The organism is Arthrobacter sp. NicSoilC5, from assembly GCF_019977395.1.
In the GTDB taxonomy this organism is placed as follows: Bacteria; Actinomycetota; Actinomycetes; order Actinomycetales; family Micrococcaceae; genus Arthrobacter.
Genome location: NZ_AP024660.1, coordinates 692,059 through 748,942 on the forward strand (window position 1 = coordinate 692,059; position 56,884 = coordinate 748,942).

Sequence of the window (56,884 nt, forward strand, 5' to 3'; positions counted from 1 at the left end):
ATGTCCGGCCGGCCCTCTACGAGGACCGCCAGCCTGCCCACGGACACCGTCCGCAGCAACGCCCAGCATTCGTGGTGTTCGAGATTCTGCACTTGGGTGGATGACTCGTTGCTCATGCCGTGAGCATACCCGCATCACCAGGGGCTGGGCTTGTAATCCTTCAGGAAGACGCCATACTGGTCCTCGCCCTTTTCACCCATGACGATCGGATCGTAGACCCGCGCCGCACCGTCCACCAGGTCGAGGGGCGCGTGGAAGCCTTCCTCCATGAGCCGGACCTTGGTGAAGTGCGGGCGCTCGTCCGTGATCCAGCCGGTATCCACCGCCGTCATCAGGATGCCGTCCGCGTCCAGCATCTCCTGGGCGCTGGTGCGGGTCATCATGTTCAGCGCCGCCTTGGCCATATTGGTGTGCGGGTGGCCGGGGCCTTTGTAGGCGCGGGAGAACTGTCCCTCCATGGCGGAGACGTTCACGATGTACTTGCGCCTCGCCGTGGACCGCTTCATGGCGCCCCGGAGCCGGCTGACCAGCAGGAAGGGGGCGGTGACGTTGCAGAGCTGCACCTCGAGCATCTCCAGGGGATCCACTTCGTCCAGCACCTGCGTCCAGCTGTTGATCGTGGCAAGGTCCGGGACCAGGCCACCCGCGTCAATCGCGGTTCCGGAGGCGATACGTTCGAGTGACGCAGACCCGGTGGACAGCGCCAGAGAGGTGATCGCGTCGCCGGCCAGGACCGGGTGTTCGGTGACGCTGCCGGCAAGGGCCAAGGGGTGCTTGTCATGGGCGTGGCCGAACGTCAGGAGCTCAGGGCCGCCGTTGGCCTGCTCCAGGGCCGCCGGAAGCGGCTCGTCCTCTGCGTCCACCAGCGGCTTGTAGGCGTTGCCGGAGCGGCGCACGGTCTGGGCCGCGTTGTTGATGATGATGTCCAGCGGGCCGGCCTGGTCGAGTGAGTCAGTCAAGGCCATGACCTGGGCGGGATCACGCAGGTCGATCCCCACGATGCGGAGCCGGTGCAGCCAGTCCCCGCTGTCTTCCATCGCCGCGAAGCGCCGGGCAGCGTCCTTGGGGAAGCGGGTGGTGATGGTGGTGTGGGCTCCGTCGCGCAGCAGCCGGAGTGCGATGTACATCCCGATCTTGGCCCGCCCTCCGGTCAGCAGGGCCCGGCGGCCGGTGAGGTCGGTCCGGGCGTCACGCTTGCTGTGGCTGAAGGCCGCGCATTCCGGGCACAGCTGGTGATAGAAGGCATCCACCTGGGTGTAGTGCTGCTTGCAGATGTAGCAGGGGCGGGACCGGAGGAGGTGTCCGGCGATCTTTCCGGTGGCGGATGGTGCCAGCTTGTTGCCGCGGGTCTCGTCATCGATCCGGTCCGGGGCGGCGGTGGCGGTCTGGGCAATCACTGCGCGGTCAGCCTCGGCGATGGAATCACGCTTCGTGACCCTGCGGTGGCGCTTGACGGCCTTGAACATCTTTCCCGTGGCGCGGCGCACCGCGACATAGTCCGGGTGCTCCTCGTCGTAGGCATGGATGGTGTTCAGGACCTTGAGGCAGGCCTGGATGTCCTCAGGGGTCAGATCGGGGGAGCTCATTGGGAAAATTTTACAGCGTACGCCGCAGGCCGCGGCACCATGGGTGGCGCCCCGGCCTGCGGGTGGTGTGGGGTATGGCTACCTGCGGATCACCGCAGCCGGGCGGCCGGTGCGGCCTCAGCCGCGGCGGCGGCATGCGTGCCGGCCACCTTGTCCGCAGCCTCGCGGACGCCGGCGTACTGCTCCGCAGCGGCCTTGATGGCGTTCGGCAGGACGCTCAGGTGGCTGGCGGCGAGCTTGCGTTCCTCCTCGCCCGGTTCCGGGACTTCCTGGCCCTTGGCCAGGACGGTGATGCCGGACTCGGTGACCTTGAACCCGCGCGCCCTGTCCAGGTCAGGGTCCAGGCCGATGGCCGCACCGGCAGGGACCTTGACGTTCTTGTCCAGGATGGCGCGGTTGATGACTGCCCCTTCACCCACCTGCACTTTGTCCATCAGGACAGAATCGATGACCCGGGCGCTGGTTGCGACGTAGACGTCGTTGGACAGTACTGAGCCCTCCACCACGCCACCGGAAATCACTACGCCGTTGGCCACGATGGAGTCCAGCGCCGTGCCGACGGTATTGTTCTTGCCCCGGACGAACTTGGCCGGCGGGGAAATGCTCTGCCGGGTGTAGATGGGCCACTCGGAGTTGTAGAGGTTGAAGACCGGCAGCGGGGAGATGAGGTCCATGTGGGCGTCATAGAAGGAGTCGATGGTGCCCACGTCGCGCCAGTAGGTGCGGTCCCGCTCGGTGGAGCCCGGGATGTCGTTGAGCGTGAAGTCGTAGACGCCGGCCTCGCCCCTGTTGACGAAGTAGGGGATGATGTCCCCGCCCATGTCGTGCTTGGTGTCCAGGCGTTCGGCGTCCACGTGCAGCGCGGCCACCAGAGCGTCGGCGTCGAACACGTAGTTGCCCATGGAAGCCAGGAACTGGGAGGGGTCGGCAGCGAGCCCGGGCGTGCTGGAGGGCTTCTCCACGAACGCGGCGATCTTCTGGGAGTCGTTCTGGTCCACTTCGATCACGCCGAACTGGTCGGCCATGTGCAGCGGCTGCCGGACGGCCGCCACGGTGGCCTTGGCGCCGCTCCGGACGTGCTGGTCCACCATCTGGGCGAAGTCCATGCGGTACACGTGGTCCGCGCCCACCACGACGACGATGTCCGGGTTGGCGTCATGGATCAGGTTCAGGGACTGGTAGATGGCGTTGGCGCTGCCCAGGAACCAGCTCTTGCCGACGCGCTGCTGTGCGGGGACGGAGGCGACGTAGTTGCCGAGCTGGGTGGACATCCGCCATGCTTCGGAAATATGCCGGTCGAGGCTATGGGATTTGTATTGGGTGAGGACCACAATCTGCAGGTAACGCGAATTCACCAGGTTGGAAATCGCAAAATCGATCAGGCGGTAACTGCCGGCGAAGGGCACGGCGGGCTTGGCCCGGTCTGCCGTCAGTGGCATCAGTCTGTTTCCCTCGCCACCTGCGAGGACAATGGCCAGGACTTTTTTGGTCAACGGCATAATGGTCGCTCCTGTACGCCTTCGTAACTCCCCAAGACAGTCCGGTAGGCCCGGACTCCTTCACACTAGAACAGTTATCCGTGAACGACTACCTTGGGTCTTGTGCGAATAGACATTGTGACTAAAGAGTTCCCGCCGGAGATCTACGGTGGCGCCGGGGTGCATGTAGCCGAATTGAGCAGGGTGCTTAGTAAGCATGTTGACCTGCAGGTTCGCGCTTTCGGTGCTCCCCGCGATGCTGACTACCACGGAGCAACCGTGACCTCCTACCAGATTCCCGAGGATCTGGGCGGGGCCAATGCCGCGGTGCAGACCCTGGGTGTGGACCTGCGCATTGTGCCGGATGTCCAGGGCGCCGACCTGGTCCATTCGCATACCTGGTACGCCAACATGGCCGGCCACCTGGCCTCCCTGCTGCACGGAATTCCGCACGTTCTCAGTGCCCACAGCCTCGAGCCGCTGCGGCCCTGGAAGGCCGAGCAGCTGGGCGGCGGCTACGCCCTCTCCTCCTGGGTGGAGAAGACGGCCTACGAGGCCGCGGCGGCGATCATCGCCGTGTCCGAGGGCATGCGCCAGGACATCCTGCGCAGCTACCCCAACGTTGACCCGGACAAGGTCCGCGTGGTCCACAACGGCATCGACGTGGAGCTGTGGCAGCGTGATGAAAACGACGACGCCGTCCGCGCCCTGGGCATCGACCCCGCCAAACCGAGCGTCGTCTTTGTGGGAAGAAACACACGCCAAAAGGGCGTTCCCTACCTCCTGCGGGCGGCAGCGAAACTTCCGGCTGACGTCCAGCTGGTCCTGTGCCTGGGCGCTGCGGACACCCCGGAACTGGCGGCCGAAACCGCCGCGCTCATCGAGGAACTGCAGAAGCAGCGCACGGGCGTAGTGCTGATTGAACGGATGCTGCCGCGCCACGAACTGATCCAGGTCCTCAGCCACGCCACGGCCTTCGCCTGCCCGTCCATCTATGAGCCGCTTGGCATCGTCAACCTGGAAGCCATGGCCTGCGGCGCCGCGGTGGTGGCCAGCGCCACCGGCGGGATCCCCGAGGTGGTCCAGCACGGTGAAACCGGCCTGCTGGTGAATCTGGAACAGGTCACCGATGGCACCGGGACGCCCCTGGACCCGGAGAAGTTTGTCGCGGAGTTCGCAGCCGCCCTGACCGAAGTGGTGTCCGATCCCGCACGTGCCCGGGCCATGGGGAAGGCAGGCCGCGAGCGCGCCGAAAAGCACTTCTCGTGGGAATCAATCACGGAAACCACCCTTGAGGTGTACCGCTCGGTGCTGCCTGCCGGAGCCTGAGCGTCCCGGCAGTACAAACCACAACGGCGCCGCTCCCTTTGGCAGGGGGCGGCGCCGTCGTTGTTTGTGCCCGGTTCCGGGTGTCCGCCCGGGTCAGGCCTTCCGGCCCGCGGCCCTGGCAATCAGGACCTTCTCGTCAACCGGTTCCTGCCCGCTGGCGCGCTCAGCGCGGAAGTGCGCACGCGCCTCGTCCTGGCGGCTCTTTTCGGCGCCCGTGGCGATGGCCGCCCGGACGTGCTCGTCGCCGTACCCGAAGGCCTCCACGAGGTCCAGGGCGTGCGGGCGGATCTTCTCCAGCAACCTGTTGATGTAGCCGCCAACTGTGCGGGCCCGCTGCATGGAGAGGCGGCCGTTCATGAGGTACCACGACAGGTTCTTCTCAATCAGGGACAGGCCGAAGAGGTCACGCAGCCAGGTAAGGACCGTCCTGGTTTCCGCATCTTCCACCTCGCGGAGGGCGTCCGTGAACGCCTCCCACTGCAGCAGTTCAGCGTGCGCCTGGGCGGCGTCGATGAGTTCATTCTGGTGTCGGTTGAACAGGGCCGCGCCTTTGTCCTGCGACAGACGCTTGCTGCCCTTCAAAGCAGCACCGGCCTCAGCCACCATGGTCTGGACCCGGTCCGTGAGCAGGGCGCGCTGGCCTTCCTCGTCGCGGAGGGCGATTGCAGCCTTCTGGACCGACCCCGTGTCAGCCATGAACTGGGCCACCTGGCGCAGGCCGGTGCGGTGCACAGCGGCGCCCGCGGCCTGGTTCACCACATAACGGGCCAGCACTCCGAAGTCCACGTTACGGAACTCCTTGGCGTAGTCGGCCAGCAGGCGCTTGGCCACCAACTGGAGCAGCACGGTGTTGTCTCCCTCGAAGGTGACGTAAACGTCGAGGTCGGCGCGCAACGAGGCGAACCGGTTTTCGATCAGGAAGCCGGCACCGCCGCAGGCTTCACGGCATTCCTGCAGGGTGTCCAGGGCGTGCCAGGTACTGAGGGGCTTCAGCGCTGCGGCCAGGGTTTCCAGGTCCTGGCGGTCTGCGTCAGTGTCGTGGGCGCCGGAGAAGACGTCGTCGAACTTCTGCAGCAGCTGCTCGTGCGCAAAGCTGGCCGCGTAGGTGGCGGCCAGGCGGGTGAACAGGCGCCGCTGGTGCCGCTGGTAGTCGAGCAGGACTTCTTCCTCGGTGTGCGAGGACGCGTTGAACTGGCGGCGTTCGGTGGCGTACTGGATGGCGGCTTTCAGTGCCACCTTGGAGGCGGCCACGGCTGCGCCGTCCAGTGACACGCGGCCCTGGACCAGGGTGCCCAGCATCGTGAAAAAGCGCCGGCCGGGGCTGGCGATGGGCGATGTGTAGGTTCCGTCTGCGTCGACGTTGCCGTACCGGTTCAGGAGGTTGGTCCGGGGGACGCGGACGTTGTCGAAGTGCAGCCGGCCGTTGTCGATGCCGTTCAGGCCGCCCTTGACGCCGTCGTCCTCCCCGCCGATGCCGGGCAGGAACTCCTTGGTCTCCGGATCACGCAGGTCCACGTAGAAGGCGTGGACGCCGTGGTTGACACCGCGGGTGACCAGCTGGGCGAAGACAACGGCGCCGAGTCCGTCATTGGCCGCGTTGCCGATGTAGTCCTTCCAGGCGGCGCGGAACGGGGTGTGGATGATGAACTCTTCGGAGGCGGGCTCGTAGGTTGCAGTGGTGGCAATGCTTGCCACATCGGAGCCGTGGCCGGTCTCGGTCATGGCGAAGCAGCCGGGGATTTCCAGGCTCATGATTCCGGGCAGCCACTTGGTGTGGTGTTCTGCGGTCCCCAGGTGCATCACGGCGGATCCGAAAAGTCCCCACTGGACCCCCGCCTTGATCTGCAGGGACGGGTCTGCCACCACCAGCTCCTCGAAGCCGGCGATGTTGCCGCCGTGGTCGTCGGAGCCGCCGAGCTCCGACGGGAAGGCGCGGTGCACGGCTTCATTGTCCACGAGGTACTTGAGTTGGCCGAAGACGCGGGCACGGTGTTCGGTGTGCGTCAGGCCTTCGATCTTGTGCAGTTCGGGCCTGGCGGCCAGATCCCGTGCCTGCAGCCGGACATCGGCCCACTTGCCCAGGAGTTGCCGGCCCAATGCCTCGACGTCGACGGCGGGCTCGGGGCTTTCGTCCAGGGGCTTGGCTGCAGGGGTTGCGGCGGGGCGGAGACCCTTGCGCGCGGGGCGGTCCACTACGTCAGTCATGTCACAGTCCTTCTTTGGCGGATAACTTGGTGGTCGGTGAAGCGGGGGTGAGTTCGGGGACGATGCCCACGCACAGCCATGCGGTGATCTGGCGGGCCATGGTCTCCTGGTCTGGTTTGGCAGGGGAGTCCGGGGTGCTTAGCCATTGTTCGCCGGCATTCCGGACCAGGCCGATTGCCGCCTTTGGCCAATAGCCGATGACGGTTTCCCTGACATCGCCGAGGTGTGACCGCATGGGGGTGGCGATCATGTCCGCGATGGCGTCGAAAAAGGGGCCCAGCGGTCCGCCGGGCGCAGCAGGGTGCGCGGGGGCGGCGGTATCACCTGGCGCGTAGCTGGTGACAAAGGTGTAGACGTTGGGGCTGGTATCGGCCATCTGGAGGTAGGCCGAAACCATGGCGAGCAGGCCCTCCCGGGGCGTGAGGGCGCTTTGGGCGGCCTCCTGGATGCGGTGCTGCATCTGGCTGAGCACCACCTCACCCACCGCCTGCTGCAGCCCTGCCTTGTCCCCGAAGTAACGGTAGAAGACCGACTTCGACGTTCCGGCCGCTGTGGCGATGTCCTCCATGGAAGCGTCGCTGCCCAGGACGTGCACCGCGCGGCGGGCCTGCTTGATAAGTTCCCTGCGCCGTTCCTCCCGGTGGCTCTGCCAGCGGGATGAACGCCCGTCGGAGCTCGCCGGCGTGGGCAGTTCGATGGTCAGGGGGGAGTGCGTGTCCTGAAGGTTCACGATACCCAGCGTATCAGGTACGCTGGGTATCGGTAACCACTTGTGACCAGAGGAGCCCTCCATGTCCACAGAAGGACAGTCCATCCCCGCAGGCGGATCAGCCACGCCTGCCGTGCCTTCAACCCGCAGGGCGGTGATCATCGGCGGCAACAGGATCCCGTTCGCCCGGGCCGGGGGAGCGTACGCCAAATCCTCCAACCAGGACATGCTGACGGCGGCCCTCGATGGCCTGATCGCCCGCTTCGGCCTCCAGGACGAACGCATTGGCCAGGTGGCGGCGGGCGCGGTACTCAAGCACTCGCGTGACTTCAACCTCACCCGCGAAGCCGTTTTGGGATCGGCGCTCTCTGCCGAAACTCCCGTGTACGACCTCCAGCAGGCGTGCGCCACAGGCCTTGAAACCGTGGTTGGCCTGGCCAACAAGATCAAGCTTGGACAGATTGATTCCGCCATTGCCGGCGGCGTCGACTCCGCGTCCGATGCGCCCGTGGTGGTCAGCGAGGGGCTCCGCGAGGTCGTCCTGGACCTTCACCGGGCCAAAACCCTTCCCCAGCGGCTCCAGATCCTCAGCCGGCTCCGACCCAAGGACCTGGCCCCTTTGGCCCCGGGCACAGGGGAGCCGCGGACCGGCCTGTCCATGGGCGAGCACCAGGCCCTGACCACTGCACAGTGGAAGATCTCCCGGGAAGCGCAGGACGAGCTGGCATTGAACAGCCACCACAACCTTGCTGCCGCCTACGACTCCGGGTTCTTCGACGACCTGATGACCCCCTACCGGGGACTGACGCGCGACGGGAACCTGCGGGCCGACACTTCACTGGAGAAACTCGCCTCGCTGAAGCCGGTCTTCGGCCGCAACCTTGGCGCAGACGCCACCATGACAGCGGGGAACTCCACTCCTCTGACCGACGGTGCTTCCACGGTGCTGCTGGCCTCCGACGAATGGGCTGATGCGCGCGACCTGCCCAAGCTGGCAGCCGTGGTGGACGCCGAAGCTGCCGCGGTTGATTTTGTCCACGGCAAGGACGGGCTTCTCATGGCTCCCGTGTTCGCCGTGCCCAGGCTCCTCGCCCGGCAAAACCTGACGCTGGCCGACTTCGATTACTTCGAGATCCATGAAGCATTTGCCGCCACCGTCCTCAGTACCCTTGCAGCATGGGAGGACGACGAGTTCGGACGCACCCGCCTCGGCCTTGAGGGTGCGTTGGGCAGCATCGACCGTTCCCGCCTCAACGTCAACGGGTCTTCGCTGGCAGCAGGCCACCCCTTTGCTGCCACCGGTGGCCGCATCGTAGGCACCCTGGCCAAGATGCTCCACGCCAAGGCTGCTTCCACGGGGCGGCCGGCGCGGGGCCTGGTGTCCGTATGCGCGGCCGGCGGCCAGGGCGTCGTCGCGATCCTGGAATCCCTGTAGGAGGCGGCTATGGCGGACACGTACACACAACTGGTCAACAGCGGCCTGGGCCGCAACGTGGCAAAGAAGCTCGGCCTCCCGCAACCTGCGGTCCTTCGCCGTTACCAGCCCGGGCAGCCACTGGTGACCGGACCCGTCGTCGTCCTCGGTGATACTCCGGGGGCGGACAAGCTCGCTGCAGAACTGCTGTCCTGGGACCTCGACGTCCGGCGGCACGCCGTGCCGGCCGAAAAGCTGGGTGCCATCATCCTGGTCCTTGATGAGCTCGCTCATCCGGCAGACCTGGAGAAGCCCGTCCTGGCGGCGGCAGGGTCCCTCCGGGACCTGCGGGCCGGCGGCCGGGTCATCACCTTGTCCCGCCCGGCGTCGGAAGCCTCCTCGCCCGAAACCGCGGCAGCGCGGCAGGGGGTGGATGGCTTTCTGCGGTCCCTGGCCAAGGAACTGCGGGCAGGTGCAACAGGCAACGGCGTCGTCCTTTCTGGCGGTACCACCGCCACCAGCCCCAGTGCCCTGGGCGCCTTAAGGTTCTTCCTCTCCGGCCGGTCAGCGTTCGTTGACGGACAGTTCCTCACCGTGTCAACGGAGGACGGCAGTCTTCCCACAGACCCGGAGCAGCCGCTGGCAGGCAAAGTGGCAGTTGTCACCGGCGCGGCCCGCGGCATCGGCGCCCAGATCGCCAGGACGCTGCACCGCGACGGTGCCACCTTGATCCTGGTGGACATTCCTGCGGCGGGGGACCAGCTGGCCGCAGTGGCAAACGCAGTGCGCGGCACCGCGCTGCAGCTCGACATCACCGGCGCGGATGCGGGCCAGCGGATCATCGACCATGCCGTGCAGCGGCACGGGCGGCTGGACATCGTGGTGCATAACGCCGGCGTCACGCGGGACAAACTCCTGGCCAACATGGACCAGGCACGGTGGAACGCGGTGATCAACATCAACATTGCCGCCCAGCTCCGCATCAATGAGGCACTGCTGGCCTCCGCACACTTCCGGTCGGCACCGCGTATTGTTTCGGTTGCTTCCACCAGCGGCATCGCCGGAAACCGGGGACAAACCAATTACGCGGCGTCCAAGGCAGGAGTGATGGGAATGGTGCGTGCCACCGCCCCCCTGCTCGCGTCCCACGGAGGCACCATCAATGCCGTGGCTCCCGGATTCATCGAAACCGAGATGACGGCGCGCATCCCCTTTGCCGTCCGCGAGGTGGCACGGCGGCTGAACTCCCTGCAGCAGGGGGGCCTGCCGTCCGATGTCGCGGAGACCATCGCGTTCCTGGCCAGCGAAGCCGCCGGTGGGATCAACGGGGAGGTGCTGCGGGTGTGCGGGCAGAACCTGGTGGGGGCATGACGGTCCAGCAACCGGTGGTCCTGGCCGAAATGCCGTCATTGTCCAAGCTTTACGTCAATGCCGCCGCGCAGGCGGCACGGCGCAGGCTCCTGGGCACGCACGACTCGTCAGTCCTTCCGGCGGAGAGCCATGAAGTCAGGGGCGTCACGGTGGGGGTCGAGAACCTTACCGCGTATCAGCACCTGATCGGCGAAACGGCCAGTGACGTCCTCCCTGCCGGCTTCATCCACGCGATCGCGTTCCCGTTGGCCATGAGCGTCATGAACAGGGACGACTTCCCGCTGCCCCTGCTGGGGATGATCCACCTGCGCAACAGTGTTGAGCAAAGATCACCGCTGGTGTTCACCGATGTCCTTGACATAACCGCCCGGGTGGAAAACCTCCGCGGCCACCGTGCTGGGACACAGGTGGACGTCGTGGCGGAAGTGCGGCGTGCCGGCTCCAGCGATGTGCATTGGTGCGGGGTTTCCACATACCTGGCCAAGGGAGTGTTCCTGCCGGGGATCGACAAGCCCACCGCCACCGCGCCCAAGGCGGATTTCACGGCACCTGACCCAACGGCCCTGTGGCACCTGGGCGTGGACACCGGCCGTGCGTATGCAGCGGTCTCGGGGGACTTCAACCCCATCCACCTGAGTGTGCTCTCGGCCAAAGCCCTGGGCATGCGGCGGTCGATAGCGCACGGCATGTACCTGGCGTCCCGGGCGCTCGCGGACGCTGGCCCCGCCCGGGGCGACTCGTTCAGGTGGGACGTGGAGTTCGAGGCCCCGGTCTTCCTGCCCTCCCGGGTCGCCCTGGAGATCGCGACGGAACAGGGCGGGGCCGGAGCATGGAAGCGATCCAGCTTTGTCGCCTGGAGTCCGCGGTCGGGGCGGCGCCACTTCAGCGGGACAGTTTCGGCCCTGTAATCACGGCCGGGGAGCTTGGGCTTCGTCTCCGGGACGCGGGCGGCCGGCCTGGTCCTGGGGACGGACCGCCCGGAGGATCCGGTGGAGGCTGAGGAGGACCGATTCTGACGCAGGGACCGTTCCCTGGTCTGCCGGCCTGCGGGCGGTGGCAGCCATACAGGCTTCCACCGCCGCCTTGGCGGCGTCATAGCGGTCCCTCCGGCCCTGCTCGTTGCCGTCGGTATCCGTGGACACCAGTTGTCCGGTTGCGGTGATGGCGTCGGCCAGGGGCTCGTTGTCCTGCAACGGGATGGCATACGGCACGTCGTCTTCCCAGATCACGTCAGACAGCACATCCGTCATGTCCTGGATATGGAACGTGACCCGCTCCAGGTCCTGCAGGTCGCGAAAGTCCTGGTCCATGTCACGCGGGTGCAGCTTCCGGCGGGGGTTGGCCCTGCGGCTGGCATCGGCTTCCTTGACCAGGTGGCGCACGGATCTTGCGGCCTCTGCCAGTTCGTCCGACCTGCGCGACCAGTCTTCGTGCTCTGGGGGCCACTTTTCCTTCAGGGCGGCGCCCATATCCAGCAACTGCTTGCCCAGGGCGACCCTGAGGTCGGCCAGGCTCGACGCCGCCGCGTTGAGGTGCAGGGGTGGGAAAATCAGGAAGTTCACCGCAATGCCCACCGCCACTCCGGCTGCCATCTGCACGAGGTATCCGTAGGAGAAATCTTCGGCGTTACTGCCGCCGACCAGCAGAACCAGCAGGGCCGCCGTCGGAATCCAGTCACTGCCTGAACCGATGCCCGGCAAGCCGCCCAGCAGGACTCCCACCCCCATGAACACGGCGACCGTCAGGGGCGAGGGCGCACCGATGCTCACCAGGACGAAGGCAAGGCCGATTCCCATCGCCAGCCCCGCCAGGGCCTGCGCCCCCTGCTTCACGGACCCGGCGACATTGTGATACATCGCCACCAGGGCGCCCAGCGGCGCGTAGTACGCGTAGTGCGAGGCGGCGCCCGGCATAAGGGGTGCGATGGCGAACGCCAGCCCTGCGGCTATGGCCGCTTTCCCCGCCAGTTGCAGCCGCTGCGCCGCGAAGGCAGCAGAAAGCCCCGCCACTGATTGTCTAAGAAGTTGGGTCCCCCGAGCCCACCGTGCATCCGGCCGTGCCTGAGTATCGCCCATCCGGACAACAGTAGGGCCGGGGGTGCGTCAGGACAAACCGGCTGCTGAACGCCGTACCGCAGCGGCCAGGCGGTGGGCACGGCCCGGAGTGCGCCCCTCTTCCGCGCGCCGGGGGATGTAACCGAAGCCCAGGCCATAGGACGGATCCGCAAAACCAAGGGCCGCGTTGGCCCCCTCGTGGCCGAAGGCACGGTGGCTCCCGAAGTTCCGCGAGGGGTGGGGCTTCATGAAGACGACCGCGAAGGCATTGTCCAGGCCGGAGGACCGGTCCAGGCCCCACACCTGCTCCCGGGTCATTGCCGCGACGGTCCCCGCTGTGAGGAACGGCTCACTGCCCTCCACGCCGGTGGTCGCTGCCGCATACAACCGCGCCAGCCCGTCGGCGGACCCTACCCCGCCCGCCGCGGACATGCCCGCGGCGCGCACCGAGCGGATGTTGGGCAGCTCCATGATGGTGCTGACCGGGGCGTTGCCGTTCATGCCATCGAGGCTGAGCGGGTCGACCCACGCCTCGGACGGGTCTGCTTCATAGAGGACATCCCGATACCTGGCGTCCTGGTCCTCCGGCAGCCCCAGGAAGAAATCCACGTCCCGCGGCTTCCGGATTCTTTGGTCATAGATGTCCTGCAGGGACTCACCCGTAGTCCGCCGGCACAGTTCCTCCATGAGGATGCCGATGGTGAGCGCGTGGTAGCCGAACTGGCGGCCGGGCTCCCAGGAGGGAGCGGCATCCGCGAGCCGGGCGGCAGCCCTCGACGTGGTGAACTCGTCCAGGGCAAAGCCGCCCTCGACACCCAGCAGCCCCGCCTGGTGCGACAGCGCCTCCCTGACCAGGAGCCTGTCCTTTCCGTGCGCGGCAAACTCGGTCCAGTAATGCGCCACGGTCTGGTCCAGGTCAAGGACGCCGTCCTGGACCAGCAGGGCGATGACCAGTGCGGCGACGCCCTTGGAGCAGGAGTAGGCGCCGGTCAACGTATCCGGTGCCATGTCCGGGCCCCCGGTCAGGCGTACCACCGGCACCCCGTTCCGGTAGGCGGCCAACTGCGCGCTGTAGCGGGAGTCCTCCGCGAGGAAGGACTCAAACAGTGCCAGGACGCCCTCGTACCCCGGCGCCACGAAACCCAGAGAAGTCTGCATGCCTTCCAGTGTAGGAGGAATGCGGTTTCCTTCAGGGTTTTGCTCAGGCGGCCGCGCCGTGTCCCGCAGCGACTTCCTCGCCCGGCCGGACCGGCCCCGGCGGCGTGCCCCCGCCAAACGGCCGCCCGCCCAGCGACTCCCGCCCGTGGTCCGTCAACCATCCGAATAGGTCCGGGCCGGCCGGGACGATCCCCGTAGGGTTGATGTCCTCATGCACGACGTAGTAGTGCCGCTTGATCTGCACGAAGTCGATGGTGTCTCCGAAGCCGGGTGTCTGGAACAGGTCCCGTGCATATCCCCACAGGTTGGGCATCTCGCTCAGCTTCTGGCGGTTGCACTTGAAATGACCGTGGTACACGGGATCAAACCGTGCCAGCGTGGTGAACAGCCGCACGTCCGCTTCGGTGATGGTGTCGCCCACCAGGTACCGCTGCTGCGAGAGGCGCTCCTCAAGCCAGTCCAAAGCGGTCCACAGCCGCTGGTACGCCGAATCGTAAGCCTCCTGCGATCCGGCGAAGCCGCAGCGATAGACGCCGTTATTGACCTCGGTGAACACCCGCTTATTCAGTTGGTCGATTTCTTCGCGGAGATGCACCGGGTAGAGCTCCGGGGCACCCGGCCGGTGGAACTCTGTCCACTCGGTCGAGAAATCGAGGGTGATCTGCGGGAAATTGTTGGTCACCACTTCACCACTGTGGACGTCGACGATGGCGGGCACGGTGATTCCCCTCGGGTACCCCGGGAAGCGCTTAAAGTAGGCTTCCTGCAGGCGCTCTATGCCCAGGACCGGATCCACTCCGCCCGGATCCAGGTCGAAGGTCCAGGAACGCGCGTCGTGGGTTGGCCCGGGCTGGCCCAGCGAAATGGCTTCTTCGAGCCCCAGCAGCCTGCGGACAATGACCGTCCGGTTCGCCCACGGGCAGGCCCTGGCGGCAATCAGGCGGTAGCGCCCTGCTTCCACTGGCCACCCCGGCTCGCCGTTGCTGCCGGGAGAAGCATCCCTGGTGATGCGGTCCTCTATGTAGTTGGTGTCCCGGGTGAATTCGGCTCCGCCTGTCACATAGGCGCCGCGGGTGCTGTGCCCGTTGGTGTGGTCGGTCGCTGCGGTGGTGCTTTCCGTTTCCTGGCTCATGCCACAAGCCTATGCGCCACCCCTGCGCCCTAGGCGCCTTGCAGCAGGATTACCGAGATGGGCTGCCAGGCCACCAGCCATGCGCCGGCGACCAGGAGCGTGAACAGGCCAATCCAGATTCCGGACGGAACAGACGTGGCACGGTACAGGAGATACGCGTCCGAACTGCTGAGACGGTCCCGGCGGCGGAGGTGGACGTGGGTGAGTTTGAGCAGGTCCCGCACCGCGGCGACGAGCAGCGCAAGGCCGAAAATGACGGCCACATGCCCCACGGCGGGAGGCGGCGCAAGGAAGGTGAGGGAGCCTGCTCCGCCGATGGCAGCGCCGGTGATGACGAATCCGGCAAGGTTGCGGAGGAACAGGAGCGTAGCGGCCAGCACCAGCGCACTGACGGCCATGGCGGCGGGTCCCCACCCGTTCAGCCCGCACCAAACAAAGGCGGCGCCCGCCAGGGCGGGCACGGGGTACCCCCAGAAGCAGGACCAGGCGGCGGCCAGCCTGCTTCTGCTGTAGGTGGTGGTGGTTCCGGAGTGGTCAAGCCGGAGGCGGATACCGGATAACCGCTGTCCGGAGGTCAGGGCAGCAAAAGCATGGCCAAGCTCGTGCGTCACCGTGGCGAGGAGGCCGAAGTAGCGCCAACTGCGCCGGGGGATGGACAGCCCGACGGCGGCCGCCACCGACAGCAGCATCTCCACCCACGTGACGGTGGGAACGTTCGCCTGGGTGAATGCCGTGGCGAACGTCTCCCATAAGCTGGCGGGGCTGGCCACCGTTGCCTCCTGGCTGCCGGGTAGGCATGGTTGGTGTCGACGTCGTCTGTACTGTCCCCAACGCTACCCGGCTGAGCTGGGTGAAGGCTTAATGGGCACGGGGGCCGGCGGCCGGGCCAGCGTTTAAAGCCGAAAGGCACGCCTGATGCGGCGTGCCTTTCGGGCGGGACCGGGCGAACCTGCCCCTCGGAAAGCTTCTGGACTAGCCTTCGCACTCGGTGCAGTAGCTGTGGCCGTCTTTTTGCCGGGCAATCTGGGACCGGTGGCGGACCAGGAAGCAGGAGTAGCAGGTGAATTCATCCTCAGCCTGGGGGATGACCTGGACTACGAGCTCCTCAGCGACGAATTCGCCGCCAGGGACCCCGGCGCCGTCCAGCCCGTCAGCCTCGTCCAACTCCTGCACAACACTGCGGGCGTCGGGAGCATTCGCTGACTGGAGCTGCTCGAGTGAGTTGTCCTGCGATTCCTTGACGTCGGAACGCAGTTCATCGTAATCGGTTGCCACTTTGGGTGCTTCTCTTTTCTTTGATTGGCTGTCGGGTATGAAACGTACAGCATCAAGCCGGTATTCCCCAACAGGGAGCGTAGATCCACTGCCGATTGGGTAAAGGTTCTAAGGAGCGGCCGCGGGTTTAGAACCGCTGTGCGGCTGCATGGGCAGTGGAGGGGCGGCCGGGCTGTTCCCTCCCGGTGACGGAAGGGGCGGTTTGTGGAGCAACTCACTGCAGAGTTTGGCGGTGCCGAACAAATTGGTGTGGGCGTCGGTCCCGTGCTGGAGAAGTTTGATGATGTGTCCAGGATCGTTGTCCTGCGCGGAGGCGGCCTGGGGGACCTGCTCTTCGCGGTTCCGGCAATGGCTGCGTTGAAGGCGGCCTATCCTGCATCGAGGATCACCTTGTTGGGCACGCCGATCCACAAGGCGCTGCTCGGAGCGGTGGAAAGCCCGGTGGACGAGGTCGTTGTCCTGCCGTTCGCGGAGGGCGTACGGCCCGGGGAAGAGGACGCCGGCGAACTGGACCGTTTCTTTGCCGATATGCGGGCGCGCCACTTTGATGTGGCCGTCCAGCTCCACGGCGGGGGACGGTACTCGAACCCCTTCCTGCTGCGGCTGGGGGCACGCCACACGGTGGGGACCCGGACGGCCGACGCCGCAAGCCTTGAGCGCACCGTCCCGTACCTCTATTACCAGCACGAACCCCTCAGGGCCTTGGAGGTGGCCGGGTTCGCCGGCGCATTCCCCGTGGACCTTGAGGCGCGGCTTGCACCCTCCCCGCCGGCAGCAACCTCCCAAGCCCGCAGCGGCGACGGCGACCAGCCGCTCGTGGTGATCCACCCCGGCGCCACCGACCCCCGCCGTCGTTGGCCCGCAGCCAAGTTCGCGGAACTTGCCGCTGCCTGCGCGGCTGATGGTTCGCGGGTGGTCATTATCGGCGATTCCACTGAACAGGAGCTGGCAGCGGAGATTGCCTCCCGGGCGGCCTCCGCGGCAGTTCATTCCGCGGCAGGCGAACTGGAGATGGCAGGCCTGGTGGCGCTGCTGGCGGAAGCCGGCGTTGTGGTGGCCAATGACAGCGGACCGAGGCATCTGGCGCAGGCCCTCGGTGTGCCGACGGTCGGCATCTTTTGGGCGGGCAACGTGATTAATGCGGGGGCGCTGGGGCGGAGCCTTCACCGCGTCCACGCCTCATGGGTCACGGCCTGCCCCACCTGCGGCATCGACGTCACCCAGGTGGGCTGGACAGCACCGCGCTGCGTCCACGACGACTCGGCGGTGGCCGGTATAGGCGTCACGGAAGTCTATGAGGACGTCCGCAGCCTCACCGCCACCACGTTCGCGAAGCAGGACGCATGAGCGGCGCGGTTATGGCGGAGGAGGCCGGTGCTCCGATACCCTCAGACGGCAAACCGGAGCTTTTGGTCCTGCGTGCCTTGAAGCTGGGCGACCTGTTGGTGGCCGTACCGGCGCTGAAGGGCATCCAACGCGCTTTTCCCGGGCACCGGCTCCGCTACGCCGCGCAGGGGTGGCTGTCGGAGGCCCTGGGACTGGTGGGTGGCTATGAGCTGCTGCCTACGCACGGCCTCGACGAGCCGCTGGCGATGGATCCCGGCGTGGTGGACGTGGCCATCAACCTGCACGGCAGCGGCCCGGAGAGCCAGGGGAGGATCGAGGCGTTGAGGGCCCGCCAGACCCTGGGCCATCGAAGCGCCTACCGGGACGGGCCGCCCTGGCGGCCGGAGCTGCATGAGCGCGAGCGCTGGGTCCGGCTCCTCGAATGGCATGGAGTGGAAGCCGATCCGCTGGATGTGCAGTTGAACACACCGCACGTTCCCAGTCCCGTCCCCGGCGCAACAGTCCTGCATGTGGGAGCCGCCTACGGCAGCAGGCTGTGGCCGGCGGAGCGGTTTGCCGCGGTGGCGACGGCACTGACCGAAGCCGGACACCAGGTGGTCTTCACCGGAGGTACGTCCGAAAGGGAGCGCGCCGGGGAAGTGTGCCGCCTTGCAGGACTGCCCGGCACGGCCGTACTGGCAGGGGTGCTGGGCCTGGGGGAGTTCGCTGCCACGATTGCCGCCGCGCGCCTGGTGGTCTCGGCCGATACCGGGGCTGCGCACCTGGCATCTGCGTACGGCACCCCATCCGTGGTGCTCTTTGGTCCGGCCCCGCCTGAGATCTGGGGTCCGCCGCCGGGACCCCATGTTGTCCTGACCCGGGCCGAACTGCGGCGCGGGGACACCTTCGCGGCACAGCCGGACCCTGCCTTGCTTGCTGTCCAGGTCTCCGATGTCATGGCTGCTGTCAAAGGACTGGGGTTGCTCTGAACCCTGTGGGTTTACGCGTCGATGCTGTGGGTCTGCAGGGGTTGGATCCTGCGCCGCGGGCCTAAAATTGGTGCATGAGCACTGAGCTGGAAATCGCTTTGGTGTTGGGGACGGCGTTCCTGTGGGTCACCGTGACGCTGACCATCCTGTCCGCCATCGACCGGCCCGAAAGGAAGGCGCGGCGGCAGGAACGGCGCGACATCCGGACGGAAAAGCGGCGGATTGAGTACCGTCCAGTGGCGGCGGGGCCGCATGCCCAGGGACGGAACCGGCGCCCGCGGTCCCGGAGGCTCCACCCGCACTGACCGACGACGTGACTGTCGCGGGTGGGCCGGCGTGGAGCGCGGGCCCGGACCTCCGCGCGCGGCCGCCCGGCCGTCGTCGTACTCTGCCCTGTGGTGGGCGCGCTCGACGTCCCTTCCCCCTTTAGTCAAGTCTTGACGGGGTTGGCCGGATCCCTGACACTTCCCCAATGGGAGTAAGCGAAGAGTTGCGGGCTCTGGGCGACGTGGTGGACAGGCTCGCGGCGAAGTTTCCCGCCCTGTCCAGGGAGCACATTGAGGATGTAGTGCAGCAGGAACACAGCCTCCTGGACACGGGCAGGGTCCGGGCGTTCATACCGGTCCTGGTTGAGCACGCAGCCAGGGACCGCCTCTCGCGTTGATTCGCGGTAAGGCCTCAGGTGGCCGGCATGACGTCGATAAGCACCTTTCCGATGGTCTCCTGTTCCACCGCATCATGGGCTGCGGAAGTCTGCTCCAGCGGGAACCGCGTCAGTGGCAGCCCGTGTTCTTCACCCACCCGGAGCGCACCGGCGGCGAGCGCTTCGGCGACGGCGGCCACGGCGTGCTGCTTCTGTTCGTCGGTGACTGTGTACGTGAGGATGAACTGGTACCGGACGTTCTTGGTCATGCTCTCGCGGATGGGGACCGTCAGTGATTCTCCGGGGTTCGCGGCGTAGATGGAGATGGTTCCGCCCGGCTTGAGGATCTGCAGGTCCGTTTCTATGTTGGCGGGCGCGTTGACGTCCACAATGATGTCGACGCCCTCCGCGGCCACTTGGTGGACGGCGTCGACAACCTCGTCCGTCCGGTAGTTAATGACCGTTCCGGCGCCGGCACGGCGGGCAAGCTCAGCTTTGCGGTCCCCGCTGACGGTCGTGATGACGGCGGCACCGGCCCATCGTGCGAGCTGGATGGCCGCATGGCCTACGGCTCCGGCGCCTCCCGTGACCAGGACGGTTCGACCCGCCAGGGCACCGGGGGAAAGCCGGGCCGGCCCGTCCTCGTTCGAGGTCAGGGCCCGGTGGGCGGTCAGGGCCGGGATCCCCAACGAGGCGCCGGTGTCGAAGGACTCGGCGTCGGGAAGGGCCACTGCTTTGTGGCTCGGCACCACTAAGTATTCCTGGGCGGTACCTTCGTTGCCGCCCCAGGCGACGTCCCACAGCCAGACGCGATCGCCCACGGTGAAGCCGGCTACTCCGGCGCCCAGCTGGTCGATGACTCCGGCTCCGTCCTGGTTTGGAACCTTTGGGGCGTCCAGCTTCCTGCTTCCGCTTCCGGACCGCGACTTCCAGTCGGTGGGGTTCACTCCGGACACCACCACCCGGACGCGGACCTCTCCCGCTCCTGGCTTCGCCAATGGCCTGTCCCGGAGCTTCAGCACGGATGCGGGCCCTGTTTCCTCGTACATAACTGCCTTCATGTTGTCTCCCATGCCCGGTTGCGGATGCCCTACCGCTCCAACCTACCGAAAGCGCAGCACGGGAGCAGCGCCCCAGTCCATGGGCGTTCAGTCTTCCTGCAGGTTGGCGGTGCCCAGGGCGGTCTTCCCGGCGTAGTCATAGATCACTACGCTGCGAATGGGTTCCCGCAGGGCGGCCCACCTGGCGGCGTCCATTTCCACCCGCTGGCCCGCGCCCGTGAGCGGCCCCAGTTCGATCAGCTTGGCGGAAGACAGTCCAGCGCCGCCGCCCGTCCCTGGGACCAGCGTGCCCGGGCTCAACATCAGGCGAAGATCGTCACCGGTGCCGGTTGCAAGGTTCTCCAGCTGCAGGACAGCACCGGCTTTGGTGACGTGGATCGTCACCGTTCCCGTCGTGACTGCTCCCTGGGACTGGAACTGTCCCCTCAGAGTCACAGGCCCCGCAGAGGAGGGAACACCGGGAGCAGGTTCCACCGTGGAGCCTTGCTGCTGCGGCCCGGGCGCCGGCCCGGAATCAGTGCAGCCGGCCAGGCCGGCCGCCAGCACCACCGAGAGCGCCGCGGACTGTATCACCTTCATTTTTCCCCCAATGATTTATTCCCGCCTTCCTAGAACCGGGTCGTGCCACGCAGCGGGCGCGGCCGGCCGTCCGGGTCCACAATGAACCGGTAGATGGGCTCGGCCCACAGGCGGTGGAACGGCGGGACAGGCTGGGGTGTGTGGTGACGCACCTGCCCGGTCGGGCGGGGTGTGGAACGGCCGGTGCGGTGCCACTGGTCCAGGGCATCGGCCGCGCTGTTCCACAGCTCCAGTTCGCCCCCGTCCGCCAGGAGACGGGGGTCGTCCTGGTCAAGGCCCAAATGCTCGGCCCAGAGCTGGAGCCGCAGCTTCCCCGCGAGCGGGTGGGTCCCCGGTCCGCCCTTGTTGTCGCCGGGCGTCCCGCCGGCCGATGTGTCGATTACCGCACAGGTGAGCTCGCTGTCGGTTGTCCAGGACCGGCGGTTGAAGTTGTCCGACCCGCAGGTGAACCAGGTGTCGTCGATGATGCAGATCTTGGCGTGGACGTAGATCGGTGTCCCGTCGCTGTTCTCCAGGTCGAACACCCCCACCCGGTCCGGAGCGGCCCGGCGGAGCATGCCGATGGCACGCAGTTGCCCCAGGCGCCTGGGCGGTCCGCCAAGGAAGCCGTCAGAGTCCGGGTACCGGGGCACCACGACGATGACGTTGAGCCTGTGGTTGCGCTGTAGGGCGTCTGCAATGCCGGCGGCGACTTCCGTTGACCACAGGTACTGGTCCTCGATGTAGATGAGCGAGCGGGCCTGGGCGAAGGCCTTCGCATACGCCCTGGCTATGCTTCGTTCTCCATTGGGGGCGAACGGGAAGGGCGGATGCTTCACACCGTAGGTGCGCAGCAGTTGGACGGCGTGAGGGCCGGCCGGCGGCGGGGGCGGAGCGGCCTCCGGCAACGGCTTGGGGTGCCTCGGCATGCGGGCCAGGCGCTGCAACAGCATCCGGTAAGGAGTTTTGCGGTCCAGCGGGTGGGGGTCGTTCCACCGTTCTGCGAACACTGCGAGCACATCGGCAACGATGGGGCCGCGCAGTTCAAGGGCGGCATCGTGCCAAGGAGGCCGCTGCCCGTAGCGGGAATCCATCTTCACTGCCTGCGGGTCTCCGGCATGGCCGGCATCATCGCGGCGGCTGTGTGAAAGGTCGATTCCCCCGACGAAGGCTACGTCGCGGGAGGGGTCGTCACGACGGCGGATGACCACCAGTTTCTGATGGTGGGAACCGAAGATCCGGACGCGCTGATCCAACAGCGCCTCCCCGCCGGCGTCGTTGATCTGGCGGCTGAGGAGCTCGTTTGAGCGTCCACTTATGGGGGCTGACACCCGTTCGCCGTGTGACCTCCAGACAAGGCCGCGTACTTCGACGCCGGACCGGGCCAGTTCCGCGAGCAACCCGCCAATCGTCGTACCACCCGGTTCCAACTGCTCATCACCGTCGCCGCGCCAGTCAGTGAACCATACCCGGTCTCCGGCCTTCAGGCCGGACAGTTCCGCGTGCAGCCTGGAGAAATAGGCAGCTCCATGCACCAGGGGCCTGACCAGGTTGCCTTCCGACCAGGGTGGAGAATCTGCACCGCCGGCATGGATCAAGGAGGCCGGGTTTCCGCGCTCGGCCCGGTTCAGGAACCACTTGCCAACCGTGCTGTCCACTCGGTGCTCCTTTCGGGGCCCGGGGGACCAGGCCGCTGCGGATTCCAAACTAGCCTATGGCCGCACGCAAACTGCCTGTTTCCCGGGCGGGGCCGAACAAGCCACGATGCGGCAGCAGTCCCGCCAGGTGGGAATAGGCTTGTCCCAGGCCGCTTCCACACCCCTGAAGAATGAGGCAGAACATGTCATTGAAGGAAAAGCTGAAGGGCGACGTCGTCGCCCACATGAAAGCCGGCAACAAGATCGCCCTCACCACGGTGCGCAACGTCCTTGGTGAGATCGAAACGCGGGAGAAATCAGGAAAGACCCCGGTTGAGCTCGATGACCTCCAGGTCACGGCGTTGCTGCAGAAAGAGGCCGCCAAGCGCCGTGACACGGCCGCCACCTATACCGCCGCCGGGCACGGCGACCGGGCACAGGCCGAGATCGCCGAGGCTGAGGTCATCGAGGCCTACCTGCCCAAGGCCTTGACCCGCGAGGAAGCTGAAGCCATCATCGACGGGGTCATCGCTGAATTGGGAGCCGGGGGCACCGCCCTGACCATGCGTTCCATGGGTACGGTCATGAAGTCCGTAACCCCCAAAATCGGCGGACGCTTCGACGGCAAAGCCGTCAGCGAGATCGTCAAGGAACGCCTGGCCTGACGACAGGGCGACGATGCAGTGCGGGCCTGACGGATTTCCCGCCGACCTGCGCATAATGAGGCCATGGGGTTCCGGGCTCACCGAGCCGATCAGTCGCGGAAAAGCGTGGCAGTGATGGCCACTGCCGGTGTGCTTGTGTCGTGTCTGTCGTCTGCCTGCGGCGGGTCGTGGCAAGGGGAGCCGCCCTGTTTGCCCCCAAGCTATGCCGTAACCCCGGCCGTCGCGAAACCCGGTGACGCGGTCACAGTCCACGCGGCCGACGCTGACTGCAATCCCCGGTACGGCCAGGACGCCCGGATTTACGTCTCGGTCACCGACGCCGCCGGCCACACCGTCGTCAGCACGACTGCCGCGATGAACGATGCCGGCGGGTTTTCTTACCAGTTCGACGTGCCGCTGGCGGCAGCGCCGGGGGAGGCCAGTGTTGAGGCCTACCCTTTCGGCGTGGATTGGTGTGACGATACCGGGACGAACAACCGTGTTCGCCATGCGGAAGGTTTCAGCGGGGCCTCGTGCGCTGCAAGGACGAGGCCGCTGACAATTACCCCCTAGCCGCCCAGTCCGCGCAGGGATCGCATCCCCGTGACGGGGTTCAGGAGGTGCCGTAATCGATCCTGGCCGTGCCGTCCTTGGGAACGGTGATCCGTCCGCCCTGGAAATCCTGGACGGTGCTGCCGTCTGCCGTCACGTAGTTATCCGTGGTCGGGTAACCAAGCCTGCCCCACTCGAAACCGGTCCCTGCCCAGGCGTCGCGGGTCTTGCCGACGGAGAGGCGAACTCCGGTGGCCGGGCTGGAGATCAGGGCGCCCTTCTGGAAGTTGATGAAGGAGCCACCGTCCTTCAGCCCGGTCACCCGGTTGGTTCCGGGAAACCCCAGGGTGGCTGGACCGTTCACAGCATCGAATGCGGCGCTGAACTCTGACGGCATGGAGAAGGCTCCGAGGGCTGCGGTCCAGTAGATGGATCCGCCCTGGTAGGTCTGTTTGACGCCACCGCTGACCGGTATTTCGTCACTCGTGGGGTAGCCGAGGAACCCGTTCTCGTAGCCGGCCTGGGCCCAGGCTCCGCGGGTGGCACCAATGGACACGTGGGCGCCGGTGGCAGGGGACCAGAGGATGGAGCCGTTCTGGAAGTTCTGGTACAGCCCGCCGTTCTTGATGGCCACCTGGGGACTGACGGCAGCGCCGAGTGAGCGGCCCATTGCCTCATGCTTTGTGAAGATGGCCCCGGATACCGCGTAGGTTCCGACGTTGGGCACGAAGTAGATGACGCCGCCCTGGTAGTTCTGGGCAACAGCGCCTCCTGGCGTGCCGTACTCATCCGTGGTGGGGTAGCCGAGGACACCGTGCTCGAAGTTCTGTCCGGCCCAGACGTTGCGGATGGCTCCCACGGAGATGATGGCGCCGTTTGCCGGGGTCCACAGGATGGAGCCTCCCTGGTAGTTCTGGAAGGCACCTCCTTCCTTTAGGCCGGTGATCACATCGGTGACCGGGTAGCCCAGGCTGCCCCACTCAAAACCCGTGGAGGCCCATTTGTCACGGATCGGGCCGGCGCTGACTGCGGCTCCGGACGCTGGGGAAAACATGATCGCCCCGCCCTGGAACCCCTGCCAGGAGCCGCCATTGCGGAGCCCGCGGAACTCATCGGTTGTTGGGTATCCCAAGGGGCCACCTTCAGCTCCCTGGGAGCGCCACTTGCCGTAGATGCCCGCTGTGACGGCGTGCGTTCCCGCAGCGGGTGAGGAGAAGATCGCGCCATTCTGGTACGCCTGGTAGGAGCCGCCGTCTTTCAGGCCGGTGATGACGTCACTGACGGGGTATCCCAAGGCGCCGTTTTCGAATCCGGTTTCTGCCCACTTGTCCCGGATTGGCCCGAAAGACGAAAGGTACGCGCCGCTGGCGGGGGAAAACATGATGACGCCGCCCTGGTACACCTGGTAGACGCCACCGCCGCGCAGGCCTCCAACTTCGTCGGTGACCGGGTAGCCGAGGGGGCCGTTTTCATAACCGAGGGAGGCCCACTTGCCGCGGGTGGCTCCCCACGAGAAATGGGCTCCGGAGAGGGGAGACCAGATGATGGCTCCTCCCTGGTAGTTCTGGAAGGCGCCACCGTCCCTCAGTCCACCCACCTCGTTGGAGACCGGGCTGCCAAGCTGGCCGGCCGGCCCTCCGCCCAGGCTGTATTTCTGTGTGATGGCGCCAAAGGGATCCGCTGAATACGGGGTGAAGATGTCATCGACTGCGCCCATGATGATTCGATCGCCGGGGCGGCTGCTGCGCAGGAACCTGTTGACCGTCTCAAGGCTGGTGGACAGGCAGCCGGCGGACGTGGTGCGGCCGGCGTGCAGGAAGATTGCGTAGGAGGCCCCCTGCACGGTATTCATGTCCGGCTGGCGGTTGTAGTTGATGACCGCCGCCTGTTCGTAATACCCCTGATTCATGTAGGTGTAGAGGTTCTCGTCAGAGGGACCGCCGCTGCCTTCGAAGTACTGGTTGTAGGTAGGTCCGTACTCACCGCCCCAGCGGGAGTTTGCGTTGACCGTATGGTAGGCAAGGGCCGTACCCGGGTTGGAGCGGCCCAATGCCTCGGTGACGCTGTACGAACCGGTGGGTGACTTGAATGTGTCCTCCCAGGTCAGTCCCGGCGGAGCGAAGCCCTTTAGCCCCGCGTAGCCCCAGTCCTGCCATTCCTGGACATAGCCATTGCCGGAACGAACGCACCCGGTGATGGTGACGACGTTGGATTCACGGCCGGTGGCGGTAGCGAACGTTACCCGGTTAGCACCGAAGCTGTTGTACTTCACCTGTCCCGCAGACAGCCGCTGGCAGGGGTTGTTCTCCTGGGGTCCAGCCTGGGCACTGCCGGTGCCAAGGAAGGCGCTGCCCGCGACTGCGATCACCGCCAAGGCGAGTGATAGTGGCCTGGTCCTCTTCACGGGTCCTTCTTCCTGGAAGGCGCAGCATGGCGCCTTGGTGACAAATAGTCCATGCCAGGACATAAAACCCGAGTTGACGTGGGACGATGCCGGATCTGGCGCGGCTGCCCCTAGGCTACCGGGCTAATTGCGCAACCCACGGCACCAAGTGTGGACAAGCGCCCGAGCGAGTCGGCCCGCGCTGTCCACCGTTGTGCTGATGAGGCAGGGCATCAGGCTCGCTTTAGGCCATCTGCCTGGCGCTTGCGGCGCTCGCCGAATTGGCCCCGGGTGTGGACTACGGATGGCGACGAGCCTGTCGCTACCGGTGCCTAGGGCCAACCGCTGTAGGGATCGGCGTTGTAGTTCGTGGGCGGCGGGTCCTTGTACACCCGGCCTCGTTGGGACTGCGCATTGCCCCGGTGCCTGGGCGGCCGGGTACGCCAATGCTTGCGTTGCCAGTGGGCGTCAGCAGCCGTAGCACCACCATGAAGATGATGAAGGCCAGGAAAGCGAAAAGGTACTCCATCAGTTCTCCTGCCCGTTGGCGGTTTGCCGTTCGCGCAGCCAGCGCCGGCGCTTCACGGCGGTTCTGAACGCAAAGGCAGACATCACCAGACCGCCGGCCCCCACGCCAAGGCCTGGAAGGGCGGTGCGCAGTTCGCCGCCATGCCCGATGACGAGAATCCCCGCCGCCAGCATTCCACCGCTCAGGAGCGTGGTGAAGACAGCAATGCCCACGATGAGGGCCGGGCTCTGGACGGGTGTGGTGGCAGCCATTGACCATCCCTCGGGGACACCGCCGGGACCGTACTGTTCCTCGTACTGGCGCACGTTGAAGCTGCTCGGGTCGTAGAGCGTGCCGTCAGGGCGGCGGAACTGCTTGTCCTGGTTGAACACGGGTCGAATCCTATCGGGACGCGCCGGCTGGTCGCCGCGGTTCTGGCCCAGCTCAAGGAGGTTGATGTCGACGCTGCCGCTCGAGCTTGGCTTCGGGGAACCTCGGAGCTTGCGCAACTGGGTGGCCTTGTACTCGTCACGGGCGAGGAAGAACGTATAGAGCGTCAGGAACCCGGCGAAACCGATCAGCCACAGAGCGCCCCACTCCGGCAAGTCGCCATCCCACAGCGGACGCTGGAACAGCCACACGCCGGTGGCCAGGATAAGAACCATGACGACCATCACGATTCCCATGCCCCACCAGGTGCTGACCTGGGCGTGCCCGCGGCCGGGCGTGAACCCGATCTCGTCGGCCGGGTAGCTGTGCAGCTCGCCCGTGCTGGTCTTGCGCAGGACGCGCTTCTCGCCGGCGGCGACCGCCTGCTTGTGTTCGGCGTAGACGGCGTCCTCGCGTGCAAACCGTTCCCGGTCGTGAACCATCGTCAGGCTCGTTTCTCTTGGCTGGGCAGGTACTCGGGTTCATCCGGGAACGGGCGGGTGCTGAGCGGGAAGTTTTCCCGGCTGATCTCCAGGGTTCCTGGGTGCTCCTCGAACCAGCGCCGGGCCTGGTCGTCGGTGACACCGTGCGTTGGCTTGGGCAGGCCCATGCCCTTGCGGAGCTTTCGGGCCTTGAGCTCTCGCCGGAGGGCGTGGAGACTCAGCAGCCAGCCGCCGGTGAATAGAACCGTGCAGACAACGGACATGACGAACCAGATCAGTCCCATGCCCATGTCGCCCAGGTCAGGAGTGGAGGTGATGATCGCGTAGATGCTGACCAGGATGAAGAGTGGAGCGAGGATTGCTGGGATGGTTGCAATCAGGGCGACGATGGCCAGGCCGGTGAATGTCCTTGCCTGGTAGTTGCCGCCGCTGGGCAGGGAGCCGCCAAGCCCCCACTCTTCCTGGGTATAGGCGTAGATGACCGTTTCCCTGCCCCACCCACCTGTGGCGTAGAAGTACTTGGGGACCTGACCATCCCTGGTGTTCCCGGTGCCGGCCACCATTCCCCCTGTTTCCGGCCCGAGGGCCCGCGTTAAGTGCGGGCTCCGAACTCTGATGCGTGCGGCCCATAGGGCACGTTCCCCCCTGGCTTCCGGTGAGAAAGCATTTTGCTGCCGCCCGCGTAGTTTTCACCCTAACGAAAACCAAGGCGAAACCATGGTGCTGGAGCCGTCCGGGTCGCTCCGCTCGTGTGGAGGATCAGGAACGGGACCACGGTTGGATTCCGGTTACGACGTGGTCGGAGACACAAAAAAGCCCCGGAACATCAATGATGTTCCGGGGCTTCCCATTGTGCGCGGAGGGGGACTTGAACCCCCACCCCCTTTCGAGGACTAGCACCTCAAGCTAGCGCGTCTGCCATTCCGCCACCCGCGCAGGTGGTATTTCGGGAAGCATCTCCGCCTTTCAGCGTTTCGCGCCTCTCCGAAGCAGCGAGAAAAACTCTAACACGAACTTTCCGGGAACAACGAATCGGGCCAAGTAGGTAGGCTGAGGGCAGCGATTCAGCTCGTGCCAACCAGTCATTCCCTACCAAGGAGCCACCAATGCCTGACGTCCTGCCCGAGGATGAAGTTGTCCGGATCTGCCAGGAACTCATCCGGATCGACACTTCCAACTACGGCGACGGGTCGGGGCCGGGGGAGCGGGCTGCGGCAGAGTATGCCGCCGGACTCATCGAGGAAGTGGGGCTGGACGCCGAGATCTTCGAGTCGGCTCCCGGCCGTGCGAACGTTGTCACCAGGATGGCGGGGGAGGACCCCTCGGCCAGTGCGCTGGTGGTCCACGGCCACCTGGACGTCGTTCCAGCGCTCCGGGACCAGTGGTCCGTTGACCCGTTCGGGGCAGAACTGAAAGATGGCCTCATTTGGGGACGCGGCGCCGTCGACATGAAGGACATGGACGCCATGATCCTTTCGGTGCTGAGGAGTTTTGCCAGGGAGGGCCGGAAGCCCAAGCGGGACATCATCTTCGCTTTCTTCGCGGATGAGGAGGCCGGCGGCGTGTATGGCGCCCGCTACGCCGTGGACAACCGGCCCGAACTTTTCGAAGGCGCCACCGAAGCCATCTCCGAGGTGGGCGGCTTCTCGGCCACCATCGGCGGCCAGCGGACCTACCTGCTGCAGACCGCGGAAAAGGGCATCTCCTGGCTCCGCCTCGTTGCGCACGGACGTGCCGGCCACGGTTCGCAGATCAACACCGACAACGCCGTCACCCGCCTTGCCGCCGCCGTCACGCGCATTGGCGAGTACAAGTGGCCCATCGAACTCACTCCCACCACCCGGCAGTTCCTCGACGGGGTGACTGAACTCACCGGAGTTGAGTTCGACGCCGACAACCCCGACCTGCTGCTCAACCAGTTGGGTACGGTGGCACGGTTCGTCGGCGCGACCCTGCAGAACACCACGAATCCCACCCTCCTCAAGGGCGGCTACAAGCACAACGTCATTCCCGAGTCCGCCGAAGCACTGGTTGACTGCCGGACCCTCCCGGGCCAGGAACAGCAGGTCCTCGAAATCGTGCGCGAACTCGCCGGCAACGGCGTGGACGTCAGCTACGTCCACAACGACGTCTCGCTGGAGGTCCCGTTCGCCGGCAACCTGGTGGACTCGATGATCGACGCTCTCCACAAGGAGGACCCCGGCGCCAAGGTGCTGCCCTACACGCTCTCCGGCGGTACGGACAACAAGTCGCTCAGCCGCCTGGGCATCACCGGCTACGGGTTTGCGCCCCTCATGCTGCCGGATGAGCTGGACTTCACCGGCATGTTCCACGGGGTGGACGAGCGCGTCCCGGCGGATTCCCTGAAGTTCGGTGCCCGGGTCCTGGACACCCTGCTCACCAACTACTAAGAGGAGTCCGCCGTGAGTCCAGAGGAACTGCTGCCGGATGAGCTCCTGGAGCGCATCCGCAGCCGCGCCGCCGGATATGACCGTGACAACGCCTTCTTCCACGAGGACCTGGAGGAGTTGGCAGCGGCAGGCTACACGAAGCTTTTCGTACCAGCGTCCGACGGCGGCGCAGGGCTTGGGCTCGAAGCGGCGGCGCAGTGCCAGCGCAGGCTGGCGACGGCTGCCCCGGCCACCGCTTTGGCCGTCAACATGCACCTGGTCTGGACCGGCGTCGCGCACGTCCTGGCGGCGCGGGGCGACAACTCGCTCGATTTCGTCCTCAAGGAAGCTGCCCAGGGCGAGGTCTTCGCCTTCGGCAACTCGGAAGCCGGGAACGACTCGGTCCTCTTCGATTCACGGACCACCGCCACACCGGAACAGGATGGCGGCTATTCCTTCACCGGTACCAAGATTTTCACCAGCCTGTCGCCGGCCTGGACCCGTCTGGGCATCTTCGGGAAAGATGCTGCAGCCCGGGACGGTGCCGGGGAACTGGTCCACGGATTCATCACGCGGGAAACTCCCGGCTACCGGATCCTGGACGACTGGGACACCCTGGGCATGCGGGCCAGCCAGTCCGCCACCACGGTCCTGGAAGCCGTCAAAGCTCCAGCCGACCGCATCTTCCGCAAGCTGCCGGTCGGCCCCAATGCCGACCCCCTGATCTTCGCGATCTTCGCCTGCTTCGAGAGCCTCCTGGCCGCCGTCTACACAGGTCTCGGTGAACGCGCCCTGGCCGTGGGCGTGGAGAACGTGAAGCGGCGCACATCCTTCAAGAACGGCGGCCGAAGTTACACCCAGGACCCTGACATCCGTTGGAAGGTGGCAGACGCCGCCATGGCCATGGACGTCCTGTACCCGCAGCTCAGGACCGTTACTGCCGACGTCGACGCCCTGGCTGACCACGGAAGCCAGTGGTTTCCCAAACTGGTGGGACTGAAAGTGAACGCCACCGAAACAGCCCGCCGGGTGGTGGACCTGGCCATCCGGGCCAGCGGGGGATCAAGCTATTTCAGGGGCTCGGAACTGGAACGGCTCTACCGGGACGTGCTGGCTGGAATGTTCCACCCCTCCGACGACGAATCAGCCCACAACACCGTAGCCAACGCGTGGCTGGGACCGTTGGAAGACTAAACGGTCCGCTGGACCGCGCATTTCTAAACGGTCCGCTGGACCTGCATCACCCGGCGCCGCAGCCAAAAGCGCCTGCCGCCACCCACGTACAGCTTGCTGCGCTCCAGCTCCCACTTGCCGTATTCGGAGTGTTCAACGAGCCGGCGCCGAGCCTCCGGCAAGGAATCATCAGGGCTGACGGTCAGTACGAGGTACTCGTACTGCCGCAAATAATCCCGCTCCCGCTGGACCGAGCTGGTGAGAAATTGTTCCTTCATTTGCTCTCCATTTTCGTCCTTTTCCGGCTAACGTGAAGTCATGAGCATCGATCCGCGTGTCGCGCTTTCGTCCCTGACCACCGCTTTGGAAGAACACCTTATAGCAGCATCGAACCGCCGCGGGGACGGTGATCCCTCCGTTGAGGCAGCGTTTTTCGCAGTTGCCGATGCTTTCGAAGTTTACGAGGACGCTCTCTACGAGGCCTACAACGAAGTAACGCCCCTGCAGGTCTTTGACGACGAGGATGAAGAGGACGAAGAAACCGACGTGGACGAGGACGAAGACCTGGAAATCGTCGACGAATAGCAGGGCCGCCCGAACCGCCCCAGGTACAGGGAAGTTCCAGCGCGGAAGCTAGGACACTGCGGAAACATCCTCCAGCGCGCGTGCAATCTGCGGCGGCAGGGGCGCCAGCTGGGAATCGAGGATCTCCTTCAACTGCACCGGTGTCCGGGCGCCAACGATCGCCGTGGCAACTCCGTGCTGTGACAGCAGCCAGGCGAGCGAAACATCCTGCGGAGTCCGGCCCAGCCCGTTGGCAGCCATGCACACCGCATCCACGATCCGCGACGGCTTCTCCTCCAGATACGGCTCCACGTAGGCGGCTTCGCTGACCGAGGCGCCCCGGGAACCGGCGGGGATGCTGCCACGGTACTTCCCTGTGAGCACCCCCCGGCCCAGCGGAGCCCACGCCATCAGCCCCAGTCCGGCATCCTCAACGGCGGGGATCAGTTCCGCTTCCGCCCTTCGGTTAAGGAACGAGTATTCGGCCTGGATGGCCACCAGTGGCACACTGCTCGTGGCGGCGGCCTTGGCGGCCTGCCAGCCCCTGTAGTTTGAGATGCCCGCGTACCTGGCCCGGCCGGTGCGGACGGCGAATTCCAGTGCCGCCAGGGTTTCATCGAGGGGAACGTTGCCATCCCACGCTTCGGCGAACCACAGGTCCACATAGTCGGTGCCCAGCCTGGCCAGGCTTGCATCCAGCCCGGTGAGCATCGCATTGCGTGAGGCGTCCACCGCACGCCGGCCATCCGGCGTCGTCATACCCGCTTTCGTGGAGATGGAAATCTCCGTGCGGGACACCACATCGCCCAGGAGTGAGCCAAGGATCGCTTCCGAGCCGCCGCCCGCGTAGGACGCCGACGTGTCCACGTGCCGGCCGCCGGCATCAAGGAAAGTGCGCAGCAGTTCCGAGGCGTCCTGTTCGTCAGTGTCGCCACCCCAGGACCGGGTGCCAAGGGAGAGGGCTGAAACTCGCAATCCACTGTTGCCGACGTAACGCTGCTGCATAGCAGCAAGCTTACGGCCAGGAGCGGCGCTGCCATGCCGTAGGGTCTTAGCGTGAACTGGTTTGAAGCGGCCCTGCTGGGCCTAGTGCAGGGACTGACCGAATTTCTACCGATTTCATCAAGCGCACACCTGCGGATCGTGGGCGAATTCCTCCCCAACGCAGAGGACCCGGGGGCAGCCTTCACGGCCATCACCCAGCTCGGCACGGAGACCGCGGTACTGATCTTCTTCTGGCGTGACATCGTCCGCATCGTCAAGGCCTGGGCCGGCTCGCTTACCGGCCGCGTGCCCCGGCAGGACCCTGACGCCCGGATGGGCTGGCTGGTGATTCTGGGCAGCCTGCCCATCATCGTCCTGGGGCTCCTCTTCCAGGACCAGATCGAGTCCGTGCTCCGCAGCATGTGGATCGTGGCCACCATGCTCATCGTCTTCGGCCTCATCCTTGCCGTGGCAGACGCAATCGGCGCCCAAAAGCGGGACCTTGCCCACCTGACCTACAAGCACGGCATGCTGTACGGCCTGGCGCAGGCCCTGGCCCTTATTCCCGGCGTCTCCCGATCCGGCGGCACCATCACCGCGGGCCTGCTGATGGGTTACACCCGTGAGGCCGCGGCACGGTACTCCTTCCTGCTGGCCATCCCCGCGGTCTTCGGCAGCGGGCTGTACCAGCTGTACAAGGTGGTCACCAAGGAAGGGATCTCCGGGCCCTTCGGCCTGCCGGAGACCGCGCTTGCCACCGTGATCGCCCTGGTGGTGGGCTACGTCATCATCGGCTGGTTCCTGAAGTTCGTGTCCACCCGCAGCTACCGGCTCTTTGTCTGGTACCGGATCTTCCTTGGACTCGCGCTGTACCTGCTGCTCGGTTTCGGCGTCATCAGCGCCTAGGACTAGGCTTGGCATGTGAAATCCTGGACTTCCCGCCCTGTGCCTGCCCTGCCCGGAAACATCCCCGCCATCCGGTTGCTCGATACTGCGGCGGGCCGAGAGGTGGCCCTGGAACGGGAGGCCAGGCCTTCCATGTATGTCTGCGGCATCACTCCTTATGACGCAACCCACATGGGGCACGCGGCCAGCTATGTCGCCTTTGACCTCCTGAACCGCGCCTGGCGCGATGCCGGCAGCGAGGTCTCCTACGTACAGAACGTCACTGACGTGGATGACCCCCTGCTGGAACGTGCCACCGCCACCGGCGTCGACTGGCGCGACCTCGCCGCGGAACAGGTGGAACTCTTCCAGACCGATATGGAGGCGCTGAACGTCCTGGCGCCGGACAACTACGTCGGCGCCGTCGAATCCATTGGCCTGATCGTCCCCGAAGTGGAACGCCTGGTCAGCATGGGGCTGGCATATAGGGTGGCCGGCACCAACGGCGAACCTGACGGGGATGTCTATTACGACGTCGAAGCCGCCGGCAAGCAGTCAACGGCACCTGACGCCTGGGCCCTGGGATCCATTTCCCACCTTGGCGAAAGCGCCATGCTGGAGCTCTTCGCCGAGCGCGGCGGGGATCCGGGCCGCGCCGGAAAGCGGCAGGCTCTTGACCCGTTGCTGTGGCGGGTGGAACGCGAGGGTGAGCCGAGCTGGCCCGGTGGAAGCCTGGGACCGGGACGGCCCGGCTGGCACATTGAGTGCACCGTGATCGCGCAGAAGTACCTGCCCGCACCCTTCACCGTGCAGGGCGGCGGATCGGACCTGATCTTCCCGCACCACGAAATGGGCGCCGGCCACGCTTACTCCCTGGCCGGGGTCCCGCTGGCCAAGCACTACGCGCACGCGGGGATGGTGGGCCTCGACGGCGAAAAGATGAGCAAGTCCAAGGGCAACCTGGTGCTGGTCTCCAGGCTCCGCGCAGCCGGCGAGGACCCGGCAGCAATACGGCTGGCGATCCTGGCCCACCACTACCGCTCCGATTGGTCCTGGACCGACGAAGGCTTCCATGCCGCCAAGGCCGACCTTGCGGCGTGGCGGAAAGCCATTGACCACGCTCCCGAGGGCTCGGGCCAGCAGCTGCTGGCCGAGATGCGGGAGGCGCTGGCAGCCGACCTGAATGCGCCGGCAGCGGTGGCCGCGGTCTCGCGTTGGGCACGGAACGCGAACGACGCCGGTGATGCCGCCAGCCCCGCTGACGCGGCCCTGGTAAAGGACGCGGTGGACGCCCTCCTGGGCATCCGGCTCTAACGCGTCCGCATTTCGGCAGACGGGAAGGGCCCGGCCGGGATTGCTCCCAGCCGGGCCCTTCCTGTTAAGGCATGTCAGTGCGTTAACGTCAGGGGCGGTCCTGGCCCCGCCGCTTCAGGTACCGCTCAAATTCACGCGCAATGGACTCGCCACTGGCTTCAGGGAGGTCGGCGGTGTCCTTCGCTTCCTCCAACTGCCGGACGTAGGCAGCAATCTCCGGGTCCTCGGTAGCGAGTTCGTCCACGCCGCGCTCCCATGCATCCGCTTCCTCGGCCAGCTCGTGGGTGTCCAGCGGCACCTGCAGCAGCTCCTCGATGCGGTGCAGGAGGGCAAGCTGCGCCTTGGGGGAGGGCGCCTGGGCCACATAGTGCGGCACGGCGGCCCACAACGACACAGTAGGGAGTCCCGCCAGGAGTGCCACCTCTGACAGGACACCCACAATCCCCACCGGGCCCTCATACTGCGACGCTTCCAGGTTCATGCGCTCCCGGAGCGGAGCGTCATCCGAGGACGTGCTCACCGGAATCGGGCGGCTGTGCGGAACATCCGCCAGCAGCGCGCCCACCAGCACCACATAGTCGACATTCAGCGCCTCGGCATGGACCAGCAGCTCCGCCGTATAGGCCCGCCACTTATAGGACGGCTCCGTCCCCTGCACAAAAATGACGTCCACATTGGAGTTTGGTGCACTGGCCTTGTAGATCCGGGTGGAAGGCCATTTGATCTTCCGCTCACCGGCAGCATTCCTGCGCACCGTGGGCCGCGTGAACTGAAAGTCGTAGTACTCGTCTGCATCAATGGAAGCGACCTTCTTGCCGCCCCACAATTTGTTCAGGTAGCGCAGCGAATCGCTGGCTGCTTCTCCGGCATCGTTCCACCCCTCAAAGGCGGCAAGCATCACAGTTACGCGCTGTCCGTCAGCCACTGGCTGCAGGAACCGTTCCCGCTCGGGTCCGGCACCCTGTTCGGCGGTGTCTCCCTCGAAGCTATTCATTTCTTCACCCTACGTCCAAGGTGCTTGCCCGCGCATGGAATGAAGCGCCGCAAATCCCCTGAAACCCGTCCACAGCAGGCCCGGTCCATGGCATATTCGCCAAGGGCGTAGCCTACAGCCTCCGCCCAGCCACGCACCGTAGACTGGCGTTATGCCATTTCCTGCCGCCAGTTCCCCGCTCAAAGCCGTCCTGTGGGACATGGACGGGACCATCGTGGACACCGAGCCATACTGGATTGCCGCGGAGCACGCGCTGGTGGAGGCGCACGGGGGAACATGGAGCCATGACCAGGCAATGCAGCTGGTTGGCCAGTCACTGACATTCTCCGCGGGCCTGCTTCAGCGGGCCGGCGTCGAACTGGAAATCCGCGAAATCATCGACACCCTGACTGCGCAGGTCATCAGTAGCGTCCAGCAGGAAGTGCCGTGGCGTCCTGGCGCCCGCGAACTCCTTGAGGAACTGCACGTCGCCGGCGTGCGCTGCGCCCTGGTCACCATGTCCGAGGGCCCACTGGCCCGCGAGGTGGTGGCGAACCTTCCCCGGCCGTACTTCGACGTCGTAGTCACCGGTGACACCGTGAGCCAGGGCAAGCCGCACCCGGAGGCGTACCTGACCGCCGTCGAGCTCCTGCAGGAGAACGATCCCGACCTCGGAATCCACCACTGCGTAGCCCTCGAAGACTCCGTACCCGGCGTGGCTGCGGCCGTAGCCTCCGGCGTCGCCACGGTTGCCGTGCCTCATATTGTCCCGCTGCCTGAGCACCACAGCTACGAGCTCTGGGACACCCTTTCGGGCCGCAGCCTCACCGAACTGGAGGCCTTGCTTCCGCAGGCCGGCGCCGCGGGCGCTCCCGCGGCTTCCACCGGTGACGCCCGTGGCTGAACCGGATGCCCGGCAAAGCGCCAAACCCGACAGCCCGGCGCGGCGTGAAGGCATTCCGCTGGGCCGCATCGCCGGCGTGCCTATTGTCCTCGCGTACTCGTGGTTCGTGATCGCGGCCTTCACGGTAATCGTCTATGGGCCGGTTCTGGCGCGGAACAACCCCATGCTGGGCGTGAGCGCCTACCTCGTGGCCTTTGCCTACGCCGTCCTGCTCCTCATCTCTGTCCTCGTCCACGAGCTCGCCCACGCCCTGACGGCGAAAATCTACGGCTGGCCCACCCAAAAGATCGTCCTGAACCTTTGGGGCGGCCACACCCAGTTCGAAAGCTTCACCTCTTCACCGGGACGGTCTGTGCTGGTTGCGCTGGCCGGGCCGGCCGCCAACTTCGTCCTGGCCGGCGGAGCCTGGCTGCTGCTCGGCACGAACAGCCTGGGAAGCGTCGCCGAAATCCTCACGAACATCTTCATGTGGGCCAACTTCCTCATCGGTGTCTTCAACGTTCTGCCCGGCCTGCCGCTGGATGGCGGCCGGCTGGTCGAATCCATCGTCTGGAAGGCCACCGGCAGCCAGGCAAAGGGAACCGTCGCGGCCGGCTGGGGCGGCCGGATTATCGTCCTCGCCATTGCCTACTGGTTCCTCCTGCGTCCGTTCCTCGCCGGTGACCAGCCGGACTTCAGCCTCCTCATGATCACCATCCTGGTGGGCGGGTTCCTGTGGATGGGCGCGTCGGCGTCCATCCAGCAGGGCACGCTGCGCGGCCGGCTGCCGCTGGTCAGCGCCGCAGCCCTGGCGACGCCGGCTGCCGGCGTTCCTTCCACCGGCACGGTCCGGGACGCCCTCCGCCTGGGCGCAGCGGGAACAAAGTCCGTGGTGGTCTGCGGACCGGACGGACGGCCGCAGGGCGTGGTGGACCCGGGAGCCCTCGCATCCGTACCCGGCGCTGCGGCGGATACCACGCCCGTCACCGCCATTTCGTTCCCCCTGGCTGCCGGAGCCTACATTCCGGAATGGTCCAAAGGGCAGGAGCTGATCCAGTTCCTTTCCCAGCTTGAGGGACGCCATTACGCTGTTGTGGACCACAACGGAACGGTCACCGGGCTGCTGACGCAGGAGGCTGTCCTCGCAGCCATCACCGGAAAGCGCCCGCGCAACGATAGGCACCCGCAGGGCCAGACCCGGTAGAGTTACCTGCCGGTCGTGCATTGCCGCGGAAGCCCAGCGTCCCCGAGGACCATCAGGGCCGCGGCACAACAGGTTTACAGGAGCGAGGAAGAATCATGAGCAGCGAAACTGCCGTCAACGACGCCAAGGGAGCAGCGCAAGCCGGTGCTGCCGCCAGCGGCTCGCAGCCGGTGGGCGCTGCCCGTCGCCGGGGCCCTTTCCGGGAGGGCGAACGCGTCCAGCTGACGGACGAACGCGGCCGCATGAACACCATCACGCTGGAACGCGGCGGCGCCTTCCACACCCACCGTGGTTTCCTGAACCACGATGAAATCATCGGCAAGGTTGACGGCTCGGTCGTGGTGAACAACGTGGGCCAGCAGTACCAGACCCTCCGGCCCCTGCTGTCCGATTTCGTGCTCTCCATGCCACGCGGTGCCGCCGTCGTCTATCCCAAGGACGCCGGCCAGATTGTCACCATGGCGGACATCTTCCCCGGCGCACGCGTCGTGGAGGCCGGCGTGGGCTCCGGTGCCCTGTCCATTTCGCTGCTCCGCGCGGTGGGGGACAACGGCTACCTGCACTCCTTTGAGCGGCGTGAAGAGTTCGCTGACATCGCCCGCGGCAACGTTGAAACCATCTTCGGCGGCCCGCACCCCGCCTGGCAGATTTCCCTCGGCGACTTCCAGGAGGAAGTGGTCAAGGCCGAGGAACCGGGCTCCGTGGACCGCGTCGTCCTGGACATGCTGGCACCCTGGGAGTGCCTCGACGCCGTCGCCACGGTGCTTGCCCCCGGCGGCGTGTGGATCAACTACGTCGCCACGGTCACCCAGCTCTCACGTACCGCGGAAGCCATCCGGGCCGACGGCCGTTTCACCGAGCCCGACGCCTGGGAGTCGATGGTCCGCGGCTGGCACCTTGAAGGACTCGCCGTGCGCCCGGACCACCGCATGGTGGCCCACACGGGATTCCTGCTGGTCACCCGGCGGCTCGCAGACGGCGTCACCGGCATCTCGGTCAAGCGCCGCCCGTCAAAGACCGAGTTCAACGAAGAGGACGTCAACGCCTGGACTCCCGGGGCGGTAGGGGAGCGGGCTGTGTCGGACAAGAAACTTCGGCGCGCCGCCCGGGACGCCATCGCCGGGACCAACGTGGTGGACAACCCCGAGGTTACGAACTAGTCCACATTTCGGGAGTCTCCATCCCTACCCGCCCTCTTGGGACTAATGTCTTAAGAGAAGCGCAGGAAGGGGCTGATACATCATGGAGACACCAAACCAGGACTCCGGACGTACACCGGCAGAGCAGTCTGCCGCCAACGACCTCTCGGTTGCTGACCGCCAGGTCAACATACTTCGGGACAAGCTCAGGCACATCGACCGCCAGTTGGCAGCGGCAACGCAGAACAACTCCAAGCTGGTCAGCATGCTCGAAACCGCGAAGGCGGAGATCCTCCGGCTGAAAAATGCCCTGGACCAGGAAGGGCAGCCGCCCTACAGCTTCGGCACCATCCTCCAGATCAATCCGAAACGGCAGCCGGCTCCGGGCAACAGCGGCCAGGCCGCCACGGAGGAGTCGGTGGACATCTTCAACGCGGGCCGGAAGATGCGCGTGGGCATCAGCCCGCTGGTGAACATCAACCAGCTTTCCGTGGGCCAGGAAGTGCTGCTGAACGAAGCCCTCCTGATCGTCGCGGGCCTGGGCTACGAACGCGCCGGTGAACTGGCCACCCTGAAGGAAATGCTGGGGCGTGACCGCGCCCTGGTGGTGGGCCGCGCGGACGAAGAACGCGTGGTGCGGCTTTCCGGTGCCCTCCTGTCCGAGAAGCTCCGGGTTGGCGATGCCCTGTCCGTGGATTCACGGACCGGATACGCGCTGGAGAAGGTGCCCCGCTCAGAGGTGGAAAACCTGGTCCTTGAGGAAGTTCCGGACATCACCTACGAGGACATCGGTGGCCTCGGCCCCCAGATCGAGCAGATCCGCGACGCCGTGGAACTTCCGTTCCTGCACCCGGACCTTTACCGGGAGCATGGCCTCAAAGCCCCCAAGGGCATCCTCCTGTACGGCCCTCCGGGCTGCGGCAAGACGCTCATTGCCAAGGCCGTTGCCAACTCCCTCGCTGCCCGCGCCGCCGAGCGCTCCGGGAACGTGGACCTCAAGAGCTACTTCCTGAACATCAAAGGGCCCGAACTCCTGGACAAGTACGTCGGTGAAACCGAGCGTCACATCCGCCTGATCTTCTCCCGCGCCCGGGAAAAGGCCTCCGACGGCAGCCCCGTGGTGGTCTTCTTCGATGAAATGGACTCGCTGTTCCGCACCCGCGGCACCGGCATCTCGTCCGACGTCGAAACCACCATCGTGCCCCAGCTCCTCAGTGAGATTGACGGTGTGGAACGCCTGGACAACGTGATCGTCATCGGCGCGTCCAACCGCGAGGACATGATCGACCCCGCAATCCTCCGTCCGGGACGGCTGGACGTGAAGGTCAAGATCCAGCGGCCTGACGCGGAGGCAGCGGCCGATATTTTCAACAAATACATCACGCCGGACCTGCCGTTCCACGAATCGGACCTCGCCGAACACAACGGTGACGTCCAGGCCACCGTTGACGCCATGGTCCAGCGCACCGTGGAAGCCATGTACTCCACGGACAAGTCCAATGAGTTCCTGGAGGTCACCTACGCCAACGGTGACACCGAGATGCTGTACTTCAAGGACTTCAACTCCGGCGCCGTGGTGCAGAACGTGGTGGACCGGGCCAAGAAGTACGCCATCAAGGACCTGCTGACCTCGCACCAGAAGGGGCTCCGGATCGAGCACCTGCTGCGGGCGGTGGTGGACGAGTTCCGTGAGCATGAAGACATGCCCAACACCACCAACCCTGACGACTGGGCACGCATCTCCGGTAAGAAGGGTGAACGGATCACCTATATCCGGACCATTGTGCAGGGCAAAGCCGGCCAGGAGCCCGGCAAGTCCATCGAAACCATGCCCACCACAGGACAGTATCTGTGACGGGTTCACACGGATCCGCCGGCGGGGAAGCCCTCCCCGCCGGCGGGGCCATGCGGGTCATGGGAGCCGAAACCGAGTACGGCATCCACGCTCCGTCCGCCCCTTCCGCCAACGCCACGATGATGAGCGCCCGGGTGGTCCAGGCCTACGCCCAGGTCACCCGCCAGCGGGCGGCCGGCGGAGCGGAGACCCGGTGGGACTACACGGATGAGGAGCCGCTGCACGATGCCCGGGGCTGGACCGTGGACCGCGGTGCCGCCCATCCCAGCCAGCTGACCGACCAGCCTCCGGTGCTCGACGCGGAGGCGGTGGCCCTTGCATACGGCCGCGAGGAGTTGGAGCTCGACGGGCAGGATGAATCGGGGACCCTCCTGATGAACATGGTCCTCGGCAATGGGGCCCGGCTGTATGTCGACCACGCCCATCCCGAGTACTCCAGCCCGGAGGTCACCAATCCCCGTGACGCGGTGACCTGGGACGCTGCCGGCGATCTGGTGGGTCTCGCCGCCGTTCGCCGGCTGGCCGCGGATCCGGCGCTGCCGCCGGTCAACCTTTACAAAAACAACACGGACAACAAATCCGTGTCGTACGGTTCGCACGAGAACTACCTGATGCCCAGGTCAGTACCGTTCGGAGACATCGTGCGGGGGCTGACACCGTTCTTCGTCAGCCGCCAGGTGGTGTGCGGGGCCGGCCGGTTGGGAATAGGCCAGGACAGCTCCACCCCGGGCTTCCAGATCAGCCAGCGGGCCGACTTCTTTGAGGCCGAGGTGGGCTTGGAGACCACCATCCGCAGGCCCATCATTAACACCAGGGACGAGCCCCACGCCACAGCGGACAAATACCGGCGCCTGCACGTGATCATCGGGGACGCCAACCTCAGCCAGGTGTCCAATTACCTCAAATTCGGCACCACCGCCCTGGTCCTCAGCCTCATCGAGGCCGGGCTCGCACCCAAGATCGAGGTCTACGAGCCCGTCGCAGCGCTCAAGACGGTAAGCCACGACACCTCATTGACCACCAGGCTTCGCCTGCTGGACGGCAGGCGCGTCACGGCCCTGGACCTTCAGTGGATGTACCACGAGGCCGCAGCGAAGCTCGCCCAGGACACCGGAGTGGGTGACGCCGTGGACGGCGACGGCCATACCCATGAGGTCCTGGAACGGTGGGCGTCGGTTCTGACCCAGCTCGACAGTGACAGGGCTGCCGCCGCCACCTCCGTGGAGTGGCTGGCCAAACTTTCCCTGTTGGACGGCTACCGCCAGCGCGACGGACTGGAGTGGAGCGACGCCCGGCTGGGCCTGGTTGACCTCCAGTGGGCCGACATCAGGCCCGAGAAGGGCCTCTACTACCGGCTCCTGTCCCGGAACCGGATGCAGCGCGTCGTTGATGATTCCGCCATTGCCGCTGCCGTCGCGGAGCCTCCGGCCGATACCCGGGCGTTCTTCCGGGGAAAGTGCATCAGCAGCTTTGGCAAGGACGTTGTAGGCGCCAGCTGGGACTCGGTGATCTTCGACGTGCCCGGCTACGGGAGGCTCCAGCGCGTGCCCACCAGGGAGCCACTGAGGGGAACCAAAGCACTGACCGGAGCGTTGTTCGAACGCTACCGGGAAGCGGGACCGTTCCTCGGCGAACTGCTGGGACACAACAGCACTCCGCCTGCGGCGTAAACCGCGCCGGAACGCCCGTCCCGTGGCAGGATGGGCATATCGGAGGATCCGCCGGATCCACCGACGGAAGAAGGAGGGAAACCAATGGCAGGCCAGGAGCAGCAGCAGCCGCAGTCACGGGACAGCCAGGTCGACGAAGACATCCCCGAGGCACCCCCGGCACCGCCCGAGGCACAGGCATCGGCATCGACCGAAGGCGTGGACGACCTTCTCGACGAGATCGACGGCGTCCTGGAATCCAACGCCGAGGAGTTCGTCCGGGCATTCGTCCAAAAGGGCGGCCAATAACCCGGACGGCTGAGTGGCGGAAGCCGCGGACGGCCGGGATCTGTACCGACGTTGAAGTACCACGTTCAAGGAGTGATGAGTGCAGGAATCAACCGCCAACCAGGTAGCCGCCAACGCCACCTCGTCCTTTACCGAGCACCTGCAGCGGGACCGGCCTGAGCTACTGCCTTTCAGCCGGTCCCTCCAGGGTGGTGCGTCGGTGGCTGCCCCGGTTCAGGTTCCCCATGCCACCACCATCGTTGCCATGAGCTACGGCGGCGGCGTCCTGATGGCGGGCGACCGGCGGGCAACCATGGGGAACGTCATTGCGAGCAGGCACATCGAGAAGGTCTTCCCGGCTGACCACTTCTCCGTCCTCGGCATTGCCGGAACAGCCGGCATAGCAATTGACCTGACCCGGCTTTTCCAGGTTGAACTTGAGCACTACGAAAAGATAGAAGGAACCCAGCTCAGCCTTGAAGGCAAGGCAAACCGGCTGGGTGCAATGATCAGGGGCAACCTTCCCTTGGCCCTGCAGGGCCTTGCAGTGGTGCCCCTGTTCGCCGGTTTCGACACCAGCGCAGGCGTCGGCCGGCTGTTTTCCTATGACGTCACCGGCGGCAGGTACGAGGAACACGAACACCACACCGTCGGCTCCGGCTCCGTCTTCGCGCGCGGTGCGCTGAAGAAGCTTTGGCGGCCCAATCTCACGGCCGAGCAGGCCCTTTCCGTTGCGGTCGAATCGCTGTATGACGCTGCCGACGACGATTCCGCAACGGGCGGCCCGGACACGGTCCGGCAGTTGTGGCCGGTGGTCTATACGGTGGACAGGACAGGTGCCCGGCGGGTGCCCGAGCCCGAACTCGCGGCTGCATCCCGCAGCGTGATCGAAGCGCGCACCATCGCCGGACGGGAGGCCTGAGATGACCCAGCAGTTCTATGTCTCACCAGAACAACTGATGAAGGACCGCGCGGATTTCGCGCGGAAAGGCATCGCCCGCGGCCGCTCAGTGGTTGTCATCAGCTGCGCCGACGGGATCGCCCTCGTAGCCGAGAACCCTTCGCCATCCCTGCATAAGATCGGCGAGATCTACGACAAAATCGCGTTCGCCGCCGTCGGCAAGTACAACGAATTCGAAAGCCTCCGCCAGGCCGGCGTCCGCTACGCCGACGTCCGCGGATACTCGTACGACCGCGAGGACGTCACCGCCCGCGGCCTGGCCAGTGTGTACGCCCAAAGCCTGGGCGCTGTCTTCACCGCCGAGCAAAAGCCCTTCGAGGTGGAACTCGCCGTTGCCGAAGTAGGGTCCTCGCAGGCCGAGGACCACCTCTACCGGCTGACGTTCGACGGCTCGATCGCCGACGAGCACAGCTTTGTCGTCATGGGTGGACAAGCTGAGAAAGTGTCATCGGCCATCGATGCAGGATGGCAGGCTTCGCTGGGCTTCGCCGACGCCGTCCGGCTGGCCATCAAGGGACTTACGCCCGTCCAGGAGGGTGAGCAGCCCGCGGCGCCGTTGCCGCCCAGTGCATTGGAAGTGGCCGTCCTGGACCGGCTGTCCGAAAGCTCCCGCGGCACCCGGCGTGCCTTCCGCAGGCTGAACGACGCGGACATCACAGCACTGCTGGCCTAGGAGGACCACATGGACAAGAGAATCTTCGGCATCGAAACCGAGTTTGGGATCTCCTACTCGAGCCCCGACTCGAGGCCTCTTGCCCCGGAGGAGGTGGCGCGGTACCTGTTCCGGAAGGTGGTCAGCTGGGGGCGTTCCTCCAATGTGTTCCTCACCAACGGTTCCCGGCTGTACCTCGACGTCGGATCCCACCCCGAGTACGCTACGGCGGAGTGCGATGACCTTGCGCAGCTGATCGCCCACGACCGTGCCGGCGAACTCATCCTTGACGATCTGGTGGATGAGGCCCAGGCGCGCCTTGCCGCTGAAGGCTTCAACGGCACCGTGTACCTGTTCAAGAACAACACCGATTCCGCAGGGAACTCGTACGGCAGCCATGAGAATTACCTGATTCCGCGGCGCGGGGAATTTTCCCGCCTGGCTGAAATCCTGATTCCGTTCCTGGTCACCCGGCAGCTCATCGCCGGCGCAGGGAAGATCCTGAAGACGCCCCACGGTGCCACCTATGCCTTCTCCCAGCGGGCCGACCACATCTGGGAAGGCGTCTCTTCCGCCACCACCCGGTCCCGGCCCATCATCAACACCCGGGACGAGCCGCATGCCGACGCCGAGTTCTACAGGCGGCTCCACGTCATCGTGGGGGACTCGAACATGTCCGAGGCCACCGCGCTGATGAAGGTCGGCACCGTGGACCTGGTCCTCCGGATGATCGAGGCCGGCGTGATCATGCGGGACATGCGGATGGAAAACCCCATCCGCAGCATCCGGGAAATCTCCCACGACCTCAGCGGCCGCGCGTTGGTCCGCCTGGCCAACGGACGTCAGCTCACCGCCCTGGAAATCCAGCAGGAGTACTTGACCAAGGTGACCGCCTTCGTCAAGGAGCATGGCGCCCACAACCCGCACGTTCCCGTGATCCTGGACCTGTGGGAGCGGACGCTCCATGCGATCGAGTCCGGCGATACCCGGGGGATCGACACCGAAATCGACTGGGCCATCAAGAAGAAGCTGATGGACAACTACCGCGAACGCCACGGCCTGGGCCTGGAGGCGCCGCGGATCGCCCAGCTTGATCTGACCTACCACGACATTTCGCGCAGCCGGGGGCTTTTCTATCTCCTGCAGTCCCGGGGTGCGGTGCGCCGCATTGTCGACGACACCGTCATCAAGGGTGCCGTGGATGCGCCGCCACAGACCACCCGCGCCAAACTGCGCGGGGACTTTGTCCGGCGTGCGCAGGAACTGGGGCGGGACTACACCGTGGACTGGGTGCACCTGAAACTCAACGACCGTGCCCACCAGACAATCCTGTGCAAGGACCCCTTCCGCAGCGTCGACGAGCGGGTGGATGCGCTGCTGGACTCCATGGGTTGATCGGCTCCGGGCTGACGTCCAGCTTCAGGGTCTATTCTGGATAAGGTCCCTTTTAAGGGGGCCTCCCACGGCATTGTCCGCCGCCTGGCGGAAAGCCGTCTCCACCCTGCCCCGACGAAAGTTTTACTACGTGCGCCGACTACTAGCAATCCTCCTTCCCGGCCTGCTGCTCCTGACCGCCTGCGGCGGTACAGCCCCGCAGCCCCAGCCGAGCAGCCAGTCCGCCGGGGAGACTGCAAAGTTCGACTCCCTCAAGCTGACCGACAACGGGGACAAGAAGGCCCCGGGTGTGGATTTCGACAAGCCCCTGGCCGTTTCCCAGCCGACCATCAAAGTGGTCTCTGAAGGCAGCGGCGACACCGTCAAGGCAAACCAGGTGGCCAAGATCTCCATCCTTGCCTTGAACGGTACGGACGGTTCCCAGCTGGAGGACACCTTCCCCAACGAGCCTGAAAGCCTTGAGCTGAACGATGAGCTCAAAACCGGCAGCGCCGTCATCTACAACGCTTTCGTAGGTGCCAAAGTAGGTTCAAGCCTTGCCCTGGCCGTCCCCGGCCAGCAGAGTGCTCCTTCGGCAAGCCCCAGCCCCTCCGACGGCGCCAGCCCCAGCCCCAGTGCCGCAGCTGCACCCACCCAGCTGCTGATCATCAAGGTACTCTCCGCCTCGGACCCCACTCCCGTCCTGGACAAGCCGCAGGGCGACGCCGTGACGCCGCCGCCCGGCCTGCCGACTGTGACGGAAAAAGACGGCGTACCTGAGATCAACGTTGCAGGTGCACCCGCCCCCACGGCACTCGTGTCGCAGGACCTGATCAAGGGCACGGGCGCCACCGTCAAGGAATCCGACACGCTGACTGTGAACTACGTTGGCGTCAACCTCTCCGACGGGACCAAGTTCGATTCCAGCTTCGACCGCGGCCAGCCCGCCACCTTCCCGCTCTCGGGCGTCATCAAGGGCTGGACCCAGGGCCTCGCGGGTAAGAACGTGGGCTCCCGCGTCCTGCTGGTCATCCCCAAGGACCTGGCCTACGGAGACGCCGGCCAGGGCCAGGCGAAGGGCGACCTGGTCTTCGTAGTGGACATCCTCGGGGTCAAGTAGCAAGACTTACAGGGACGCCGCGTCCTTCGCGGCACCCATCACCACTCACTCAATAGGAGCAAGCATGTCGTTTGGACAGCGGGAATTCGACCGCCAGAAGCCCGAGATCGACTTCCCGGAAGGCGACGTCCCCACGGAACTCGTCATCACAGACCTCATCGAGGGTGACGGCAAGGAAGCCAAGGCAGGGGACACCGTCTCCACCCACTATGTCGGGGTAGCCTGGTCCACAGGCGAAGAATTCGACGCCTCCTGGGGCCGCGGCGCACCGCTGGACTTCCGGGTCGGCGTCGGCCAGGTCATCCAGGGCTGGGACCAGGGCCTCCTGGGCATGAAGGTCGGCGGCCGCCGCCGCCTGGAGATCCCCTCCGAGCTGGCCTACGGCTCGCGCGGTGCCGGCGGAGCCATCGCCCCCAACGAGGCACTGATCTTCGTCGTGGACCTCGTCGCCGTCCGCTAAGTCGACGGCACACGCGGAAACTGATCGCACCGTGAAGCGCGGCAGCAGGGAGGACAACCTCCCGCGCTGCCGCGCTTTCTGCTTTCACCGGGGGAGTTTAGTAACGTAACCAAGGTGTCCGTATCCCGCACTGAACGACTCCTCAACCTGCTGATTGCGCTGCTCAACACCCGCTACGGGTTGCGCCGCAGCGAACTGCGCGAGAAGGTCTACCACGACACCTCCGGCAATGACGTCGCCTTCGGGCGGATGTTCGAACGGGACAAGAACGACCTGAGGGCCATGGGCTTCGAGGTGGAAACCCTGACGGACCTGGGCTGGAGCGAGGATGACCCGGCCACCACCAGGTACCGCATCGGCAAGGAGTCCAGCCGCCTCCCGGACGTCCAGCTGGGCCCGGACGAATGGACGGTCCTCCTGCTCGCTTCCCAACTTTGGGAGCGCGCCGCATTGGGGACCGCTGCCCAAAGCGCCCTCCGCAAGCTCCAGGCCTCAGGAAGGCTGGCCGAGGTGGAACTCCCGGCCGGCGTCCAGCCACGGATCAAGCCGGCCGGACAGGCCTTCGATGACGTCGTCGCAGCCATGCACGGCCGCCATCCAGTCACCTTCACGTACCTCGCCGGAAGCACCGGCAAGGAGGAGGAACGGTCTGTAGAGCCCTGGGGATTGGGCAGCCGGTTCGGCCAGTGGTACCTCATGGGATACGACCGCGGCCGAAACGCGCCCAGGCATTTCCGCCTGTCCCGCTTCACGAGCGCCGTGACAACCCTCGACAGGGAGCAGTACGTTCCGCCCGCCAACTTCAGCATCCGCGCCGAACTGGACCGGTTGCCTGAACTGCCGCTGCGCACCGCCGTCGTGGACGTCAGGCAGGGGCGCCTGCTGGCGCTGCGCAGCCGGGCCGTTGAAGGCGGCCGGCACCAGGTTCCCGGCCGGCCCGCCGACGGCGACGACCGGCTGGTCGTGGAATACCGCGATCCGGAAGTCCTCGCCGAAGAGCTGGCCAGCTACGGACCCGACGCCCTGGCAGTGGAGCCCGCAGAGCTGGCAGGGGCAGTGCGGCGCCGCCTGCAGGCTGCAGCGGACTTCACCGCCGCGCCCGTCCCCGCCTATGCCTTCTCCGATACCCGTCCCCGGGCAGCCCGGAAGGGGACCTCGGAGGACCAGCTCAAGCGCATGCTGCAGCTGGTCCCGTTCCTGGTCCACAACCAGGGCCTGCACATCCAGGACGTGGCGAAGCACTTCGGCGTCACCCGGGAAGAGCTGGAGGCAGACCTCCGGATCCTCATTTGCTCCGGATTGCCCGAGGGGTACCCGGATGATCTGCTCGATATCCAGTGGGAGGACGACCACGTCTTCATCACCCAGGACCTTGACCTGAAGAAGCCGGTCCGGTTCACGGTGGCGGAGGCGTGCGCCCTGCTGACCGGCCTTGAGACGCTCAATGGGCTGCCGGACCTGCCCGGCGGCGGCGCCCTCGAATCGGTCACGTTGAAGCTGCTGGCCGCGGCCGGGGAGGAAGGACTCCGCGCCGCCTCCATCGCGGGGCCGCAGGTGGCTCCCGCGGAAGCCGCGACCCATGCCACGGTCCGCCAGGCAATCGGGACCGGCGCGCAGCTCCGCCTGAGCTACCTCTCACCCCAGCGTGACGAGGTTACCGAGCGCGACGTCGACCCGTTGCGGCTGTACTCCCTGGACAACACCTGGTACTTCGAAGCCTGGTGCCACCTGGTGGACGGGCTCCGGAATTTCCGGCTGGACCGGGTCCAGGACGTGCGCCCCAATGGCCGGCCCGCCACCGTGCACGGGCCGCCCGATGGCGGCGTTCCGGCCAAACTCTTCACAGCGAACGACGACGACACAACAGTCACCGTCCAGCTCACCCGGCAGGGGAGGGGGCTGGCGGACGACTACTACGCCGAGCGCACCGCAGAGTTGCCCGACGGCGGGCTGGTGGCCCAGATCAGGTTCGGCAGCACCGCGTGGCTGCCGATGTTCGTGGCCCAGCACGGCGGTTCGGCCCGGATCCTGGCTCCTGCCGGGCTGGCTGACGCCGCGCGGGACTGGCTGGCGGCATCGCTGGACAGGTACGCCGGATAGACTTCTCAGCATGCCTTGGTGGTCCTGGATTCTCATATGGGTTTCGCTCGTCGCAGTGTCCCTGCTGTTCTATGTCCTGCTGGGCATCCGTCTCTTCCGCCAGTTCATGGCGACCGTCAAGGACCTCAGTGCTGCCGGTGAGAAGCTGGGGCACCTGAATCCGGTCGAAGCACAGGAATCCCCGGACCCGGAACGGCCGCTCCCGGGTTCCGCCGTTTTTGCCTCACCCGCCGTGATGCGACATGATTACGAGGCATCCAAATTGGCCCGGCGCGAAGACCGCCGCCGCCGGCGAGTGCAGCGCAAAAAGGACCGGGGCCAGCCGCAGGCGCTCGGAGATCTCGACTTCACATAGAAGTAGGATGTATTTAGAGGAAAGGATTTCCCGTGGGAAGACTCTTTGATGGCCCCTGGCCGATCGTAATCATTATCGTCGTTGCTTTGCTTCTCTTCGCCGCCCCCAAGCTTCCGGCCATGGCCCGCAGCCTGGGACAGTCAATGCGGATCATCAAATCCGAGGTCAAGGAAATGAAGAACGACGGCAAAGCCGACTCCACCGAGGCCACCGGCCCGATGGAAGGCACCATCGTGAACCACCCCAAGGCGAAGCCCGGTGAGCCGACAGACGGCACTGACGTTCCGCCGTCAACCCGCGCCTGACCTCCCGTGGCACTGTCGCGGGCCCGTAAAGCCAATCCCGAGGGGCGGATGTCCCTCTGGGAGCACCTCAAGGAGCTGAAGAACCGGCTGATCAAGTCGGCCATCGGCGTCGTCATCGGCGGTATTGGGGGCTGGATACTTTACGATCCGCTGTTGAAGGCGCTGGCCGAACCGGTAAACCGGATTTCGAGTGAGACCGGGGGCCTGGCGGCCATCAACTTCGGCACCATCGCGTCGCCCTTCGACTTCAAGCTGCAGATGTCGCTCCTCATCGGGGCGGTCATCTCCAGCCCCATCTGGATCTACCAGCTCTGGGCGTTCATCACGCCCGGGCTGACGTCCAAGGAACGCCGCTACACCCTGGGCTACATGGCTGCTGCCATCCCCCTGTTCCTTGCCGGAATCTGGGTGGGGTGGCTGGTGGTTCCCCAGGTGGTCCACGCCTTGACCCAGTTCACTCCGGAGGGGTCCTCCAGCGTCATCGACGCCAGGACCTACATCGAATTCGTCACCCGCATGGTGCTGATGCTGGGACTGGCCTTCCTGGTCCCCGTAGTGCTGGTTGGCATCAACATGGCGGGCATCGTTTCGGGCCGCACCATTCTGAAGGCCTGGCGCATCACGGTCTTCCTGGTGTTTGTCCTGGCAGCAATCGCAGCGCCGGGTGCCGATGCCATTTCGATGTTCATGCTGGCCGGACCGCTGTTGGCGCTTTTCTTTGCAGCGATCGGCATCTGCATCATGAACGACAAACGCCGCGAACGCCGGCAGGCCCGGCAGGTCGAAGAGACCGAGGCCACAGCCGATATCGCCACCCCCGGCAGTGAACTCAAGAAGCTGTAGCGTGCCGCTAGGCTTGGGGTATGTCCTCCACCACCGGACCCTTCTCCACCGGCCCCGTCGATCCTGAAGAACTTTCTCCAGCCGAGAGATACCGTGCCAGCGCCGAGCGCCGGGCAGAGGCGGCCACGTACCTTGGGTCTTTTATCCGGACCCTCGAGTTCGAACTCGACGACTTTCAACGGCAGGCGTGCCGTTCGCTTCAGGAAGGCAGGGGAGTCCTGGTGGCGGCCCCGACCGGAGCCGGGAAGACCATCGTGGGGGAGTTCGCCATCTATCTCGCCCTGCAGCGGGGCCTGAAGGCCTTCTACACCACCCCCATCAAAGCCCTCAGCAACCAGAAATTCACTGAACTCAGCGAAAAGTACGGTGCAGAAAATGTGGGCCTCCTGACCGGCGACACCAGCATCAACGGTGACGCGCAGGTGGTGGTGATGACCACCGAAGTCCTCCGGAACATGCTGTACGCGGATTCTGCCACCCTGGAGGACCTCGGCTACGTGGTCATGGACGAAGTCCACTACCTCGCTGACCGGTTCCGCGGGGCAGTGTGGGAGGAAGTCATCATCCACCTGCCCAGCGAGGTCCAGGTCGCCTCGCTCAGTGCAACCGTCTCCAACGCCGAGGAGTTCGGCGCCTGGCTGGACACCGTCCGCGGGGACACCGACATCATCGTCTCCGAGCACCGGCCGGTGCCGCTGTGGCAGCACGTCATGGTGGGCCGGCAGATCATGGACCTTTTCGCCGGGGAGACCACCTTCGACGAGATCGCCCCGCCCGTCGAGGAAGAGGGCCGGCAGCCTGCCACGGCCGGCAAATCCGTCGACACCGCCAAGGGCCGCGGCTTCGACGTCAACCCGGACCTCCTCACCGTTGCGCGCAGCGAAAGCCAGCAAAGCTTCCGCAGCCGTCCCGGCGCCGGCCGCCGCGGCCAGCGCGGCCGCAACGGTTATGACCGCCCGGGCAGGAGCGAACAAACGGGGGTCCGCCCCGCCAGCCGTCCGCAGGTGATCGCCAGCCTGGACCGGATGGACCTGTTGCCTGCCATCACCTTCATCTTCTCCCGTGCCGGCTGTGAAGCGGCCGTGGCGCAGTGCGTCGGTTCAGGCCTGTGGCTCACCACGGAGAAGGAGCAGCGGATCATCGCCCAGCGGGTGGACGAGGCCGGGCAGGACATCCCGCCGGACGACCTCGACGTCCTGGGTTTTTGGACGTGGCGGGACGGCCTGCTCCGGGGTTTCGCAGCCCACCATGCCGGCATGCTGCCCACCTTCAAGGAGGTGGTGGAAAAGCTTTTCGCCGACGGCCTGGTCAAAGCTGTTTTCGCCACTGAGACCCTCGCCCTGGGCGTCAACATGCCCGCCCGCTCGGTGGTCCTGGAAAAGCTGGACAAGTTCAACGGGGAAGCCCACGTGGACATCACCGCGGGCGAGTACACCCAGCTCACCGGCCGGGCCGGGCGGCGCGGCATCGACGTCGAGGGCCACGCCGTGGTCCTGTGGCAGCCGGGGACGGACCCGACGGCGGTGGCAGGCCTTGCGTCGCGGCGGACCTATCCGCTGAACTCCAGTTTCCGGCCCACCTACAACATGAGCATCAACCTCCTGGCACAGTTTGGGCGGGCCAGGGCCCGGGAAATCCTCGAATCGTCCTTCGCCCAGTTCCAGGCCGACCGCTCGGTGGTTGGGCTTGCCAGGCAAGTGCGGAGCCGGGAAGAGTCCCTCGCGGGCTACGCCAAGTCCATGACCTGCCACCTGGGCGACTTCACAGAATATGCCCGGCTGCGCAGGGAACTCTCCGATGCCGAAAGTGCCACCTCCCGGACCAAGTCCCGGGTCCAGAAGTCACTCAGTGACGACTCCCTGGCGCGCCTCCTGCCCGGGGACGTGGTCAACGTTCCCGGCGGGCGCGCCCCGGGGCCCGCCGTCGTCCTCAGCTCTGACCACAGCAGCCGCGAACCCCGGCCTGCCGTGCTCACCCTGGACAACCAGCTGCGCCGGATAGGAACCGACGACCTGGAAGGACCCATCGCGCCGGTTACCCGGATCCGCATTCCCAAATCCTTCAATGCCAAGGTGCCCAAGTCCCGGCGGGACCTTGCCTCCAGCGCACGGAACGCCCTGCGCGAGAACCGGCCGCCTGCTCCCGGGCAGAACCGCAACCACGATTTCGGCCGCGGAGCCGCCTTTCCCAACCAGGAGCGGCGCATCGCCGAACTGCGCCGGGCCCTCAAGGCACACCCCTGCCACGGATGCAGCGAACGCGAAGACCATGCCCGGTGGTCGGAGCGGTGGTGGAAACTGCGGCGGGAAACGGATGGCCTGGTTCGCCAAATCCAGGGCCGCACCAACACGATCGCCAAAACCTTCGACCGGGTGTGCGACGTCCTGTCCGCCTACGGATACCTCGAAGACACCGGCGACGGCCGCCTGAACATCAGCCCGGACGGCCAGCGGCTGCGCCGGATCTACGGCGAGAAGGACCTGCTGATCTCACAGTCGCTGCGGCTGGGCGCGTTCGATGACCTGGACGCCGCCGAAGTTGCTGCCCTGGCCAGCGTGCTGGTCTACCAGGCCAAACGCGAAGACCGGGGCCTGCGGCCGCGCATGCCCAGCGTCTCCCTGGAGACCTCCGTGGACATCGTGGTCAAGGAATGGTCCGTCCTTGAAGACGTGGAGGAGGAGAACAAGCTTCCGCTGACCGGCGAACCTGAACTCGGACTTGTCTGGCCCCTGTACAAGTGGGCCCGCGGACGCCACCTCCAGGACGTCCTGAGCGGCACCGACCTTGCCGCCGGTGACTTTGTCCGCTGGGTCAAGCAGGTGGTGGACCTGCTGGACCAGCTCGCCAAGATCCCCGGCCTCGATCCGCGCCTGGCACGGCTCTGCGCCGAAGCGATCAACCTCATCCGCCGCGGCGTCGTGGCCTACTCGTCCGTCCTCTAGTCACACCTCACCCCTTGCCGGCTGCAACTGGCCTGCACTATCCCAGGAGTCCTGCCTTTATGCCCCGCCCTGATCCCGCACCCCGCAACGCCGACCGTCCCGCCCCGGTGCTGTACCGCAACGGATCCGTGTACACCGCGGCTGACCCGTTCGCCACGGCAATGCTTGTGGATGGGGACACTGTTGCCTGGGTCGGATCGGAGCAGGCGGCCTCGTCCATTGCCGACAGCTCCATGGAAGTCATCGACCTCCGCGGCGCCCTGGTTGCGCCGGGCTTCGTTGACTCACACATGCACCTGACCGAAACCGGAATGGCCCTGCAGTCACTCCAGCTGGGAACGCTCAAGTCGGCCCGGGAAGTGCTGGACGCAGTCGCCGGGGCCGCCGGGAATGGACCGGTGCTCGGCCACGGCTGGGACGAGGCCACCTGGGCGGACCCGGCCCTGCCCAGTGCAGAAGAACTCGACCGGGCCGCTGGAGGCAGGCCGGTCTATCTCTCCCGTGTGGACGCGCACTCGGCGCTGGTGTCAACGTCGCTGGCACAGTCCGCGGACCTTCAGAACCGGGAGGGGTACGACGGCGGCGCCCGGGTGACGCGGGCCGCCCACGAGGCAGCACGGCTGGCGACCCGGCAGCTGCCGCAGGATGAGCTGAAGCGGCTCCAGGCCCGGGCCCTGGCGGAAGCGGCCGCCAACGGCTACGTCGCCCTGGCCGAAATGGGTGCACCGCACATCGGCGGCGCCGAAGACCTGCGGCTCGCGGCAGCATGGAATTCCGCCGGAACCGGGGAGCCCCGTTTTCCCGAAGTCATACCGTACTGGGGCGGGCTGGTCTCCTCAGAGGAACAGGCCCGCGCGCTGGTGGCAGAGCTGGGGGCGGGAGTCCGGGGCCTTGCAGGAGACCTGAACATCGATGGTTCCCTGGGCTCGCGCACCGCCGCCCTGCGCGCCGGTTACAGCGATGCCGGACAGGAGCGCGGCACCTTGTACCTGAGCGTGGACCAGGCAGCAGCCCACCTTGCCGCCTGCTCCGTTGCCGGGATCCAGGGCGGGTTCCACGTGATTGGTGACGCTGGACTGGATGCTGCGCTGGAAGCGCTGGACCGTGCCGCCAGGGAAGTGGGGGAGCAGCGGGTGCGCGCCGCAGGCCACCGGTTTGAGCACGTGGAGATGGCCGATGCCGAAGCCGTGGCCAGATTGGCGCACTACTCCGTGACCGTCAGCGCACAGCCCTCCTTCGACGCTGCCTGGGGCGGCCCCGGGGGACTCTATGAGCAGCGGCTGGGGGACCGAAGCCGGTCGATGAATCCGTTCGCCGCGTTCTACTCGGCCGGAGTTCCCGTCTGTTTCGGCAGCGACAGCCCCGTCACGCCCCTGCGTCCCTGGTCCAGCGTGCGCGCCTGCGTGGAACACCACAACCCCGACCAGCGTATTTCTGCGCGGGCAGCCTTCCTGGGCCACACCCGGGCCGGCTGGCGGGCCGCGCGGCACCCGAACCCCATGGCCGGGCAACTGGTGCCCGGGGCTCCCGCGAGTTTTGCCGTGTGGGAGGTGGAGGAACTGATGGTCCAGGTGGCTGACGGGCGGGTTCAGTCCTGGAGCACCGATCCGCGGGCCAGGACCCCCTTGCTGCCGGCGCTGGACACGGGTTCAGACCCGGTATGCCTGCAAACCGTAAAAGACGGTGCCGAACTGTTCGCCAGCCCGGCCCTGCGTTCCTGACCCGGGAATCCTCCGCCCTATAATGGGGAGTTGCGCCTGCGGCCGGCATGCCCGGCACCAGGTGCACCGACCACTTCCACCAGGAAAGGCCCTCTGTGCGCGTCCTTACGATCATTCCCACCTACAACGAACTGGAATCGCTGCCCAAGACGCTCCAGCGCCTGCGGAAGGCCGTTCCGGCGTCGGACGTGCTGGTGGTCGATGACAACAGCCCTGACGGCACCGGCCAACTTGCCGACGGCTTCGCTGCCGAGGACTCCCAGGTCCACGTCCTGCACCGCAAGGGCAAGGAAGGCCTGGGCGCTGCCTACATCGCCGGTTTCAAGTGGGGCCTGGATGCCGGCTACGACGTCCTGGTGGAAATGGATGCAGACGGTTCCCACCAGCCGGAACAGCTTCCCCAACTGCTTGAAGCCGTGGAACAGGGCGCAGACCTGGCCATGGGCTCGCGCTGGGTCCCCGGCGGCAGTGTGGTCAACTGGCCGCTGTACCGCCAGGCGATTTCCCGGGTAGGCAGCACGTACGCCCGGTTGATGCTGGGCCTGCCGATCCGGGACGTGACCGGCGGATACCGCGCGTTCCGCAGGACCACCCTGGAAAAGCTCAACCTGGACCAGGTGGACTCTGTGGGCTACGGCTTCCAGGTGGACCTGGCCTGGCGCGTGGCCAAACTGGGCCTGCGCATCGAGGAACGCCCCATCACTTTCGTCGAACGGGAGCTCGGCGCATCCAAGATGAGCGGCAACATCGTGGTCGAAGCCATGATCAACGTCACCAAATGGGGTCTGGCCGCGCGTTGGAACACGCTGGCCGGAAAGCTGAAGAACAAGCAGGCATAGCCTCGCGGGACTGCTGCCGCTGACGATGTCCGGGCGGTGCCAAAAAAAGGGGGCGGCCCCGCACCTTCGTGCGGGGCCGCCCCTTTTTTGGCGGCTGGCCTTATGCCGAGCGGCGCTCTCCGCGGCGTTCGCGCAGGATGGTCAGGCGGTCCTCAAGGATCTGCTCGAGTTCAGGCAGGGAACGGCGTTCCAGCAGCATGTCCCAGTGGGTGCGGACTGCCTTGTCGTTGCTGGTGTCCGGCTTTTCGCCGTCAACCAGGAGCGCTTCCTTACCGGTCTTGGAGACCCACACCGGAGGAATTTCCGCCTCGGAGGAGAACGTGACGAAGACCTGCTCGCCATCCGCGCAACGGTATTCGACCCGCTGGCGCGGAGCCGGCTCAACTCCGGACTCGGTCTCCATGCTCTGCGCACCAAGGCGCATGCCCCGCAGGCTGCGATCGCTCATGATTTCTCCCTCTGGTCGGTTCGCGGATGAAATCTCCGCGCTAGCCGGTGGCGCCGTGGCACCGCCGGACTACTTTGTGCACTGTGCTGCATCATAGGATTCAACGCATTGCGAAGCTTGGTTGTTCCAGCTGGTAGTCTCCTGCCGGACAAATACCCAATTATACGTTGGTTATCACTGTTGGAACAAAACGGGGAGGGTTTGGCGTCAACCGCCAAGCCCTCCCCGTTTTCCCATTCAGCTTATGGCTGGGCGCGTTCGGTGGGTGCGTCCTGGAAGAGCGGCTTGCCGGCTGTGCCTTCCGCATTGGTGCCTCCGAGGGCGTTGCCAATGCCCTTCAGGGCTTCCCCGACTTCGCTCGGGATGATCCAGAGCTTGTTGGCGGAGCCTTCTGCGAGCTTGGGCAGCGTCTGCAGGTACTGGTAGGCCAGCAGTTTCTGGTCCGGGTTTCCCTTGTGGATGGCGTCGAACACCTTCTGGATGGCCTGCGATTCGCCGTCCGCCCGGAGGATGGCAGCCTTGGCTTCGCCCTCTGCGGCCAGGATTGACGCCTGGCGCTGCCCCTCGGCGGTGAGGATG

Annotated in this window: 54 protein-coding genes and 1 tRNA gene (2 of these 55 running past the window's edge); 33 read left to right on the forward strand and 22 right to left on the reverse strand. The window is 66.0% G+C overall.

What is annotated here, in order from left to right:
* From LDO22_RS03145 to glgC, 3 genes are all read right to left on the reverse strand, one after another.
* Positions 1-116, reverse strand: the beginning of a protein-coding gene (locus LDO22_RS03145) for a pyridoxamine 5'-phosphate oxidase family protein (protein WP_224026070.1). 352 nt of this gene lie to the left of the window's left edge; the window shows 116 of its 468 coding nt (coding positions 1-116); the start codon lies at positions 114-116; its stop codon lies beyond the left edge, outside the window.
* Positions 117-134: 18 nt separating this feature from the next.
* On the reverse strand, positions 135-1,586 hold the full coding sequence (locus tag LDO22_RS03150) for an SDR family NAD(P)-dependent oxidoreductase (protein WP_224026071.1): 1,452 nt from the start codon (positions 1,584-1,586) through the stop codon (positions 135-137).
* Positions 1,587-1,675: 89 nt separating this feature from the next.
* Positions 1,676-3,085: a glucose-1-phosphate adenylyltransferase gene (gene glgC, locus LDO22_RS03155; protein WP_224026072.1), complete on the reverse strand. Its 1,410-nt coding sequence runs from the start codon at positions 3,083-3,085 to the stop codon at positions 1,676-1,678.
* Between the two features lie 102 nt (positions 3,086-3,187).
* On the opposite strand from glgC, the gene glgA reads away from it, so the two are divergent.
* Complete coding sequence (gene glgA / locus LDO22_RS03160) at positions 3,188-4,393, forward strand: glycogen synthase (protein WP_224026073.1); 1,206 nt, start codon at positions 3,188-3,190, stop codon at positions 4,391-4,393.
* 93 nt (positions 4,394-4,486) lie between these two features.
* On the opposite strand, the gene LDO22_RS03165 is transcribed toward glgA, so the two are convergent.
* Together LDO22_RS03165 and LDO22_RS03170 are read right to left on the reverse strand one after the other, a co-directional pair.
* Positions 4,487-6,598, reverse strand: coding sequence for an acyl-CoA dehydrogenase (locus tag LDO22_RS03165; RefSeq protein ID WP_224026074.1), 2,112 nt, complete (start codon positions 6,596-6,598; stop codon positions 4,487-4,489).
* Between the two features lies 1 nt (position 6,599).
* The gene (locus LDO22_RS03170; RefSeq protein ID WP_224026075.1) at positions 6,600-7,328 is read right to left on the reverse strand and encodes a TetR/AcrR family transcriptional regulator; all 729 of its coding nucleotides are present in this window, start codon (positions 7,326-7,328) and stop codon (positions 6,600-6,602) included.
* Between the two features lie 61 nt (positions 7,329-7,389).
* On the opposite strand from LDO22_RS03170, the gene LDO22_RS03175 reads away from it, so the two are divergent.
* From LDO22_RS03175 to LDO22_RS03185, 3 genes are read left to right on the forward strand one after another with little or no spacing between them, the layout of a single operon-like run.
* Positions 7,390-8,742: an acetyl-CoA C-acetyltransferase gene (locus LDO22_RS03175; protein ID WP_224026076.1), complete on the forward strand. Its 1,353-nt coding sequence runs from the start codon at positions 7,390-7,392 to the stop codon at positions 8,740-8,742.
* Positions 8,743-8,751: 9 nt separating this feature from the next.
* Complete coding sequence (locus LDO22_RS03180; RefSeq protein WP_224026077.1) at positions 8,752-10,092, forward strand: 3-oxoacyl-ACP reductase; 1,341 nt, start codon at positions 8,752-8,754, stop codon at positions 10,090-10,092.
* The gene (locus LDO22_RS03185; protein WP_224026078.1) at positions 10,089-11,000 is read left to right on the forward strand and encodes a MaoC/PaaZ C-terminal domain-containing protein; all 912 of its coding nucleotides are present in this window, start codon (positions 10,089-10,091) and stop codon (positions 10,998-11,000) included. Before LDO22_RS03180 ends, LDO22_RS03185 begins: the two co-directional genes overlap by 4 nt.
* Here the strand turns inward: LDO22_RS03185 and LDO22_RS03190 are convergent, their stop codons facing one another.
* The 5 genes from LDO22_RS03190 to LDO22_RS03210 form a co-directional block, all read right to left on the reverse strand.
* Positions 11,001-12,101, reverse strand: a complete 1,101-nt coding sequence (locus tag LDO22_RS03190) for an FUSC family protein (RefSeq protein WP_159632008.1) — start codon at positions 12,099-12,101, stop codon at positions 11,001-11,003.
* A 93-nt stretch (positions 12,102-12,194) separates the two neighbouring features.
* Positions 12,195-13,304, reverse strand: coding sequence for a serine hydrolase domain-containing protein (locus LDO22_RS03195; protein WP_224026079.1), 1,110 nt, complete (start codon positions 13,302-13,304; stop codon positions 12,195-12,197).
* 43 nt (positions 13,305-13,347) lie between these two features.
* The gene (locus LDO22_RS03200) at positions 13,348-14,436 is read right to left on the reverse strand and encodes a glutathione S-transferase C-terminal domain-containing protein (RefSeq protein ID WP_224026080.1); all 1,089 of its coding nucleotides are present in this window, start codon (positions 14,434-14,436) and stop codon (positions 13,348-13,350) included.
* 29 nt (positions 14,437-14,465) lie between these two features.
* Positions 14,466-15,206, reverse strand: coding sequence for a M50 family metallopeptidase (locus tag LDO22_RS03205; RefSeq protein ID WP_224026081.1), 741 nt, complete (start codon positions 15,204-15,206; stop codon positions 14,466-14,468).
* Positions 15,207-15,408: 202 nt separating this feature from the next.
* A complete protein-coding gene (locus LDO22_RS03210) occupies positions 15,409-15,711 on the reverse strand; it encodes a DUF4193 domain-containing protein (RefSeq protein WP_018761323.1) in 303 nt (100 codons plus the stop codon).
* 204 nt (positions 15,712-15,915) lie between these two features.
* Here LDO22_RS03210 and LDO22_RS03215 point away from each other — a divergent pair, with 204 nt between their 5' ends.
* From LDO22_RS03215 to LDO22_RS03230, 4 genes are all read left to right on the forward strand, one after another.
* The gene (locus LDO22_RS03215; RefSeq protein ID WP_224026082.1) at positions 15,916-17,058 is read left to right on the forward strand and encodes a glycosyltransferase family 9 protein; all 1,143 of its coding nucleotides are present in this window, start codon (positions 15,916-15,918) and stop codon (positions 17,056-17,058) included.
* Entirely contained in the window at positions 17,055-18,026 is a 972-nt protein-coding gene (locus tag LDO22_RS03220; RefSeq protein ID WP_224026083.1) for a glycosyltransferase family 9 protein, read from the forward strand. Before LDO22_RS03215 ends, LDO22_RS03220 begins: the two co-directional genes overlap by 4 nt.
* A gap of 74 nt (positions 18,027-18,100) precedes the next feature.
* On the forward strand, positions 18,101-18,331 hold the full coding sequence (locus tag LDO22_RS03225; protein WP_224026084.1) for a hypothetical protein: 231 nt from the start codon (positions 18,101-18,103) through the stop codon (positions 18,329-18,331).
* A 167-nt stretch (positions 18,332-18,498) separates the two neighbouring features.
* Entirely contained in the window at positions 18,499-18,690 is a 192-nt protein-coding gene (locus LDO22_RS03230) for a hypothetical protein (RefSeq protein WP_142133845.1), read from the forward strand.
* A gap of 14 nt (positions 18,691-18,704) precedes the next feature.
* Here LDO22_RS03230 and LDO22_RS03235 read toward each other — a convergent pair whose 3' ends face one another.
* The 3 genes from LDO22_RS03235 to LDO22_RS03245 all read right to left on the reverse strand — a co-directional run bounded on the left by LDO22_RS03235 (position 18,705) and on the right by LDO22_RS03245 (position 21,946).
* On the reverse strand, positions 18,705-19,730 hold the full coding sequence (locus tag LDO22_RS03235; protein WP_224026085.1) for an NADPH:quinone reductase: 1,026 nt from the start codon (positions 19,728-19,730) through the stop codon (positions 18,705-18,707).
* Between the two features lie 87 nt (positions 19,731-19,817).
* Positions 19,818-20,309, reverse strand: a complete 492-nt coding sequence (locus LDO22_RS03240; RefSeq protein ID WP_224026086.1) for a DM13 domain-containing protein — start codon at positions 20,307-20,309, stop codon at positions 19,818-19,820.
* Between the two features lie 29 nt (positions 20,310-20,338).
* The gene (locus LDO22_RS03245) at positions 20,339-21,946 is read right to left on the reverse strand and encodes a phospholipase D-like domain-containing protein (protein WP_224026087.1); all 1,608 of its coding nucleotides are present in this window, start codon (positions 21,944-21,946) and stop codon (positions 20,339-20,341) included.
* Between the two features lie 182 nt (positions 21,947-22,128).
* Between LDO22_RS03245 and LDO22_RS03250 the strand changes: the two genes are divergently transcribed.
* Positions 22,129-22,590: a GatB/YqeY domain-containing protein gene (locus LDO22_RS03250; RefSeq protein ID WP_224026088.1), complete on the forward strand. Its 462-nt coding sequence runs from the start codon at positions 22,129-22,131 to the stop codon at positions 22,588-22,590.
* Positions 22,591-22,779: 189 nt separating this feature from the next.
* Positions 22,780-23,142, forward strand: a complete 363-nt coding sequence (locus LDO22_RS03255; protein WP_224026089.1) for a hypothetical protein — start codon at positions 22,780-22,782, stop codon at positions 23,140-23,142.
* Positions 23,143-23,182: 40 nt separating this feature from the next.
* Here LDO22_RS03255 and LDO22_RS03260 read toward each other — a convergent pair whose 3' ends face one another.
* From LDO22_RS03260 to LDO22_RS03275, 4 genes are all read right to left on the reverse strand, one after another.
* Positions 23,183-25,525, reverse strand: a complete 2,343-nt coding sequence (locus tag LDO22_RS03260) for a hypothetical protein (RefSeq protein ID WP_224026090.1) — start codon at positions 25,523-25,525, stop codon at positions 23,183-23,185.
* Positions 25,526-26,032: 507 nt separating this feature from the next.
* The gene (locus LDO22_RS03265; protein WP_224026091.1) at positions 26,033-26,884 is read right to left on the reverse strand and encodes a hypothetical protein; all 852 of its coding nucleotides are present in this window, start codon (positions 26,882-26,884) and stop codon (positions 26,033-26,035) included.
* Positions 26,885-26,886: 2 nt separating this feature from the next.
* Positions 26,887-27,447, reverse strand: a complete 561-nt coding sequence (locus LDO22_RS03270; protein ID WP_224026092.1) for a hypothetical protein — start codon at positions 27,445-27,447, stop codon at positions 26,887-26,889.
* A 290-nt stretch (positions 27,448-27,737) separates the two neighbouring features.
* Positions 27,738-27,820 (reverse strand) — tRNA-Leu (locus LDO22_RS03275).
* A gap of 170 nt (positions 27,821-27,990) precedes the next feature.
* Between LDO22_RS03275 and LDO22_RS03280 the strand changes: the two genes are divergently transcribed.
* Entirely contained in the window at positions 27,991-29,295 is a 1,305-nt protein-coding gene (locus tag LDO22_RS03280) for a M20/M25/M40 family metallo-hydrolase (protein ID WP_224026093.1), read from the forward strand.
* A gap of 12 nt (positions 29,296-29,307) precedes the next feature.
* The gene (locus LDO22_RS03285; RefSeq protein ID WP_224026094.1) at positions 29,308-30,468 is read left to right on the forward strand and encodes an acyl-CoA dehydrogenase family protein; all 1,161 of its coding nucleotides are present in this window, start codon (positions 29,308-29,310) and stop codon (positions 30,466-30,468) included.
* A gap of 23 nt (positions 30,469-30,491) precedes the next feature.
* On the opposite strand, the gene LDO22_RS03290 is transcribed toward LDO22_RS03285, so the two are convergent.
* On the reverse strand, positions 30,492-30,725 hold the full coding sequence (locus LDO22_RS03290; protein ID WP_018771130.1) for a DUF5703 family protein: 234 nt from the start codon (positions 30,723-30,725) through the stop codon (positions 30,492-30,494).
* Between the two features lie 40 nt (positions 30,726-30,765).
* On the opposite strand from LDO22_RS03290, the gene LDO22_RS03295 reads away from it, so the two are divergent.
* Complete coding sequence (locus tag LDO22_RS03295) at positions 30,766-31,032, forward strand: hypothetical protein (protein ID WP_159631991.1); 267 nt, start codon at positions 30,766-30,768, stop codon at positions 31,030-31,032.
* Positions 31,033-31,080: 48 nt separating this feature from the next.
* On the opposite strand, the gene LDO22_RS03300 is transcribed toward LDO22_RS03295, so the two are convergent.
* Positions 31,081-32,016, reverse strand: a complete 936-nt coding sequence (locus LDO22_RS03300; RefSeq protein ID WP_159631990.1) for an aldo/keto reductase — start codon at positions 32,014-32,016, stop codon at positions 31,081-31,083.
* Positions 32,017-32,067: 51 nt separating this feature from the next.
* On the opposite strand from LDO22_RS03300, the gene LDO22_RS03305 reads away from it, so the two are divergent.
* Positions 32,068-32,901 (forward strand): undecaprenyl-diphosphate phosphatase, encoded by an 834-nt coding sequence (locus LDO22_RS03305; protein WP_224026095.1) that lies wholly within the window; start codon positions 32,068-32,070, stop codon positions 32,899-32,901.
* A 15-nt stretch (positions 32,902-32,916) separates the two neighbouring features.
* Complete coding sequence (gene mshC, locus LDO22_RS03310) at positions 32,917-34,194, forward strand: cysteine--1-D-myo-inosityl 2-amino-2-deoxy-alpha-D-glucopyranoside ligase (RefSeq protein WP_224026096.1); 1,278 nt, start codon at positions 32,917-32,919, stop codon at positions 34,192-34,194.
* Between the two features lie 88 nt (positions 34,195-34,282).
* On the opposite strand, the gene LDO22_RS03315 is transcribed toward mshC, so the two are convergent.
* Positions 34,283-35,188, reverse strand: coding sequence for a PAC2 family protein (locus LDO22_RS03315; RefSeq protein WP_159631987.1), 906 nt, complete (start codon positions 35,186-35,188; stop codon positions 34,283-34,285).
* 199 nt (positions 35,189-35,387) lie between these two features.
* Here LDO22_RS03315 and LDO22_RS03320 point away from each other — a divergent pair, with 199 nt between their 5' ends.
* From LDO22_RS03320 to LDO22_RS03405, 18 genes are all read left to right on the forward strand, one after another.
* The gene (locus LDO22_RS03320) at positions 35,388-36,071 is read left to right on the forward strand and encodes an HAD family phosphatase (protein ID WP_263422202.1); all 684 of its coding nucleotides are present in this window, start codon (positions 35,388-35,390) and stop codon (positions 36,069-36,071) included.
* Positions 36,064-37,254, forward strand: a complete 1,191-nt coding sequence (locus tag LDO22_RS03325; RefSeq protein ID WP_224026098.1) for a site-2 protease family protein — start codon at positions 36,064-36,066, stop codon at positions 37,252-37,254. The genes LDO22_RS03320 and LDO22_RS03325 overlap by 8 nt, the downstream gene beginning before the upstream one ends.
* Before the next feature lie 95 nt (positions 37,255-37,349).
* Positions 37,350-38,414, forward strand: a complete 1,065-nt coding sequence (locus LDO22_RS03330; protein ID WP_159631984.1) for a tRNA (adenine-N1)-methyltransferase — start codon at positions 37,350-37,352, stop codon at positions 38,412-38,414.
* A gap of 82 nt (positions 38,415-38,496) precedes the next feature.
* Positions 38,497-40,248 (forward strand): proteasome ATPase, encoded by a 1,752-nt coding sequence (gene arc, locus LDO22_RS03335; RefSeq protein ID WP_159631983.1) that lies wholly within the window; start codon positions 38,497-38,499, stop codon positions 40,246-40,248.
* 50 nt (positions 40,249-40,298) lie between these two features.
* On the forward strand, positions 40,299-41,918 hold the full coding sequence (gene dop, locus LDO22_RS03340; protein WP_224027150.1) for a depupylase/deamidase Dop: 1,620 nt from the start codon (positions 40,299-40,301) through the stop codon (positions 41,916-41,918).
* An 84-nt stretch (positions 41,919-42,002) separates the two neighbouring features.
* A complete protein-coding gene (locus LDO22_RS03345) occupies positions 42,003-42,206 on the forward strand; it encodes a ubiquitin-like protein Pup (protein ID WP_015937113.1) in 204 nt (67 codons plus the stop codon).
* A 79-nt stretch (positions 42,207-42,285) separates the two neighbouring features.
* Positions 42,286-43,107: a proteasome subunit beta gene (prcB, locus tag LDO22_RS03350; protein ID WP_224026099.1), complete on the forward strand. Its 822-nt coding sequence runs from the start codon at positions 42,286-42,288 to the stop codon at positions 43,105-43,107.
* Between the two features lies 1 nt (position 43,108).
* Positions 43,109-43,819: a proteasome subunit alpha gene (gene prcA, locus LDO22_RS03355; RefSeq protein WP_224026100.1), complete on the forward strand. Its 711-nt coding sequence runs from the start codon at positions 43,109-43,111 to the stop codon at positions 43,817-43,819.
* A gap of 9 nt (positions 43,820-43,828) precedes the next feature.
* Entirely contained in the window at positions 43,829-45,193 is a 1,365-nt protein-coding gene (pafA, locus tag LDO22_RS03360) for a Pup--protein ligase (protein ID WP_159631981.1), read from the forward strand.
* A gap of 130 nt (positions 45,194-45,323) precedes the next feature.
* Entirely contained in the window at positions 45,324-46,292 is a 969-nt protein-coding gene (locus LDO22_RS03365) for an FKBP-type peptidyl-prolyl cis-trans isomerase (RefSeq protein ID WP_224026101.1), read from the forward strand.
* A 64-nt stretch (positions 46,293-46,356) separates the two neighbouring features.
* The gene (locus LDO22_RS03370; protein ID WP_159631980.1) at positions 46,357-46,752 is read left to right on the forward strand and encodes an FKBP-type peptidyl-prolyl cis-trans isomerase; all 396 of its coding nucleotides are present in this window, start codon (positions 46,357-46,359) and stop codon (positions 46,750-46,752) included.
* A 114-nt stretch (positions 46,753-46,866) separates the two neighbouring features.
* Positions 46,867-48,852 (forward strand): WYL domain-containing protein, encoded by a 1,986-nt coding sequence (locus LDO22_RS03375; RefSeq protein WP_224026102.1) that lies wholly within the window; start codon positions 46,867-46,869, stop codon positions 48,850-48,852.
* Between the two features lie 10 nt (positions 48,853-48,862).
* Positions 48,863-49,207 carry a hypothetical protein gene (locus LDO22_RS03380; RefSeq protein ID WP_224026103.1) on the forward strand — a complete coding sequence of 115 codons (345 nt, stop codon included), beginning with the start codon at positions 48,863-48,865 and terminating at the stop codon, positions 49,205-49,207.
* 32 nt (positions 49,208-49,239) lie between these two features.
* Positions 49,240-49,512: a Sec-independent protein translocase subunit TatA gene (tatA, locus tag LDO22_RS03385; RefSeq protein WP_159631977.1), complete on the forward strand. Its 273-nt coding sequence runs from the start codon at positions 49,240-49,242 to the stop codon at positions 49,510-49,512.
* 48 nt (positions 49,513-49,560) lie between these two features.
* A complete protein-coding gene (gene tatC / locus LDO22_RS03390; RefSeq protein ID WP_224026104.1) occupies positions 49,561-50,355 on the forward strand; it encodes a twin-arginine translocase subunit TatC in 795 nt (264 codons plus the stop codon).
* A gap of 20 nt (positions 50,356-50,375) precedes the next feature.
* Complete coding sequence (locus LDO22_RS03395) at positions 50,376-53,297, forward strand: DEAD/DEAH box helicase (protein WP_224026105.1); 2,922 nt, start codon at positions 50,376-50,378, stop codon at positions 53,295-53,297.
* 59 nt (positions 53,298-53,356) lie between these two features.
* The gene (locus LDO22_RS03400; protein WP_224026106.1) at positions 53,357-55,018 is read left to right on the forward strand and encodes an amidohydrolase family protein; all 1,662 of its coding nucleotides are present in this window, start codon (positions 53,357-53,359) and stop codon (positions 55,016-55,018) included.
* 95 nt (positions 55,019-55,113) lie between these two features.
* Positions 55,114-55,857 carry a polyprenol monophosphomannose synthase gene (locus tag LDO22_RS03405; protein WP_159631973.1) on the forward strand — a complete coding sequence of 248 codons (744 nt, stop codon included), beginning with the start codon at positions 55,114-55,116 and terminating at the stop codon, positions 55,855-55,857.
* 100 nt (positions 55,858-55,957) lie between these two features.
* Here the strand turns inward: LDO22_RS03405 and LDO22_RS03410 are convergent, their stop codons facing one another.
* Together LDO22_RS03410 and LDO22_RS03415 are read right to left on the reverse strand one after the other, a co-directional pair.
* Complete coding sequence (locus LDO22_RS03410) at positions 55,958-56,305, reverse strand: RNA polymerase-binding protein RbpA (RefSeq protein ID WP_026266052.1); 348 nt, start codon at positions 56,303-56,305, stop codon at positions 55,958-55,960.
* A gap of 242 nt (positions 56,306-56,547) precedes the next feature.
* Positions 56,548-56,884: the 3' end of an SPFH domain-containing protein gene (locus tag LDO22_RS03415; protein ID WP_159631972.1), read on the reverse strand. 611 nt of this gene lie beyond the right edge of the window; the window shows 337 of its 948 coding nt (coding positions 612-948); its start codon lies beyond the right edge, outside the window — the gene reads right to left on this strand; it ends in the stop codon at positions 56,548-56,550.

Excerpts from the sequence above, each read along its gene's own strand:
- LDO22_RS03230 (WP_142133845.1), top strand. The coding sequence starts at position 18,499 with ATGGGAGTAAGCGAAGAGTTGCGGGCTCTGGGCGACGTGGTGGACAGG.
- LDO22_RS03395 (WP_224026105.1), top strand. The coding sequence starts at position 50,376 with ATGTCCTCCACCACCGGACCCTTCTCCACCGGCCCCGTCGATCCTGAA.
- LDO22_RS03225 (WP_224026084.1), top strand. The coding sequence starts at position 18,101 with ATGAGCACTGAGCTGGAAATCGCTTTGGTGTTGGGGACGGCGTTCCTG.
- LDO22_RS03300 (WP_159631990.1), bottom strand. The coding sequence starts at position 32,016 with ATGCAGCAGCGTTACGTCGGCAACAGTGGATTGCGAGTTTCAGCCCTC.
- LDO22_RS03195 (WP_224026079.1), bottom strand. The coding sequence starts at position 13,304 with ATGCAGACTTCTCTGGGTTTCGTGGCGCCGGGGTACGAGGGCGTCCTG.
- LDO22_RS03380 (WP_224026103.1), top strand. The coding sequence starts at position 48,863 with ATGCCTTGGTGGTCCTGGATTCTCATATGGGTTTCGCTCGTCGCAGTG.
- LDO22_RS03175 (WP_224026076.1), top strand. The coding sequence starts at position 7,390 with ATGTCCACAGAAGGACAGTCCATCCCCGCAGGCGGATCAGCCACGCCT.
- glgC (WP_224026072.1), bottom strand. The coding sequence starts at position 3,085 with ATGCCGTTGACCAAAAAAGTCCTGGCCATTGTCCTCGCAGGTGGCGAG.
- LDO22_RS03290 (WP_018771130.1), bottom strand. The coding sequence starts at position 30,725 with ATGAAGGAACAATTTCTCACCAGCTCGGTCCAGCGGGAGCGGGATTAT.
- LDO22_RS03265 (WP_224026091.1), bottom strand. The coding sequence starts at position 26,884 with ATGGTTCACGACCGGGAACGGTTTGCACGCGAGGACGCCGTCTACGCC.
- LDO22_RS03270 (WP_224026092.1), bottom strand. The coding sequence starts at position 27,447 with ATGGTGGCCGGCACCGGGAACACCAGGGATGGTCAGGTCCCCAAGTAC.
- LDO22_RS03345 (WP_015937113.1), top strand. The coding sequence starts at position 42,003 with ATGGCAGGCCAGGAGCAGCAGCAGCCGCAGTCACGGGACAGCCAGGTC.
- LDO22_RS03280 (WP_224026093.1), top strand. The coding sequence starts at position 27,991 with ATGCCTGACGTCCTGCCCGAGGATGAAGTTGTCCGGATCTGCCAGGAA.
- LDO22_RS03330 (WP_159631984.1), top strand. The coding sequence starts at position 37,350 with ATGAGCAGCGAAACTGCCGTCAACGACGCCAAGGGAGCAGCGCAAGCC.
- LDO22_RS03315 (WP_159631987.1), bottom strand. The coding sequence starts at position 35,188 with ATGAATAGCTTCGAGGGAGACACCGCCGAACAGGGTGCCGGACCCGAG.
- arc (WP_159631983.1), top strand. The coding sequence starts at position 38,497 with ATGGAGACACCAAACCAGGACTCCGGACGTACACCGGCAGAGCAGTCT.
- prcA (WP_224026100.1), top strand. The coding sequence starts at position 43,109 with ATGACCCAGCAGTTCTATGTCTCACCAGAACAACTGATGAAGGACCGC.
- LDO22_RS03185 (WP_224026078.1), top strand. The coding sequence starts at position 10,089 with ATGACGGTCCAGCAACCGGTGGTCCTGGCCGAAATGCCGTCATTGTCC.
- pafA (WP_159631981.1), top strand. The coding sequence starts at position 43,829 with ATGGACAAGAGAATCTTCGGCATCGAAACCGAGTTTGGGATCTCCTAC.
- LDO22_RS03250 (WP_224026088.1), top strand. The coding sequence starts at position 22,129 with ATGTCATTGAAGGAAAAGCTGAAGGGCGACGTCGTCGCCCACATGAAA.
- tatC (WP_224026104.1), top strand. The coding sequence starts at position 49,561 with ATGTCCCTCTGGGAGCACCTCAAGGAGCTGAAGAACCGGCTGATCAAG.
- LDO22_RS03180 (WP_224026077.1), top strand. The coding sequence starts at position 8,752 with ATGGCGGACACGTACACACAACTGGTCAACAGCGGCCTGGGCCGCAAC.
- LDO22_RS03320 (WP_263422202.1), top strand. The coding sequence starts at position 35,388 with ATGGACGGGACCATCGTGGACACCGAGCCATACTGGATTGCCGCGGAG.
- dop (WP_224027150.1), top strand. The coding sequence starts at position 40,299 with ATGCGGGTCATGGGAGCCGAAACCGAGTACGGCATCCACGCTCCGTCC.
- LDO22_RS03165 (WP_224026074.1), bottom strand. The coding sequence starts at position 6,598 with ATGACTGACGTAGTGGACCGCCCCGCGCGCAAGGGTCTCCGCCCCGCC.
- LDO22_RS03370 (WP_159631980.1), top strand. The coding sequence starts at position 46,357 with ATGTCGTTTGGACAGCGGGAATTCGACCGCCAGAAGCCCGAGATCGAC.
- LDO22_RS03150 (WP_224026071.1), bottom strand. The coding sequence starts at position 1,586 with ATGAGCTCCCCCGATCTGACCCCTGAGGACATCCAGGCCTGCCTCAAG.
- LDO22_RS03220 (WP_224026083.1), top strand. The coding sequence starts at position 17,055 with ATGAGCGGCGCGGTTATGGCGGAGGAGGCCGGTGCTCCGATACCCTCA.
- LDO22_RS03400 (WP_224026106.1), top strand. The coding sequence starts at position 53,357 with ATGCCCCGCCCTGATCCCGCACCCCGCAACGCCGACCGTCCCGCCCCG.
- LDO22_RS03295 (WP_159631991.1), top strand. The coding sequence starts at position 30,766 with ATGAGCATCGATCCGCGTGTCGCGCTTTCGTCCCTGACCACCGCTTTG.
- LDO22_RS03410 (WP_026266052.1), bottom strand. The coding sequence starts at position 56,305 with ATGAGCGATCGCAGCCTGCGGGGCATGCGCCTTGGTGCGCAGAGCATG.
- LDO22_RS03200 (WP_224026080.1), bottom strand. The coding sequence starts at position 14,436 with ATGAGCCAGGAAACGGAAAGCACCACCGCAGCGACCGACCACACCAAC.
- LDO22_RS03240 (WP_224026086.1), bottom strand. The coding sequence starts at position 20,309 with ATGAAGGTGATACAGTCCGCGGCGCTCTCGGTGGTGCTGGCGGCCGGC.
- LDO22_RS03235 (WP_224026085.1), bottom strand. The coding sequence starts at position 19,730 with ATGAAGGCAGTTATGTACGAGGAAACAGGGCCCGCATCCGTGCTGAAG.